This window comes from Grimontia sp. NTOU-MAR1 (assembly GCF_035758505.1).
Taxonomy (GTDB): Bacteria; Pseudomonadota; Gammaproteobacteria; order Enterobacterales; family Vibrionaceae; genus Enterovibrio; species Enterovibrio marinus.
The window spans coordinates 634,388-692,058 of record NZ_CP142108.1; the positions used below are offsets into that span (position 1 = coordinate 634,388).

Genomic DNA, 57,671 nt, shown 5'->3' on the forward strand with positions numbered 1-57,671 from the left:
GGCGAAATACATGGTGTTGGGCATGGTGGCATTTATTGTCTCCACGTTTATGGCTCATTTCCTGATCCCAGTATTGTTCAATGACTTTTCGATTGCGTGGGTACCACCCGCACTCTCCATTATCGAAGCTTTGTTGGTTGGCTATGCCCTTCTCCATAACCGCTTTTACAGCAGTCGCTATATCGCCATGACCTCGCTGAGTTTCATACTCAATGCCGCACTCTATATCGTGCCGATATCCTTTTTGACAATGCAACATCTCCAGATGGAAAGCATATTGTTTGTGGTTTGGACTGTATTGGCTGGGATGTTCTGGAGCCGCTCACACAAGTATATCCGCCAACACGTGAACCGCTTTTTCTATAAGGAAAAAGGTAACCCGGTTGAGAACATCTGCAATCTGATTGGGGAGTTTCGTTACTCAACGGATCAGGCTGTAGTGCAGTTAAATAAGGTCCTGAATGCTAAGTTCGGCCGTATTCAAAAAGTCAGCAACAACGCCGAAAACAACGTCTTTCTTTCCTGCTTTCACGGAGACCGCTCTGTATTGGTCAAAGAAGAACTGGAGTACGAAATCAAGCACGAAGAACCGAAAGTTCAGGAAGAGTTGCGGGATGTTACTCGCGCCATGGTCAACGCTGGGACTTCATTAGTACTTCCGATTACGAACGAAAAGAACGAAGTTACCCATCTTTATATGGTTTCAAAAGAGAAAGAGAGTGACCTCTTCTCCAGCGAAGAAATCATGGGCCTACAGCGGTTATTTGATGAAGCGAATCGATTCATTGTCACCGAAGACAAAGTGCGTAAATCGCAGGTACTTGCAGGCTCTATTGCCCATGAGATTCGTAACCCGCTGACCAAAATCAAATATCACTTCGAACGTATAGATGCCGATATGTTCGGCGTGGAAAATGGTTCACTCGCCCCCTTTGCTTCTCAGGATATGAAGAAGCTTTATCAGGAGCTCTCGGAAGGTAAAAAAGCGGTACAACTCGGTACCCGCTTTATTGATGCTATTCTGGATGAGCTTCGTGGGGATGGTATCAGTACCAGCCTGTTCTCTTACTATTCAGTGGGCGAGTTGACGGCACAAGCACTTAAAGATTTCAGCTTCTACAGTGAAGACCACAGGCACCGTATCGACCTGAATCTAAAAGATGATTTCTTCTTCCATGGTAGCGATACGCTCTACAGTTTCGTGTTACTGAACCTGCTAAAGAATGCAGTGTATTACTTCGATTCTCACCCGGAAAGTCGTGTCAGAATCCACTTTACACAATCCCCTGATGGGAATGCAGTACATATGGTTGATACGGGTCCTGGCATTTCAGCCGAGATGCTCTCCTATATCTTTGATGAGTTCTATACCAGTGGGAAAAAGCAAGGTAATGGCCTCGGTCTGTCTTATTGCAAACGTGTCATGGAGTCATTTGGCGGAAAGATTCATTGCAGTTCCGTAGAAGGCGAGTTTACCGAATTTGTTCTCACCTTTCCTACTGTCGATCAGCAAGAACAGGATGAGGAAACCCAAGGCCGCATCAAACAATACGTCGCGGGAAAATCGTGTCTAGTCGTCGCCCAAACAGAAACCGGTAGTTGGCTTTCCAAAGAGTTTGGAGCACTGGATATCAAGGTCTGCTTTACCAACGACGTTGAAACCGGATTTACCCACGAGCTGAACCAGCCTGTCGATTTCATCGTGCTGGAACAATCCATGCTGGAGAAAGACATTGGACTGGTTAAAGCACTGCGGGCCGGTGATCTGGGTCATCATGCACAAGTGACTCCTATCCTAATGTTTCTCACCAATGGCAGCGAGCCAGCCAAATTCTCTGAGCATTTGGTTCAGGGTGAGATAGAAGGTATCTTCGACAAACTCTCCTTCCTTCGTTCATTCGACAACCTTATTGATGAAGGCAAACTGGCGAAGCTTGGCAGCTTGATTGGTAAACGAGTATTGGTTGTGGATGATATGCAGGTCAATCGCATGCTGGTTAAAGCCTATCTTACTAGCGAGGGCATTACGGTTGATGAAGCATCGTCAGGCGATGAAGCCATTCAAAAAGTGAAGAAGGATAACTTCGATTTAATCCTGATGGATATACATATGCCAGGCAGAGACGGTATAGAGACGACTCATGAGATCCGTCGCTTGGTTGGTCCCATTCCAGTTGTCGCCCTTTCAGGGGAATACAGCGAAGAAGTCACCCTGGCAATCCGTGAAATTATGCAGGACCACTTGGTAAAACCCATCACCAAACAACAGCTTCTCAAGACGTTAACTAAGTGGTTAGTTGATAGCTTTGAATCCAAGAAAGAGACCCAAAACGAGCCGGATATCAGGCATTGAAGTCGGTTAAATTACAAAAGAAAAGGCCTTAACGGCCTTTTCTTTATTTTCGATAAGGTCAACAGACCCTAAGGGTTCCGCTATCCTTGATATCCCATCAACCTTGGCATACTTAGGATCAAGTCTGGGAACAAGATCATAATGAACAGCGCTGCCAGCAGAACAAAGATGAACGGAATCACTTGCTTGATAATGCCCGCCAGCGGGATTTTCGTTGTGCCATTTATCACGAACAGCAAGACCCCGTAAGGTGGCGTAATCAGGCCAATCATCAAGTTCACAATGGTCACTACACCGAAGTGAACAAGGTCGATACCCAATTCACGACAGGCTGGCACGAACAGTGGCACGATAACCAGAATCACAGTCGTCGCATCCAGCAGGAAGCCTAATCCGAGATAAATCAGGTTAACAATCAGCAAGAACTGCAGCGGTGACAGGTCTGCCGCCGTAATCATTTCTGCAATCGCGGTCGGCACGTTTTCCGTCGCCACAATGTAGTTGAAGATCAGTGCAGAACCGATAACCAAACCGACAGAAGCCGAGGAGTACGCACTTTCTTTCAGCGCCATGTAAAGTTGCTTGAAGCTGATTGAACGGTACGCGACTGCCAGAATCAACGCATAAGCCGCTGCCACTGCTGCCGCTTCAGTCGGCGTAGTGATACCGCCGTAGATACCGAACAGCAGAATCGCTGGCATCATCAGTGTTGGCAATGCGCGGAAGGTAATGCGCGGGATATCTTTCATAGGAGTACGTGGTTCTTTCGGGATATCCATCTTGGTGGACATGTAGGCGTTCAATCCCATCAGTACCACACCCATCAGAAGACCCGGTACCAAACCAGCGATGAAGAGGTAACCCACGGAGGTATCCGACACCAAAGCATATATAACCATAGGTATCGAAGGCGGGATGATCGGACCAATCGTTGCCGATGCGGCAGTAATCGCTGCCGCGTAGGATGGCGGATAACGGCCATCTTTAGTCATCATATTAATGATAACACGACCCACACCTGCGGCGTCTGCCACAGCTGAGCCCGACATACCCGAAAAGATCAGACTCGAAACGATGTTAACGTGCCCTAAGCCACCACGGAAATGGCCGACCATAGCGACACAAAACTGGAGCAGTCTGTCTGTGATACTGCCTGCGTTCATAATGTTCGCAGCAGCAATGAAAAGAGGTACAGCTAACAGAATGAAGCTGTTATAGAACCCCTGTATTATTTGTTCGCCTGCCAGCGCCAAGTCCTGACCACTGACTGCCAAGTAAACAATGGCACCAATAATCATGGAAAAAGATACCGGCGTGCCGAAAGCAGCCAGCAACAGTACTGTCACCAGGCATAGTGTTAAAGCTAAACTCATTCTTCCACCTGCTCATCCTTGTCTTCTTGCACTTTGTAGTTCGGATTCAGAAACTGAATCAATGCAAGACCGTAGCGGAGAATAATCGCGCCAAGGAAAATCCCGTAAATACTGAATACATAATCGAGGCGCCATTTCAAAATCGCGCTTTTCTTGATTTTGTAGAACGTGATGTAGTCCCACGTCGGCAAAAAACTCATCCCGAAACCGATGATGATGCCTAGTGCTGACAAGATCAGAAAAATACGTTGCACCTTCCCAGGCACAGTTAAAAAGAGAAGATCAAAGCGAATGTGGTCTTTATGACGCAGACAGAACGCGCCCGCCCAGAAGATCACCCATAACCAAAGCGTCAGAAGTACTTCTGACGACCAGCCTATCGGATCATTCAAGACATAGCGGGAAAAGATTTGCGCACAAAAGAGAAGGAACATTACCGCCAACATGGTGACTGCAACGCCATCTGCTATTCGCTGTAACCAGTGCAGAATCGTTTTCACAACGTGACTCCCTAATTGTTGTGCATCTCGGCAATCAAACAAAAGCGTTGCAAGCTTTGTTCAGAAATCACCCTTTTATTCCGGGTGAGTCCTCTTCCTAATCCATGGCGACAGCATTCCCTGTCCCAGAGTCCTTCCATACTTCACTCCTTATTGTCAGAGACTTACTGCCCCTTTGTTGTATACCCAAACGACCTGAGGATGGAGGATTCAGCGAGCTTGACTGGTGTTGTGATCGCGGCGTTCTTTTGTAGGTGTAGTCACCTCCATCAAAAAGGGGCAACAAAGAGCACGACGACAGTCAACTCGCCCGAAGGGAGGCCCTCAATGCGCCCACTTCTTCGTTAAATTTCACAGAAATAGAACGACTATTCCTCGCGAAATTTGCCTCGAATTGAACGCATTGATGACCTCTGAATGCGAGCATCTTCAGGTTGTTTGGGTATAAGACGAAGCCCGAGAGCAATCGTCCTTATTGACCTGTAACTAGCCTAGACGAAGTGATCGTGGATTTGTTACCCAATTATGTCTCATTTGTTAAAACATCACCTATTTTTTAAATTAGGGGATGTTTTTATATTTATAGCCGATTCACACAAAAGAGACAGATACAGAGAAATTTAGGGGTGAAACTGAAAAGGTATCGTGATGGCCACGACGTGGTTTTCTATCTTTAAGCTCAGTTTCTTTGAGGCACGGATAAATGACGCTTTACGAAACACTTCGCACGGATTTGTTGAAAGGTGAGTTTGAACCGGGCAGCCGGCTCAGAATGGAATCGCTGAAAGAACGCTATGGCAGTGGTGTGAATCTTTTGCGCGAGAGCCTAACAAGACTCTCATCAGAAGGATTAGTGATTGCAGAGGGCCAAAAAGGCTTTCATGTCGCGAGTTTTTCGATCCAGAAGATGGAAGAGCTCACCCGACTTCGTATTCTCTTAGAAACTGACGGTGCCCGTGCTTCTTTTGCAAACGGCGATATGGAATGGGAAAGCAACCTAGTCGCTGCGCACCACAAACTCGAACACGTCGAAAGCAAAATGCGTGAGAACATCGATCAATATTTCATGATGTGGCATCGCTGTGACTACGAGTTTCACGCAGCGTTGATTGGGGCGTGTCGGTCAGATCTGCATATGCATTACCACCGTCAGGTCTACGACCAATTCCGTCAATTTGTCGTGATGGAGCTACGGACAGAAGGCTTTCGTGGAAAGTACGTGGTCGATGAGCACCAAAGTGTGCTGGAAGCGGCACTAAACCGTGATCTTCCAGCATGTGTAAACGCGCTTGAAGCCCACCTTGGCGGCTTCCTAATGCGGATGAGTGAAAATAGTACCCAAAAACGGCAGTGAAAATCTGCAAACTATAACCATGACAAGGAAGTAAGGATTAGATGGAGAAGCCTAGAATTGCCGTGGTCGGCGCAGGACTGATCGGCAAAAACCATATTCGACTCGTCTCGGAGAGCAAAGCGTGCGCGCTGGCCGCTATTGTTGATCCTTTTGAAGCAAGCATCACTCTTGCAAGAGAATATGGCGTCCCATATTTCGAAACACTGGTTGAATTACTGGATTCAGGGCTAGCAGATGGTGTCATTCTCGCCACCCCAAATAATCTGCACGTTCAGCAAGCCAAGCTCTGTATCGAATATCGTATGCCGGCACTGATTGAGAAACCCGTTTCCCACACCGTCGCAGAAGGCAACTCATTACTGGAAATTGCCACCAAAGAGCCCGGGATCTGGGATACCTTGCTGGTTGGTCACCACCGCATGCACAGCCCAATCATCAAACGCACCCGTGAAATCATTGAAACGGGGGCTATTGGCCAAGTCGTTGCCGCCCATGGTAGCGCTATGTTCTACAAACCTGACGATTACTTTGTTGCTGCACCATGGCGAACCAAAGAAGGTGGTGGGCCAATTCTGATTAACCTCATTCATGACATCGGTAACTTGCGTTATCTGTGCGGTGAAATCGTTGCCATACAATCCATGGCTTCTAACCGTCGACGTAAATTTGAGGTAGAAGATACCGTTGCCATCAGCCTGAGTTTTGCCAATGGCGCGTTAGGCACTTTCCTACTTTCTGACACTGCTGGCTCAGGTTGCAGTTGGGAGCAAACGTCTCAGGAAAACAAAGCCTACGCAAGCTACCCCGATGAAGATTGCTACCACATCGCAGGGACAAATGGCTCGATTTCAGTACCTACCATGCGCCTCAAATACTACAAGAGTGAAGAAGACCGCTCGTGGTGGAAACCGTTCGAATGTGAAGACGTATCTCTTCACCGCAAAGACCCCTTGGTTGAGCAGCTCAATCACTTCTGTCGCGTGATCCGCAAAGAAGAAAAACCGTTGGTGACGGTACGTGATGGCCTTCAAAACCTGCGTGTAACCGAAGCGGTAGTAGAAGCGGTGAAAACGGGCCGCACCATTTATATCGACGATATCGCTTAGGAGGGCACGAAATGAAATCCATTTTGGTCATGAACGGTCCAAACCTGAACATGCTTGGTCAACGTGAACCGGGGCTATATGGCCATAGCACCCTGGCAGATGTTGAACAGCTTTGTCGTGATACAGGAGAACTACTCGGTGTTGTGGTTGAGTGCTTCCAAAGCAATCATGAAGGCGAGCTGATTGAAGCACTTCATAAAGCCGGACGCGCTGTTAAAGAAGGCAAAATGATTGGTGTCGTCTTCAACGCAGGCGCTTACACGCACACATCAATTGCTCTCTACGATGCTATCAAGGCTGCTGAAGTCCCCGTGATAGAGTTGCACATTTCCAATGTGCACGCGCGGGAATCCTTCCGTCACCATTCCTATCTTTCACCCGTTGCAGAAGGCGTGATCGTTGGCTTTGGGATTGAAGGCTACGCCCTGGCTATCAATGGACTGGTCACCAAAATGGGGAGCAAATAACGTATGATTTACTCCATCGCAACGGTCTGCCTTTCCGGCACGCTAAGACAAAAAATCGAAGCCATCTCAAAAGCAGGCTTTCGGGGCATCGAAATCTTCGAAAATGATCTTATCACCCATAACGGTTCAGTTCATGAAATCCGAAGTATGCTGGATGATCATGGTCTTGAGGTTGTTACCTATCAACCCTTCCGCGATTTCGAAGGCCTCCCCTCCCCTTACCGGGAAAAAGCGTTTGACCGCGCGGAAAGAAAGTTTGACCTGATGGAAGAACTGGGCACCGATTTGTTGATGGTCTGCAGCAGTGTATCGCCCCAAGCTTTGGGCGGCATTCAACGCGCAGCAGATGATTTCCATGAGCTTGGCGAGCGCGCAGCCAAACGCAATATGCGGGTTGCCTACGAAGCCTTGGGATGGGGTAAATACGTTTATGACTACCGCGACTCATGGGAAATTGTGCGTCGCGCCAACCACAAAAATGTCGGGCTATGTCTCGACACTTTCCACATCTTTTCTCGCCAGACCGAGCTGGATACCATGCTCAACATTCCCGGCGACAGAATTTTCCTCGTGCAAGTGGCGGATGCCCCCAGCCTTTCGATGGATCATCTCAGTTGGAGTAGACACTACCGCTGCTTCCCTGGACAGGGCGATCTTCCCATTGGACAGTTTGTGTCTAACCTTCACGCGACGGGTTACGACGGGCCTTTCTCTCTCGAGATTTTCAACGATCAATTCCGTGCAGGTTCGACGGAAAAAACCGCCCGAGACGGCTACCGTTCACTGGTTTATGCCAACCGTGCGGCAGAAAAATCTGCTGATACAGAAGCGCTTGAAATTCCGAGTGTCAACCCGCCCAGCGAAGTACAGTTTATTGAATTCGCCGTCAGCGACAATGAAAAGCTCGCATTGACCAAGTTGCTGTCTCAGCTTGGCTTTTGTCATGCCGCCACTCACAAACGTAAAGATGTGGAGTTGTGGAAACAGGGGGACATCCATCTGGTGATGAATATGGAACCAGATAGCTTCGCCCAAAACTTCCACCAGCAGCATGGCGTCTCCGTATGTGCTGTCGGTTTAACCTGTACCCATGTCAACGATATGGTGGAGAGAGCCAAGAAGCTCGAGTTCTCGCCAGTTTACGGCAACCCTGAAAATGACACGCATGGCATTCCTGCCATCTATGGCCCAGGTCAAAGCCTCCTTTATATGGTGGATGACGCCGACCAGCCTCCTCACTGGGAGCGCGAATTCAAATGGCATGAAGACGCCACTCAGCACGCTTTCCTCAACAAAGTTGACCATGTGGCAACCACGATGAGTTACGAAGAAATGCTTCACTCAGTGCTGCTCTATCGTGCAATGTTTAGCATGAAAACCATGCCAACTGTCAGCGTTTCAGACCCTGGTGGGCTTGTGAAAAGTCAGGCCCTGCAAACGCCTGATAAAGGGGTAAGTTTCACGCTTAACAGTACCCAAGCTTCGCGAACCGTATCCAGCCGAATTCTCGATCAATACGCGGGTACTGGCGTCAATCATATCGCTCTTTCAACCAAGGATATTTTTGCCACCGCCGAATTCATGTCTAAACAGCAGACTGAGACGATGCCCGTCACCGCCAATTATTATGATGACTTGGCCGCCCGGTTTACCCTTTCTGATGAAGTGATTGAAAAACTCAAGCGCTATAACATTCTTTACGATGAAGACGAGAATGGCAGCTTCTACCAGCTTTACACTTCCATGTTTGCCGGTAGATTCTGTTTCGAAATCGTTCAAAGAAACGGGTATCAGGGATTTGGTGCTGCAAACAGTCAGATGAGGTTAACGATGCAGGCTAGAGAGTTAATGAGCTAATCACCGACAGTCCATCAAATATGATTTTAATCAAGCCGTCTATGACGGCTTGTTTTCTGATGGCCAATCCAAACAAGCCATTAGCTTGTCTTCGAAATTGATGTCAACCGCTTCCGCTATCAGTTCAATCCGGCTTTCCAAACAATCATCCAACTCCATTTCCAACATGTTCGATTCGGAAAGGTTGTAACCAAACACTCCATCATCAGTGATGAAAACGGCTTTCATTCGCTCGACATCAAGGTCATGCAGAAGCAAAGAAAGTTTCTTTCTATCAAAGACCTTGTCTGGTGAAAATCTCCATCCAACGCTTTCAAAACCTTCACCCTCGTTCTTTGCCATCAACACCCCGCTTTCTGGCATAGGCGCTTCTGAGGCAAGAGGTTTACTGCCGTGGTGATGATGATGGTGGTGATCATGTGCATGTGGCTGCGTCATGTAGGTCTCTCCTTCAAATTCCTTGAAGTCGATTTGTCCGTGACGTGTAAACAGCACTTTCACATCTGGATGAGCATGCTTTTTCACATACGCTTCCAGTAAGGCCTTGTCCCCTTCCGCATAGAGATCAAGCTTGTTACCCACCACAGTGTCGGCAATCGCAATCTGCTGATTAAAAGTATCGTGATGGGTGTACCGCGTCTCTGACAGTTTTCTCGCATCAACCAAAGTCAGTGTTTTTTGAAGTGATAGAACATCGCGATAGTGCTCAGAGGATAAGACTTCCAAGACTTCTTTAGGATGCCCAAGGCCGGTCGGCTCAATCAGCAGTCGATCAGGTTTGGCCTCGATCAGTAATTGATTTAGCGCGATTTGCATAGGAAGACCAGCAGCGCAGCACATGCAGCCACCAGGCACTTCCTGAATAAATACTTTTTCTCCTTCGCTGTGTCGCCCTTGAAAAAGGCTACCATCAACACCTATCTCTCCGAACTCATTAACCAATACGGCCCAACGCTCGTTCTCCGGTTTGTTCTTCATCAGGTGTAAGATGGCGGAGGTTTTACCGACGCCAAGGAAGCCGGTAATAATATTGGTTGGCACGCTCAGAATTACCGAATTATCAAAGCTCATTGGCGATTCTCCTATAACCCTGTACCAAGGTATGATTGGCGGAAACCACAGACTCAGAAAACGCTGAATACTCCGGTGGCACTTTAGAAATACTGTTTAGATCGAAGCCCACACCGATATTGGTCATTGGCGGTACATGGAAACTCTCAGGGAGATCCATACCATCCACAACACAGTTATGACGGATCACACAGTGCTTACCGACAACAGCATTAAACACCACAGAATTAAAACCAATGAAAACATCGTCACACACTTCACATGGACCGTGAATGATTGAGCGATGCGCTATCGATGTGCGTTCACCAATGGTTACTGCAGCGCCTGCTTTAGAGTGAATTACCACACCATCCTGAATGTTGGTGTCACATTTGATGAGGATGGGTTCCATTTCACCCGCATCGTTCACCTCATCCGCACGAATCACAGCATACGGGCCAATAAACACGTTGTCTTCGATGATGACTTTGCCGCAGATGATCGCGGTCGGATCAACAAAAGCATTTTCCGATACGATTGGCATGTCGCCATTTGGATTTTTTCTTAACATAGGGGGTCTCACTTGCTTCAGTATTTGTTTGAATCCGAAGAGCATTAACGAGCGAACACCAGTCTCATCGCGGGTGACTCGTCTTCCAGTACCTTGTTATTGTGATAAACCAATCCGCCATTCACCCAAGTACAGACTATCTGCGACGAAAAGCGATGACCTGAAAAAGGCGTCCACCCACAGTGATACAACGCATTATCATGACTAACCTCAGTGGTTTGTTTATCATCCACCAGCACCAAATCAGCAAAGTAACCTTCACGAACAAAACCACGCTCTTTAATTCCGTAACGAATAGCGGGATTGTGTGCAGTTTTCTCAACCACTTGAGTAATATCGAGGCGACCGTGACTGACGTGGTCAAGTAGCGTTAGCAGCGCATGTTGCACCAAAGGTAGACCTGCCGGAGCCTGCTCAAAGTCCACTTGCTTTTCTTCAAAAGTATGAGGTGCATGGTCAGTCGCGATGATGTCAATTTGGTTGGTGTGAAGTGCCCGAATCAGCGATTCACGATCGCTGGCTTTCTTGATAGCAGGGTTACACTTAATCAGGTTTCCCAACACCGCATAGTCTTCTTCGCTGAACCAAAGATGATGCACACAGGCCTCAGCGGTAATGCGTTTCAGCTCAATGGGCCCTGTTTGGAAAAGAGAAAGTTCTTTTTCGGTTGTGATGTGCAGAACATGAAGATGGCTACCATGACGTTTTGCTAAGTCCACGGCATAAGAAGAAGAGGCATAGCAGGCTTCATCATCCCTCAGCACAGGATGGTCATGGATCGTGAACGCGGACTTTTTACGAAGAAGCGCTTCTCGGTTTTTTGCGATAACCGGCCCGCTTTCACAATGCGTGACAATGAGCACGGGCGACTCACGGAAGATGCCTTCCAACGCCGTCGGGTTTTCCACCAACAAATCGCCAGTGGACGCGCCCATAAACACCTTAACACCACAGTGTGTTTCTGGATTCAGTCGCTTAATTTGCTCCAGGTTGTCTTCCGTTGCACCAAGGTAAAACGAATAATTCGCCAAGGAATTGTTGGCCGCAATATCAAACTTGCGTTCTAACGCTTCAATCGTGGTCGTGGCCGGGCTGACATTGGGCATTTCCATATAGCTGGTGATGCCACCAGCCACTGCTGCACGGGATTCAGAGGCAATAGAACCTTTGTGCGTTAAACCCGGCTCCCTGAAGTGCACCTGATCATCAATCATTCCGGGCAAAATGAAGCGGCCATTGGCCTCGACAATCTGGTCAGTCGGAGCGGCGATAATATGGGATTCGATCTTCTCAATCCGCTGGCCGACAATTCTCAAATCTCTCTGTTGAACCCGCCCTTCGTTAACGATACGGGCGTTTTTAATCAGTGTTGCAGACATGGCGTTTAGATTTCTCCTTAAAACTAACGCATGGAAAAGATGGTGCTACGTTGGGAACGGGTGGAAGACACGATTTCTCGTCAATAAAGGTTCAGTGGTTCAGATTCACTTAGCGCAGTCATCACATACACAGGTAATTTCAAGCTGGGGGCTAACGACTGTGAACCCTTCTTTTCGAGCACCTGATTGCAGGCTGGAAGCGAGTTTGGGATCGATGGCCTGTTCTATGATCTTGTCGCACTTCGCGCAGATGAGGAACTGAGGGACGCCATGCTCGTGATCGCAGGAGATATGAGAGCAGGCAATGAACTTGTTCGATACTTTTAATTTGTGGGCGAGATGTTCGCCTTCCAGAAAGTCTAGGCTGCGATAGACCGACATTGGCTGAACACTCTGGTCAAAGTTTTCTTTGCAATAGTCAACCAGCTCATAAGCGGAGAGCGCTTTTTCAGAATGGACAAGCGCTTGCAAAACCAATCTACGCTTCGCTGTGAGCTGCTTTCCCTTCGCTTTACATTTCTGCGTAACCTTCTCTATCAGTGCATCTAGGTCAGTCATAGTGTGAACCTTCCGCGCGCGCTCCGCTGGAATATAAATATGATTGTTATGTTATAACATATCAAACACCAAGCGACCAATTTATCTACAAACTCGTGATTTACAATATTGATATACCCAAGCAACCTACACCATTGAATTAACGTTTAAACCTAAGAGATTTGAAAGTCTCTAAAAGTGCTGCGCGAACATTTCTCTATTCAATTTTCCAAGGCGGATTGAGTCTATTCTCTCCGGCCCAATACAGCTTAATTTCGTTGCCTGATGGGTCTCGCAGTGCTGCCTCTTTCCAAAGATATGGCTTCATCGCAGGTTCTTGATCGAATTCAATGCCCTCACTTTTTAACCGCTCGACAAGCTCCTCCAGCGCTTCATGTTCAAAGTAAATCACGCCGCGACTTATAACCCCTTCCTTTACAGGATCGAGGAAGATAGAGAAGCTTGCGTCGCCTTCCGGAAAGGAAAAGCGCGCGTAATGCTCATCACTAACAATCTGAATAAGCCCGAGCTTTTTATAGAATGCGACCGATGATTCCATGTCATGTACCGCTAATGTCACTTGATTTAACTTCATGATTTCCCAGCTTTCAATAAACTTTCGTTAGTAGACATCTCAGATTAAACCCTTTCTTGGTGTTGTTGAGCAAACTGCTCTTTTTTCAGAGCCTAAACTACGAGATAGCTTGAGGTTTAATGCAATATCGACAAGTTCCACAAAAAGCATGTACTGACTCCTATTTACAAACTTGAATTAATCTTCTTTGCAAAAACTCCAGTCACATAAATATTTTGCAATTATTTCAATAGTTTGTGATGGGTATGTTGCTCTGTGCATGTCGCCTCATACCTGTTAATTTGTCCAGAATGAGTAGGTGGACTTTCTCACAGTAATCAGTCGCCCTTGGCGTATCCTGGTCCATGATAAAGGCCACGCATAGTCAAAATGCCACGCGTGCCGAATCACTCTTAAATTGTTTGTTAGTTGCCCATCTCAAGGCCTAATGCTAACATTTGTACACACACCAACAAAGGAATACATCATGGACACTAGAATTCAATTTCGTGTTGATGAAGAAACAAAACGCCTAGCTCAACAAATGGCTGAAAGCCAAGGTCGAACTCTAAGTGATGCTTGCCGTGAACTTACTGAGCAACTCGCTGAACAACAAAGAAAAACATTATCTCACGATGCATGGCTAACGGAACAAGTAAACCTAGCATTTGAGAAGTTCGACTCAGGAAAATCCGTTTTCGTTGAGCACCAAACTGCTAAGTCTCGAATGGAAGAGCGCAAAGCCAGAATCCGTAATCGAGGTAAGCAGTGATTTTATGGGAAGAGGAGTCACTTAATGATCGTGAAAAGATCTTCGAGTTTCTCTATGACTTCAACCCTGATGCGGCAGAAAAAACTGACAACCTCATTGAAGCAAAAGTAGAAAACTTGCTTGAACAACCTTTAATGGGTGTGCAACGAGATGGCATCCGCGGACGATTGCTCATTATTCCTGAGATTTCGATGATTGCCTCTTACTGGGTCGAGGGCGATATCATCCGAGTTATGCGTGTACTCCACCAGAAACAAAAATTCCCTACGGATTGATTGCTTCCTCCGGGGAACTAACGCCTCTTCCTAGTGAATCCCCTCAAAATTCCTTTTCTAAACAATGAGAAAGAAGCGCACCGTACCCTTTGATCTAATGAATTTCGCCAAAAACCAAATTCCACCAAGAGGAATTACCGATGCGCGATATTCAAACTCTAGATACTTTAACTAATCAGTGTCCTGGCACTTCCATTTTCAAGTGAACACCATCAAGCACCGACGGGTGCTATCCATTCCCAGGTTGGGAAAGGAGGTCAGAAATCATCGGCGTTATGATATCAACGAACAGCAATATCACTGGGCTATGCTCGAATATCAAACGCTGGCACACAGCGCTGGGCTTGGAAAATTATGAGGGGATCCTTCAGCGCCTTGTTAAGGTGTGAGGCACGCAATACCAAAGCTCCCGCATACCACCTTAGACACAAAACGCAACGCATAGAAAAAATGCCAAGCGTTGCGAATCACTCTTAAACAGATTGTTAGAACTTTACTCGAAGGTTGTCCGCTTCACCATCGCTGCTGATGACTTACTTGGTAAACAATCTAAAATCAACTGCAGTTGTTGCGAGTAGTACCGGAGTAAATAGTTGTCTGAAGTTTTATCAAAGCTAAAGTGCATTTGAGCCACGTGCCCTTCCCACCCAGAACACCTTAGCAGAAAGTTAGCGCTTAAACTTCCAGAGGTGAAGTCATTTATATGCACAGAGAAGTTCGCCATGAACCCCTCACTTTTCACCAACTTATAAATATGTGTATTTTCTATCGTCAAGTTCCAATCGTTTCCGTTTTTTTCAACCTTATAAGGTATTTGACTTCTTCTTTTGTATAGAATGCCAATGAACTTGGTAATAAACTTAAAATTCTTAATAACGCGGTCTGTGCCTTGGTTTAGCCTGACCCCTTTATTTCTAAAGCGAATGTATTTATGATCACGGGAGGAGCTTTGTATACATGAGGACTGGATTGGATCAACGCCCTTAACTAAAGAACTACTTGGAGCAGAATGTTGAATAAACAAACGTAGATGAGCCAACGCATACTCAAGTGCTTTCTTATCAAATATCTCCGTTTTCCCGTCGCCTGAATCGAAATCTTTTGAAAAATTCCTTTAGGATCGAATGAAGAACCTTTTCTAACAAAAATACTTTATCAATATCAATTTCTAATGCGTAAGACTCTGCATAGTCAGGCTCACCCCACCATTTTTTAAGGGTGTTAACTCTATTCGATATATCATCAGCTTTACCAATTTTAATCGCATCAAAATCATCAAATATCAAGATGTACAAATTTGTTTTTTTCATGACTTTAACCAATGAGTTCTAAAAACGTTCGAATAACGGGCATTTACTAACCCAAAGTGATTGAAACGCCTGAATCAAAGCGTTTCTATGAAAAAATGTGCCACGAGTAAACGTCCCTCGTTAATTTGCTTGTTATACATATTTTCTCTATTGTCGAGAATTAGTAACCGGTGCTTTTTAGTTCTTTACTGCAACCATACTAGGAGGCAATGAAGCGGAGTGGATTGGTAAAGTTGAACAGGCACTTGATGTCTGACTGTAAGTAATAGCCAAAGGCTTCGATGTTGTTAATGCAATTTGAGCGGAACTGATCCATGATTTACATGTATCAGAAGAGATATTTCCCCAGTTGCCATTAACATTGCATAGATAAGATTTACTAGGAATAGCATTGTCCAAAACCAGCCTAACAACACCAGTGCTAAGTATCTGCACCTCTGAGATCTTTCCCTCACAAACAACGGCTGCATAGGCGGCAGATTGAATTAATAGGCTAGATAGCGCTAGAAACTTTAATAACTTCATCATATACCTCTAAATGTAGCCCCAATAACCGGCGGCGCTTTGCGCCGTCCGGCCCCGAAGGGGCAAAGTTAATTGGCTTGTTATGTATATTTAGGTATTACTATTCATTTATTATTCTGACGAGAGCTCCAAGGTGTTAATTTCATGGTCTTTTTGAGAGGTTCAATGACCGTATCACCTTTAGAATTAACAACCCATAGTATAGCAATGCCATTGTTAACTTCGCTTTGCAGTGTATATGTTTCTCCAGGTTGAATATTTAAGGAAAAGGTAAAATAGGATTCCCAAGAAGGTTCTATTGGGGCTAGCCAACTAATATTTGAGCTATAAATAACTTTTCCAACAACATCTTTTCTACCTGAAAAAACTTGATGGCCAGCATCAACTTTTCTCTCATTAAAACTATGTCTGAGTTTTTTGTTACCGATACTTTCAAAAGATAAACCATACCACTCGATTAAACGAGGCCCATGTTTTATCTCTTTGCTTGAGTTTTGCAAAGTGGCCTGTCCCTTTAAGGAGTCTTTAATATGATTCCCTTCACAACTACATAGTACAATTGTAATTAATATTATTGTAATTAAACGCATCTAAAATTATTTCCTCTAGATTTACTCAATTTTTTCAAAACGACTTATTCTTAATTAAAGATTTATACCAACGCCAAGCTAAGCGGCGCTTAACTCAACTAAAATTGGCCTTCGTAATCACGAAAGCCTGTTTGAAAAAATCGCGCGAGTTTTAAGCGTCCGCTTGAGCTTTTTGTTATGCGATTTATATTGCTAATCATTCAGGTTTAAATTTATGATTTCTAACACACTATTATCTTTAGCGATGTAATTTAAAACATCATTAGATTCCCACTTTATGCGACCTATTTGACCATTAAATAGGAACTCATCTGGCTCTTCAGATAGAACCGACTTTTTCAATAGTTTTTTGCCCGAACTATTAGTCACGACTATGTCCAATTTGAAGTTATCCGCAGTATGCTCTGCAATTAAGCTTGCAACCATGCTACGAGCCGGGTTGCTTTTCCTACTGACTTCATATGAATTAAGAAACTTTTCTTCTATGACGTTAGATTTTGCGACTTCGAATGGCTCTTTATCCCAGCCATTTGCCTCACATAAACGCAATAAGCAGCTATGTAGCGTGAATAGTAGTAACTCTTTTCTCTCATGAATTTCGAGTTTTCTGAATGAGTTAAAATCAAATGGTGCGTAATATTTGAGGACGGAGTTACTTACTTCTGAAGTACCATCTCTAGAATCACCTTCACTTAGCTTAACTACTACCCTGTAGACGCATTCCGTTTCTACCCCTTTAAAGTGTCTTTCGAAATGAGCGCAAACACACCTATTTTCAAGAGTGAATGCTCTTGATTCATCTAGTTCTAGCTTATATCCCCAAAGTACAAACTCTTTAAGCTTCAAGATTTCCTCTCAATAGCACAATGCCTGACCTCGCATAACGTCAGTATAACGGGCGTTTACTAGCCCAAATCGATTGAAACACCTGAATCACTGCATTTCTATGAAAAAATGCGCCACGAGTAAACGTCACGTTAATGCTTTTGTTATGTTTTTACTCTTGTTCACTGAGGTACTTTTGAATCAATTCTCTAAGACTATTTGCATATAGGTTACAAGCCATTGCTTCATGATCAGAAAAACCCACCGAAAACTCTCTTACGTCAGGGGTTATCACGTAATAGTCTCCACAACCATTTTTGCCAATAATTAGATAACGTTCAGGCCACTTTTCGCCAAAGTAGCCGTGCTCTCTAACTTCCAGATTTTCAGAAATAATCTCTTCTGGATCATCTAGCAGCCCAAAGTCAGGAGCATCCGAATCTAATAGTTCAGATGGGTAATTAGTGACAATATCCACATAACACTTTGGAAACGTCAACCCAGTTTCTTTCTCAATTCTCTTTACATCATCCGGTGTCATGAGAGATCTCACTAAAACATAACGCCCGCATAATGGGCCGACGCGAAGCGGCGGTCCAGCGCAACGAAGTGGAGCGTTCATTCATGCGCTTGTTAAAATTTATATCCACTTTTCCATTAGCTTGTTAGCATCTGCTGCTTGCTCGACAACCAGCGGCACCCAATCAGAATCGCAAATGACAACCAATGGCCCAGTAGTTTCTGTTAGTTTTATCAGAATTTTCAGTATTACCTCAGGCCAACTACTAGAGAAATAAATTTCGTTCTGACTCTTATGAAGAGCTACGATATTCATAAGTGCCCAACCCTTATTCTCCAGATCTTTCTCGTGCTCAATATTGGCTTGCCACGGCTCTCCTAGGGTCTCATCTGAAAATTCTACACTAAAGGAATCTAGACTCGATAGTGCGCTTTTAATCTCGGATAGAAATGGATCTCGGCTTGCCATTCCTTTAGGAAATTCAATCGCTTCTTCGGTTAACCATGCTGCCATTTCTTCCTCAATTGGAAATACAAAATAGATAGCTCCCATGTGAACATCCTTGCTATTTTAACGCCCTGATAATTGGCAAATTTTGCTGGGTTGGTTTTTGCCCGCGGAGCGGAAATGCAAAAAGCGACACAGTAAAACTTGTCCGATTAATCAGCTTGTTATAAGCAATTTTCAAATATGTGCTGGCTTTTCGTGCTTTTAAAACCAGACTTTTTATAAAACTCATGTGTTTGTGCACGATTGATGTTGCACCGTACACGCCATTTTCCGGAATCAACTTCCAAGGCATGAGCTACCATTTTTTTACCGATTCCTAAGTTTCTTCTCGTTGGTTCCACAACCATACCACCAATTTCGTTGAAACCATCGGAAGCCAGGCGGTAAGCTTTAAAAGAGTGTAGCCAACCAACTATTTCACCCTCAATCTCAGCAACGTAAACATTGTCATTGTCTGATCTTAAAAGTCTCGACAATCGCTTTAAGGCAATATCATCGGCAACGATTTCGTAGCCTAAATACACTGACAACTTGTTAATTTGCTCTGAATCTGCAAGTTCTGCTTTTCGAATTTTCACCAAAACTCAAAGCTCCCGTTGCTTATAACGTCGCAATAACGGGCGCTTACTAAACCGCCCAAACTGCTTTAATCCTTTGTATTCACAACACTTTGAAAGGCTAGCGCAGTGACAAAGCGTCCTCGTTTATTGCTTTGTTATAAGAAGGATGTACCGACCTGAGCGGCACTCCATACTTCTCCTGAAAAACTACTGCTACTCAAGCAAAAATTTGTCTAATGCCCCGCGACCTACTTCTTCATTTCCGTTGGTCCAGGTTACCGATAAACCCTCAATTAAAAAGATTGAATCAAGTTTCTCGGCTTCGATGAATGCCCTAAATTCATTTAGGTGCTTATGGTTGTTGAATGTAAATCCTATATCTGGCTGACTCGGGATCTCAAAAACATCCAAGGCTATATTGGTCACCAATTCACGATCTTTAGGTGAGTACCAAACTTTTTGAGCATCTACTTTGTAATCAATACCATGAGAATCTAGTTCAACAAGCAGCCTTTCCCTAGCAGCGCCTGTAATTGATATAGCCTCATAATATGGTTTCTCACATGATGCGAGCAAAAAGAGGCACAGTAAAAGCATAAGTTTGCGCATAGCTACCTTAACCTTATAACGCCTCGCTTAACCGGCGCAAAATAGCAGGCTAAAATTAGCGACGAAGGAGCGCAAGCCTGCTGTTTTGCGTCCTTTATGGTTAAAGCGTTTGTTAGGCATACTTTACCAATCCACTTTTGATTGCAAAGTTTTCTAGCTTTTTATCAAGCTCATCAGCATCCTTATAAAACTCGGTATCTAGCTCATCTAAATCAGGCTCATCAGTATGCTTACGAATAATTGCCCAGCGTTCAGCTTGGTCTTTCGGTACACCCTGTTTACCAAATAATGAAGTCTTAGCTGCTCTTAAAAGTTTTAAACTTTCTTTAGCTTCTATTCTAACTAGGCCTAACTCTGCGTAACTATATTGAGCCCCAGAGGTATTATCAAAAAATTGAATAAAACCTCCGTTATATACTTCACCAGTTAACACACAGACTGAATAATAGAGTTTTTCTTCTTCACTTAAAGTATTAAACCCCTGACCTTCATCATAAACTCGCTCTACTAGGTTTCTCCAATACGCTCGAAATGGGCAGGTTTTATCTAATTCTCGCTCTTGCATAGCTTTTTCTTTCGCTTGTTCCATGCTTTTTCTAGTTCCGTTTTTACATGGCATGCATAAACCGCCAGTTCTTTCTGCAGTGGATGGCAAGACTAGAGCTTCACACTCTTTGCACTGAATTTTATCGGGCACGGAACCTCCATGTATGCCTAACGCACGCTTAAGCGGCGAGTGAACGTGTGCCAAAATTTGAGCGAAGCGAAATCGGCACACGTTTGCGAGTCCGCCTTGAAGCGCTTGTTAGGCATTTTCACACTTGAGTGATTGTTATATAGTTATTTGTTCCTTCAACTCTTTTAATCCAATGATTAATAGCAGTGTACTTACTAAGATTGTATTCTCCCTCATGAGCTACATGAGTGTATGCGTAAAGAGAAATGTCAGCTATAGATAAATTATCACCTACAAAAAAGTCATTATTTTGAAGGTGCTTTTCCATAACATCTAAGGCAGCATAGCCTTTTGGTCGCTTTTCATTAAGTTGGGTTTCATATTCTTCCTTTGCATTTAAAATTGAAATCCAATAACGCGGACCCGCAAGAAATGGCTGATGGCCACTTTGTTCGAAAGATAACCACTTTAGTATTTCCGCCTGTTTTAACCTTGAGGATGGCAATAAAAATGTGTCTGTTGCCAGATACCAAAGAATAGCATTAGATTCAGTAAGGAAATTATCATCTTGAATTTCTAAAACGGGAACTTTACCATTTGAGTTAATTGATAAAAATTCGGCTGTCCTAGATTCACCTTTTGTGATTTCAATAGCAATTCTTTGATATTCCATTTCCAAAAAGGATAAAATTAATCTGACTTTATAACAGTTACCTGATAAGGCGAATTCGTATAATTTGAGCATTTATAATCCTTTATATGCCTAACGCCGCATTAAGGTGTGAGCGGCGCATGCGCACAACCTAACGCATTGAACCTTAACCACTAAAGCCCCAGTTTAAACTGAAAATGACGAGCGTTGCGAATCACTCTTAAATGCTTTGTTAGGTGCTAGACTCCGCCCCTTCTTGTCGGCTCTAGTTGGTGAAGATAGCGTGTGAATGTGTCTTTGGGACGCTCTAGATTGTTTTCGGCCAGTACTCTAGCCGCCATACCACGATGATTACTGCCATGAGTTAACAAATGGAGCAGAATCTCTTCGACCGACATCTGCCCTGTATCACCATCAACAAACTTAAAGGAAACAACTCTTTTAAGATCTTCCTTTGATGCAGTTTCAGCATACTGAACTAACCACGAGTCATTTTGATTCATTGTCTCTCGTAGCTCAGATAGTGTTGGAGTTTTAACGGTGTTGTCACCATCATATTTCTCAGGCTCACCTAATATTCGACTGATGAAGAGGCTATCAACAACTGTTGTGTGGTTTAAGATCCTAACGAAAAAGGTAGCATCACTTTCTGGAAGGATTGAGAACTGCTGTTCTCCCATATCAAGTAAATTATTATTTGCCCACTTTTTATATTGAAACGCTTTAGAAAAGACCATGTTTTATCCATTGTTACTTATTTGCAAAATGCGAAACTCAATCTGCACCTAACAACTTATTAGCAGGCATAAAGCCCGTTTAGTCCAAAACCGAGATGCCCGATTAGTCCGCGTACACTTAAGTCAGTTTACCATATAGCTTAGTATAATCAGTGGATTAACTTATTGGCTTGTGGTCCAAAAATGAGAAATCGGGCGTCCCGAATTTAAAGCGTTCACATTTTTACTATATACATATCCCTGTATTTTTATACATAGGGAGTGCATTAGAAAAATTTGGCCATTGTACGTCGATTCAAGTGCTGGATTGTTCGAAATGCTAACTCACTTTGGGACAAAAACGTCCCAGAACCGATCGGCCTAACACGGGTTTGGACAAATTTGCTTTAATTTCACACATATTTGCTAACGCCTTGCTAAGCGGATAAAAATGGTTGGTTAAAATCGCGCAGCGATAACTAACTGTTTTTATTCCGTTTAAGCAACTTGTTAGCTGTAATTTAACCAACAAACCTTTGTGTCAGTTTGTATATCAATAATTTTATTGGGTTTGTAAGGTGAGTCTAAAGTGGCAATAGCAACTGAAACCCAATCAGGATACTGAGAACTACCCCCCCACTCCATACTTGAACCACAAACCTTGCAGAATTTACGCACAATACTGCCAGATGAATTGTATTCAGCTAGTGCAGACAATCCTGATATGTAAACAAGATCGTTCTTAGGCAAACTAGCATACGTTGCAAATGCAGCTCCATGCTGTTTTTGACACATCGTACAGTGACAATTTGAGGCCTTTTTAGGCTCACTTAGCAACTTATATTTAACTTCTCCGCAGAGACAACTACCTAAATACATAATGACCTTACAGCTAACAGTGTATTCAACCCCAAAATGGGGCGATTAAACACCCCATTTTGTCCAATAACAACAGTACGCCTAAATATGAATTTTTGTAACGCACTAATTTAAAACCACTTTATCAGACTTTTAACATCGGCATTTGGAGAAACACCCCAAAACGGCGTGCTTCGGTATTATGCGACACCTTTGATTAAACTGTTTGTATTAACAGTGAAAATTCTGCTCAGATGACAAAAGTGTATCTAAGAAAACCTCAGACCCTTCCTACCCTCACCTATCAAAGCTACTTTCCACCATGGAGGTAGCTTTCCATGACGACTTGTTCCCGCTGCCAAAAAGCGCGCGCGGTTTCTTACACAACCTTTGAAGCCTACTGCGAGGCATGCAGCATGGACGTTGCACTGGCGCTACTTTCTGCCTGCCGGCTATCTGATAAGGCCATCGCCGCGCTTGTCACCGCTGGTTGGGATATCCCTATCACAACAGTCCAACACTACACCGCTACAGACATCGCCCTTGAGCTCGGAGTGTCAGCGCAAAAGGTGGGTAAAACGGCCAACGCGCATGGCATCAAGTGCGAAAAATACGGGGAATGGTGATTAGACCAGGCTGCCAATTCTCGTAAGCAAATAGAAACCTTTCACTACAACGACCAGGGCAAAAGAACCATTGCCAAAATCATACGAGGTAACGACTGATGAAAGAGAAAACCATTTTCAGGTAACAACGAATAAGTGGGTTAAAGAACCCCTCTTGATAGCAAAGACAGGCATGTTAACGGGAGAGATCGAGAACTACCGGAACCATGTTTGGCGTGAAGGAATTCACTATAAGCGTGTTTCTTCCCAAGGTAATCCAAACGCCAGGGGTTATTTCTACAACACTGAAGAAATCGATCGATTCTTTGACAACACGAAGGCGGCATAAGATGGCAGTGATACCTGAGGGCGTAGAAGTTCGCGGCAAGTCGACCCGAATTTGGTTTATGTATCGCGGCAACCGCTGCAAAGAGACTCTCAAAGGCTGGGCGGTAACGCCGAGCAACATCAATGAGTGAACAGGAGCGCAATATATGGACCATCGCTTGTTATACCGGACCACGACATGGAGAACTCTGTGCGTTGGCGTGGGAAGACGTAGACCTAGTGCGAGATGAGTTGCGTGTTGCACGTAACTTGGCAAAAGAAGGCTTCAGAGTACCGAAAACCAAATCAGGCGAGCGTGTTATTACGCTTCTACAACCTGCAATCGATGCATTGAAAAGACAGCGCGAAGTGTCTTATCTCAGAATGCCGGACAACGTAACAGTTCAAACCCGAGAAAAGAATAAAACCCGTGTCGCTGGGTGTTCTTGTCTGGCCTGAAAAGAAAATCTGGCGACTCAATAAATCACTACATGCCCGGTAGGATCTCCCAGCTTTGGGATAGTTGCATCAAGCGCGCAGGTATCCGGCGCCGTATACTCAATCAAACCCGTCATACGTTTGCCTGTTGGATGCTGACCGAGGATGCCAACCCGAGTTGGATTGCCACTCAAATGGGTCATAAGAACGCAAAGATGGTACTGGAAGTCTACGGCAAGTTCATGCCCTCCGCTTCCCAAAATCAGGTTGAAAAGTTGAACAAGAAATTCAGCTCGTGTCCCACCAGTGCCCCATTTATAGGAACTACGAAGAACTAATTTTTTAAATTCAATACATTAAATACTTACAGTAATTTCTAAAATTGATATAACTTCCCTAGTTGCTGACAAAACGACCAAAAACAAAACGATATGGATATCAACTTCAAGTACCTCACAGCCGAGGGTGCAACTTCAAAACTGGACGTTGAAAGCTGGATGATCACCAATAACGAGTCCTGGGCAGTATTCAGTACGGAAGGTGACATTGGCTCTCTCCTAGGTGGCCTGTTGTGCGGAACCATCGAGTTCGTTGGCGATCTGGAAATCGGCGATGGAAAGGTTGTGCAGGTTTCGCTAGTCGAACAGCAAAAACTCTTAGAGGAAGAGCGCGCCAAAGATGACACTGACTTTCTTGACCGGATAGATACCGGCACCAGCGTCTATGACCTGATTTTCGAACAATGTGATGACGCGGCACTGACCCATCAATTGATTGAAGATCTCGATCTCGTTCATCTCAAAGAGAGTGGCTTTCGCGTGCTTTCCACCGGCGAAACCCGTCGGGTGATGTTGGCGCGCGCATTGGCAGAAAAGCCTGACTGTGTGGTGCTGGACAACCCTTTTACCGGCCTGGATGTTGCCCACCGTCAATCACTTGCTGACTATTTAGAAAAGCTCTCTGACTCTGTTCAGATGATGGTGGTATTTGCGAGGGAAGAAGACCTTCCTGATTGGGTTGACCATGTCGCCATGTTTGAGCGTGGAAAGTTGGTAGAACTGATAGACAAAGTAGGATGGGACAACCACCCCATTATCCAGCAAATCGCCGCGCAGTCTGAACAACAAAGTGAAGAGATGATGACGCTTATCCGTCGTTATCAGCACGCCACACAATTTGAAAATCCGATTTTCGAATTGAGAGATGGCAAAGTTGAATACACAGAGAAAACCATTTTCACCGACGTGAACTGGCGAATTGATAAAGGCGAGCATTGGCAAGTTAAAGGCCCAAATGGCTGCGGAAAAAGCACCATTCTGGGTATGATCTTTGGCGATCACCCGCAATGCTACAGCAACGATATCCACATCTTCGGCAAAAAGCGCGGCTCAGGCGAAACGGTGTGGGAAATTAAAAAGCATATCGGCATGGTTTCTTCTGCTCTTCACCTACAATATCGCGTTAGCTGCTCGGCATTGGATGTCATTCTTTCCGGCTTCTATGATTCCATTGGCTTGTATTCCCAACCTAGCATTCAAGAGCGTACTATCGCCCGTGAATGGCTCGATATTCTTCACATGAGCCAATATGCCAAAACGCCTTTTCGTAAGCTTGAATACGGTCAGCAGCGTTTGCTTTTGATTGCTCGCGCAATTGTAAAGCAACCCACTTTGTTGATTCTGGATGAACCCTATCAAGGCTTGGACTATCTGGGACGACGCTTGATGAAGAATACTTTGGAGTTGATAGCGTGGGAAAACCTGAGTCAGCTCCTCTATGTTTCGCACTATCAGGATGATGAGCTGGAAAGCATCAAGAACACTCTGACGTTTGCCTATGATGAAAACAGGCACTGCTATAAAGCTGAGATGGATCGGAGATAGAGGGCCGCGTGCGATGGGGGCAAGCTAATAGCCCATAAACTTGTCAATCAGGACTTCCAATTTACCTTCCAGTTCACCTTCAAAGTCGTCAAGACTCTTGTCGAATTTCTGTAGATACTTCCCTGCCTGATCACGGCTTAATTTCTTGCCAAGCATATTGAACTGCATTTCCGGTAGGGATTTGTCATTTCGAGGAATCACGGCGAGTGAGATAAAGTCATTGTTGAGGGCATTCATCTCCTCTAGGATGTATTCGCAGAAGTCATCTATCTTACTGGCACCTTCTGGCCCTAAACAGCCTGGTTCCAAACGGCAAATAATATTTAACTTCATATCTTCTGGTACAGTGGCTGCGCTCCCCATAAAGCTTTCCTTATTGTCATGTTTAACAATTAGAGTAGCCCAGCAATGGAAAAAAAGCCTAGAGAATCATAGCGATTGTCCCTAGGGGCTGTTGACCCTTGTTGGTTGAATTTTGTTCTAGCAAAAAACGTTTTGGGTACGGCCAGGGGCGTGAAGCCTAGTGATTCTGAACAAAAACACCTCAAGAACTAGGTAAAGGGATAGGTTTGGAGTGTTAGTCCCGATCCCGTTCCGAATCCATCACTTTCAACTGCCCTTCGCTATAACGCTCGCCAATGACAAGGTCTTCGTGAATCAGCTTAGAAAGGTACGAAACAACATCAGGCGAAATGACGACTTTAAGTGCACCAATGTTTTCCTGCATATATTCGATGTGTTTGGTACCTGGGATTGGAACTAGCGTTTTTTTGCCCTGACGATTGGATTGATGAATCACCCATGCCAGCGCAAGCTGGGCCAAGGAACAGTTCAGCTCTTTCGCTATCTCTGCCATTGGCTTAAGCAGTTCGCTGTTTTTAGCAAAGGCGTCAGCATCAAACCTCGGCCTTGCATTGTTGGTACGAATATCGCCCTCGGTCAGTAACGAGGCTTCTTGGGCTCTCCCCGTCAGGAATTGACGACCGAGCGGCGAGAATGGCACAAAAGTGGTGCCAAGCTTTTCACAAACATCGAGCATTTTAAGTTCAGGCAATCTTGTCCAAAGCGAATATTCCGACTGCACGGCCGCAATAGGATGGATCGAATGTGCGCGTCGCAATGTATCACTTGAAACTTCAGATAGCCCGATTTCTCGGATTTTCCCCTCTTTGACCAGTTCTGCCAATGCGCCAACACTCTCTTCTATGGGCACTTTCGGATCGAGTCGGTGTAGGTAGTACAGGTCGATAACATCGGTTTCCAATCGCTTTAGGCTGGACTCACACTGAGAACGAATGGTTTCCGGTCTGCCATCAATGGTGGGTTTTCCGTCTTTCTTAAAAAGCGCGCATTTGCTGGCAAGAACATATTCGCTACGACGATGTTTCACTGCCTTGGCGATCAGTTCTTCGTTTTTACCGCCGCCATACATGGTGGCGGTATCGAGGAAATCATAACCTGCGTCGAGCGCTTCATTGAGTAACTGGGTGGAGGTCGGTTCGTCGCTTGGGCCATAGCCATGAGACATGCTCATACAACCAAGTCCAATCGGCGATACCGCCAGTGAGCCAATGTTGCGCTTTTCCATAGGTGTCATTCCTTCTACTTCTTATTCTTTATGTAATCGCTTGAGTTACTCACCCAATGCTTTTTCGATGCGATCCAGCACCTTCATGGCAATCAATGCCTGATTCACACTGGCATTAGGCTCGCGGCCTTCGCGGATAGCGGCAATAAACTCACGATCCTGTAATTCGATGCCATTCATAGAAACATCCACTTTGCTGACATCGATCGGGTTTTCTTTTCCGTCGACTAAATCGTCATAACGCGCGATGTAAGTGCCATTGTCACAGATATAGCGGAAGAAAGTACCCAATGGGCCATCGTTATTAAACGACAGCGACAGAGTACAAAGCGCGCCAGAGGTGGTTTTCATTCCGATGCTCATGTCCATGGCGATACCGAGCTCTGGGTGTTTTGGTCCTTGCATGGCCATCACATCCACAATCTCTTCGCCCGTTTGATAAGCGAACAAGTCAACTGTGTGGCAAGCGTGGTGCCAGAGCAGATGATCCGTCCAGCTACGCGGCTGACCTAAAGCATTCAGGTTTTTACGGCGGAAGAAGTACGTCTGCACATCCATTTGTTGAATGTTCAGTTCACCTGCTCGGAACTTCTTGTTCAGATATTGGTGGCTTGGGTTGAAACGGCGCGTATGACCTGCCATAGCAACCAATCCGGTTTCTTTCTGAACATCACACACGGCTTGAGCATCAGCCAGAGAATCCGCCATTGGGATTTCTACCATGACGTGCTTGCCCGCTTTCATCACTTCGATGGCTTGTCTGGCGTGAATAGGTGTCGGCGACGTAATAATTGCCGCTTCAACGCCCGGTTGAGCCAGCGCTTCCTGTAAGTCGAGTGTCCAGTGTGCGATCCCATACTTTTCGGCCGTTGCCTTGGTGCTTTCCTCTACACCACCGGCAATCGACACAACCTCCACATCGTCAATATTCTTTAGCGCATCCAGATGCTTATGACCGAAAGCACCTTCACCCACCATAATGATTTTCATTGTTTATTCCTTAAAAGTTCTTTTACCTTCCGTGACCCTGTCACTCGCATTCTCTAAAATCGTCAAACCATAATGCGAGTTTGAGACCGGGGCATGGGTGAATCGGTAAACTTCATCTACCTTGTCATCGAGCGCGCCGCGCATCACCAGCCACATAATCGCCTCAATGCCTTCTGAGCCTGTTTCGCGCAGGTATTCGGTATGAGAGACTTTCTTAGCCGCTTCCGGTTCATTCACCATCAGATCAAGCCAGTTACAGTCATACTCGACGTTGATCAAACCTGCTCGCTCGCCCTGCAATTGGTGAGATAAACCACCTGTGCCAAAGATGGCGACTTTGGTCTCTGCCGGAAAACTTTCTACCGCTTTTCGGATAGCTTTACCGAGGTTGTAACAACGATTTCCGGTTGGCTGGGGATACTGAACCACGTTGACTGCTAGCGGAATCACCTGACAAGGCCAGGCTTTTGGACGTCCGTAAACCACAGAAAGTGGAACAGTGAGGCCGTGATCGACATCCATTTCATTCACAATGGTCATGTCGAACTCATCCAAAATCAGTGATTCAGCAATGTGCCAAGCCAACTCGCTGTTACCTTCACAAACTGGCACCTGACGTGGACCGTAGCCTTCATCCGCAGGGTTAAACTGTGGTGCAACGCCGATGGAGAAGGTCGCAATAGATTCCAGCGAAAATGCCGACGCATGATCGTTGTAAACAATCAGGCAAACGTCTGGCTTCACCTCTTCCATCCAATCACGCACTGGCTGAATCCCGTTCACAAAACGTTGCCAGTATTCGCCTACCATGGTGCCGTTATCCATGGCTGCGCCTATCGATGGGATATGCGAAGTCCCTATGCCGCCAACAATCTTACCCATCGTACTGCTCCTTGTTCTCAGGCTTGGCGTAGTACTCCGCCCACTCCGCTTTGCTGCGGTTGCCTTCAATCGGACGACCGCCATTCAGCATCATCTGCTTGAAGTCTTCGAAGGTCATGCCATTGCCAGACATCGCCGCGCCGGCATGTTGCATGGTCATGCCATCAAAGATCGCGATTTTAAAGGTGTAGTAAATGTTTCCACCCAAACGCAACATACCCAGCCAATCACGCTTTAATACAGCCTCACGCTGCTCAGCAGTCATCGGAAACTTATCAATATATGCTTCTTCGCTCTCTCGGAACTGGTCGCGGTTTTCACCTTTGTTCAGCGACATGCAAAACATGTTGAGGTGATACCCAGCTCTCGACTTCTCGCCATCGAAAACGTAGGTGCCTGGAATGTCGTCGTAGTCTCTGTGTTCACGCATTACTGCTTCCCTCTCAGATCAATCCCACTTCTTTTAATCTGGCGTCCATGCGGGCAAACACATCACGAGTGTTGCCATTGAAGACTTTCGCTTTGTCTTCATCGTTAAGCTTAGAACCATCGATGTAACGTTTGGTATCGTCGAAGTAATGCCCAGTCATCGGATCAATGCCACGCACCGCACCAATCATTTCTGATGCAAACAGAATGTTTTCAATTGGCACGACTTCCAACAGCAAATCGATGCCTTCTTGATGGTAGACACAGGTATCAAAGTAGATGTTGTTCTCGATGATTTCTGTCAGTGAAGGTAGATTCATCATGTCACACAGGCCACGGAATCGACCCCAGTGGTAAGGCACTGCACCACCACCGTGAGGGATAATAAACTTCAGATCCGGAAAATCTTTAAACAGGGTTTTCGACATCATCAGCTGTTGGAACGCCGTGGTGTCTGCACCCAGATAATGTGAGCCCGTGGTGTGGAAACAGCGGTGACAACAGCCACTCACGTGGATCATTGCTGGCACTTCCAACTCACACATTTTTTCGTAAATTGGATAGTAGAACTTGTCGTCCAGCGGCGGTGCTGTCCAATAGCCACCAGAAGGGTCCGGGCTCAAGTTACAGCCGACAAAACCAAACTCTTTCACGGTTCGCTCTAACTCAGCCGCACTGGCTGTCATATCCGCATTTGGAGATTGCGGTAATTGTGCCGCGCCAATGAAGTTTTGCGGATAAAGCTCGGTAATACGGTAGATAAGCTCGTTACAGTGTTCCGTCCAATACTTACTGGTGGTTTGGTTACCAATGTGGTGCCCCATCCAGCTTGCACGTGGTGAGAAGACGGTGACATCTGTGCCGCGTTCGTTTTGCAGTTTCAGCTGCGCACCTTCAAGGCTGTCGCGGATTTGGTCATCAGAGATGTTCACAATCCCTTTAACATGGTCAAACAGTGGATCAATCGCCAACTCTTTCTTTTGCTGTTCACGGTACTCGCCCAATTCATCCGGTGCGGTGGTGTAGTGACCGTGACAGTCAATGATTAACGGTGCCTTGCTCATTCCAAATCCTCCAGCTTATCCACGTAGCGAAATCCCGCTTGTTCCAATTTTGGGCGCATGTTGTACATGTCCAGACCAAGAATGCCTTGTGCCAGCATGCCTCTTTTTGTTTCTTCGTTTTCCATCCGCGCCTGCGCGGATTCCAATACTGCTTCTGCGGTTGAGCGTGGCACAACACAAACACCATCGTCATCCGCAACGATGACATCTCCGGCGTAAATCGGTTGATCACCGCAAATTACAGGGACATTGACCGAGCCTAATGTGGCTTTCACTGTGCCTTTGATAGAAACCGCTTTTGACCATACTGGGAAGTTCATTTCCGTCAGGTCCCTGGTATCACGTACGCCCGCATCAATGATCAGCCCCTGCACGCCCCTCGCTTGTGCAGACGTTGCCAGCAAGTCACCGAAGTAACCGTCGGTACACGGAGATGTGGTAGCAATCACCAGTACATCTCCTGGCTGACAAAGCTCGATAGCGACATGCACCATCCAGTTATCACCCGGTTGCGCCAGCACGGTGACGGCACTACCCGCTATTTGCGCGCCTTTGTAGATCGGACGCAGTTCATGGTTTAAGTTGCCTGTACGTTGCTGCGCTTCATGCACGGTCGCACTGCCACAAGCCGCCAAGCCTTCAATGACTTTGGCATCGGCGCGCTCTATGTGTTTAACCGCTACGCCTTGAATGGTTCTCATAGACATGCTTCTGTCCTTGCGTCTTTAGTCATCAAATCCGTAAAGTCTTGCTGGGTTGTCCACCAGAATTTTTTTCTGGGTCGCTTCGTCACGTGCAATCAACGGAACGAGATCCAACAGATCTGCATCATTAGGCATGTGTTTTTTGATATTAGGATGCGGATAGTCGGTACCCCAGAGCACACGGTCTGGTGCCACTTCCACCAAGCCCTGCGCATATGGCACGGCGTCATAGAACGGCGGTGCTATTGCAATTCGTTCAGAACCACACACTTTTACCCACCAGCTTTCACGGCGCATAAATTCAAGCAGGATCTGATATGCCTGCTGACCCACACCTTCTGAGGTAGGCACGCGGCCCATATGGTCAACCACAATGGTCATATCGATACGGTTGAAGAATTCTTCGTACTTGATGATGTCTTCTGCATTCACGTGAATGACCAAGTGCCAGCCGTATTGCTTCACACGCTCGAGCACTCTCTCCATCATTTCCAGGTTTGGCGCACCGCCCAAATGAGTCACAAAGTTAAAGCGAATGCCGCGAACACCGCCTTCGTGTAGATCCTGAAAATCGTTGTCAGTAAAGGTGTCATCCGCCATACAAACGCCGCGGTAAGCCCCATTACTTGATGCAATCGCATCCATCATGGCCCGGTTGTCGCGACCATGGCAGCTCGCCTGAACCAGCACTGCACGCTCGATACCTAATTTGTCGTGAACACTTTTCAGCGCATCTTTACCTGCATCAGGCGGCCAGTAGGTCGCTGTTTCCGCATAAGGGAACTGTGCGTGAGGACCGAACACATGACAGTGAGCGTCACAAGATTTGGGTGGTGCCACGAAACGCGGTGTTCGCGTGTTGTTATCTGGTGGCATGCAGCTTGGCTTGGTCATTCCATGACTCCTCATTGTTTTTGTTATTTGTTGATAGGGACAAAGAGCTCACCTCTGGCGAGCAATCTTGCGGTTCTCAGCAGCCCGGCTTTTGTAACGTTGTTTTGATCATCAAACGTTAACGTCATTGAAAACTCACCAGAGGGGTGCTCAACAGAAATCGTCTTCACTTCGCCTTCAGGGATTTCAGCAATGCCTTCAGCCACGTTTCCAGGCATGGCAGCAGCCGTTGCTACTGACACAGCACCGAGGACACCTATTGCGGTGTGGCAGACTCTTGGGATAAAGGTGCGTGAGCAGATGTGCCCACCATTTACAGGTGGCGCAATCAGGCTCATCTTGGGAACGACCTTGTCAGTCACATTACCCAGATTCATTGCCTCGCCCGCCTGCAAGCGAATTGATTCAATTTTGGCTTTTAATGTTTCGTCGGCATTGAGCTCGTCAGCAGATTCATACCCCGAAACGCCAAGGTCAGATGCACGCATTAGGACGACTGGCATTCCGTTATCGATACAGGTGACTTCTACGCCATCGAAGGTATCTTTGATATTTCCGGTAGGAAGCAGGCTCCCAGTAATCGAGCCTGCGATGTCTTTGTAGTTGCAGATAACAGGCGCCGCAGTGCCCGGTACGCCGTCTATCGCAGCATCACCTTCGTATTGCACTTTTTGATTGGGAGTCTGTACGTCGAGGTCGCAGCGGTTTCCGCTGTTGAGCATATTCACGCGAACGGTCGTAATGCCATCTTCGGCATCAACCAACCCGTTTTCAATCGCAAATGCACCGACTCCGGCGAGGATATTGCCGCAGTTTGGTGAGGTATCAACACGGTTCTCTCCTACCACTACCTGCACAAACAGGTAGTCGACGTCACAATCAGACAATGTTGATGGCGAGACAACGGCAACTTTACTTGTCAGCGGATGGCCGCCACCCAAACCGTCTATCTGACGTGCGTCACGACCGACTGCATCGAGAATAACCTGATCGCGCAATGCTTCATTTCTCGGCAGATTTGAGGCTAAGAAATAAAGCCCTTTAGAACTGCCACCGCGCATTTGCATGTAGGGAACTGCCAACATCTCTCACCTTCCTTGTGTCCTTTAAGAACCAGCATAGGCATGATGTCGTTCGCAATAAATTCAACTTTCTCACATTTTGTTGTACATTTTTAACATTCCGTTTTCCTGAGGTTGTACTGAATGGCTGATATCCCCCACTACTTTCTCTATGGCGAAGAACTTCCAGAAACAGCGCCAGACTACATGCACATTGCGCGGTTGGAGCAGTCACTGCCTAAGCACAATTGGGAGATCCACCCACACCGCCATGACAATCTTCATCAGTTAATGATTCTCGAATCCGGTTCCATGCATGCGCATATTCGCGATAAAAGTGCCGAATACCATGGCCGCTGTGTCCTTTCCATTCCTGCAAAAGAAGTTCACGGCTTCGCGCACCAGCCAGGCGTGACGGGATTTATTGTTTCTGTTTCCCATCCTTTCATGATGAGTTTATTTAACGACGCCGAAAGACAGGGGCTCGCGCAACTTTTTCGTGAACCTATGGTGATCCCTCTGAATGCCCACACGGATGAGGGAGAAATCACAAGAATGGGAGACCAGTTACTTGAAGAGTTCCACGTACCAAAGATGGGTCAGGCTTCTATCATTGGTGCTTACCTGAAGATTGTGTTCGTTATGCTGGCAAGATATGGGAAACGCAGCGATATACCGGAAAGTACGGACGGAAAAACAGCCTTATTCGAGAGCTTTGTCCGTTTGGTTGATACCCACGCCACCGAGCACTGGCAAGTCAGAAAATATGCGGAAAAGCTGGGGTTGAGTCAGGGACAGCTCAATCGTGTATGTCAGCGCGCTGCAGGCCAGCAAGCGTTAACGATTGTCCATGAACATTTGCTGGATGAAGCTAAACGCCTGCTAGTTTTCACTCAATTATCAGCCAAAGAGATTGGGTATCAGCTTGGATTTAAGGATCCTGGGTACTTTTCCCGCTTCTTTCAAAGGCATACTGGACAGGCGCCCAAACAATTTAAGGCACGGGTTGCGGAAAACCAACGTCAAATTTAACGTCCACTATGCGATTAAGTTGGCTTAAACGGTTCCTTTGACCTTAATTGAAAATAATATTCCTAGATTTTCCAAGCAATAATTACATCATTAAAAATCGCCTAGTTTTCTATTCAAATCTAAAATAATCAATATTTTACTTATAAATACCCCTGTCAGCTTTCTCTTACACTCAGTATTAAATGATATTTTTATATCATTAATGATGATTGATTTGTCTCATTTAAAATACTGTTAACATCTTGCTAACTAAAAATAACAAGACCAATAATGAAACGGAATGGAATGCAAACCAACAACACAATGCAGGGGTATTAAGCATGAAATCGACAGCACTATTGGCGCGACCAAAACTGAAGCAAGTAGTTACAGCAGCAGCGATGGTCGTTGCAATGGGCGCAACCTCTTTCGCTCACGCAGCAGACACCAAACTGAGAATGTCTGCGTCAGCGTCAGCGACTGACCAACGCGCAGTTGCGATGACCGAAGTTTTCGGTCCAGCAGTCTCCGACTTTGCTGAGTTCGAAGGACACTGGAACAGTTCACTATTCAAACAAGGTACCGATCTGGAAGCTATTGCGCGTGGCAACCTGGACATGACCATCACTTCCGCACAGGAGCTTGCCGAGTTTATTCCTGCATTCTCCATTTTTTCGGCAGGTTACGTACACCGTGATGCAGAACACCAGAAGCGCGTATTCGCCGCTGACTTCATGGATGGTCTGAAAGAAGAAGCTGAAGACCTGCTAAACGTGAAACTGCTGAGTGTGATGTACCTCGGCCGTCGCCACGTCAACCTTCGCGAAGATTTCGAAGTGAAAACACCAGCGGATCTGAAAGGCGTGAAACTGCGTATGCCAGGCAGTGACGCATGGCAATTCCTGGGTAAAGCGTTGGGCGCAAACCCAACACCAATGGCTTTCGCTGAAGTTTATACCGCACTGCAAACCGGTGCTGTTGACGGTCAGGACAACCCGCTGCCAACCGACAAAGACGCGAAGTTCTATGAAGTCACCAAGCAGATTGTTCTGACTGGTCATCTGGTTGACCTGAACTACATCGCTATCTCGAAGAAAGTGTGGGACAAGTTCACGCCTGAGCAGCAAGCAACTTTGCAGAAAGCATCTGATGATGCTGCAGAATCTGCGCGCCAGAAACAGCTTGCTCTCGAAGCAGAACTGGTTCAGTTCTTCAAAGATCAAGGCCTAAAAGTTTACGAACCAAACCTAAAAGCGTTCCAAGAGACGGTTCAAGGCGCTTACCTGACCTCTGACTACTCAGAGCAATGGCCAGAAGGTCTGCTGGACAAAATCAACGCGCTGTAACTCAGGAATCCAGACTAACTAAACTTGGCATCGTGGCAGCAGTATCGCTGCGGTGCCTCCTCTTCACTTTCCCAACACAATCAAAAAAGAGTGCCTTAACAGCGCTTTGGGTTTGCTCACTTTGAGGAAAGTGAACATCACACAGCAAATTACCCCAAGACAGCACTGAGAATAAAAATGGAAAAGTTCCGAATTGGCTTAATAGGATGTGGTGTTATCAGCGACAAGTATTTAACGACTTGCCAGAAGTTCGACTTCATAGATATTGTCGCTTGTGCCAGCCTGAACATCGAGGAATCTCAACAAAAAGCCGAAGCCTACAACATCCCGCGTGTCTGCACGCCCGATGAAATCATTAATGATCCATCTATTGACTGTGTATTGAATCTCACGATTCCCGCCGCTCATGCACAGATCTCTATCGCCGCATTGAACGCCGGAAAACACGTTTACTCTGAAAAGCCGTTCGTGACTGATTTAGCGGATGGAGAAGAAATTCTCGCCCTAGCTAAGGCAAAAGGCCTTTACGTGGGCAATGCACCAGACACCTTCCTTGGTGGAAGACTCCAGACTTGTAAAAAGCTGATGGATCAAGGTGTGATTGGTACGCCAACCGGAGTGATGGCGTTTGTACCGACCCGCGGCGTCGAACGCCACCACCCTAACCCGGACTTTTACTATCAAAATGGCGGTGGCCCTCTATTGGATCTGGGGCCTTATTACCTGACAGCCATGGTTGCTCTTCTTGGTCCAATCACCCGCGTTTGTGGTTTGGCCAAAAAGACGCTGGATGAGCGTTTGATTGAATCAAAGCCCCGAGCTGGCGAAAAAATTCCTGTTAATGTTGATACCCACATCAACGCCCTTCTGGAGTTTGAATCCGGCGTTCAGGGCTCACTAATGGCAAGTTTCGATGTGTGGGATTCACAAACGCCGCGTATGGAAATTTACGGCGAAAACGGGACGCTTTGCATCAACGATCCTGACCCGACCGACGGCTTCAACATCTTTGGCGGTCAGGTGCTCTACAAAACTCGGGAAACCGCCCGTTGGGTTTACCGCCCTCGCACGCCTAACCTTGAATTTTGGTCAGTAGCAGAAAACACACACGGTTTTAATCAAGAAGCCCGTGGTCTTGGCCTGCTCGATCTGGCTTATGCGGTGAAAAATCAGCGCCCAGCCCGCGCCAGTGGCGAGCTTGCACAGCATGTTTGTGAAGTGATGTTTGGCATTCTTGAGTCGGCCAAAACCGGACAGTTTGTCGAGATAAAAAGCCGCTGTGAATCACCAAGTGCTCTACCTGAAGATTTCCCCAACAGTGAAAACGGAGCCTGAACACCATGAGTCTCGAAACATTGAATTTTGCGGAACCGTTTTTCACCGTAAAGTACATCGTTGATGAACCAGAAATCCTCATTACAGAAAGAACCATCGTCCTGAATCTCGCTGATTCTCCGCTTTATGCAGCTGGCATGTGGCTGGCACCTTTTCAATCTATCATCGCTGCCGATGTCACGCTGTTCAACGTAGAAAAGTGCGTATTGGTGGAACGTTTTGATGATTTTGAAGATGAAAATGCGCTATTGGAAAAGGTCAGAGGCACTTGGCCATTGGCTTATGAGATTCGTCGTGAAGAAAGATTAAAAGGCGTTGGACACTATATGTCGCCGAAAAACGCAGTCGGCAACATCCAGTTCAGCATGTATCACGCGTCTACTGTGCCTTTGAATGTGGGTCTTCATAAAAACCACGTGCACTTGGGCGGCGAGGAGCCTCAGGAAGTGCATACCCAAATCGTTGGGTTCGGGAAAATGCAGCAGTGCCGCGAGAAAGATATCTCAACGCTGTTTCTCGAAGAGACCATGGCACCGGGTTGTACGCACAAACCCATGTTCGATAATGAGCTGAATTACCCATGGCACCAATACGAAACCATTACGCCAGGCATATTTATGGCGATTGAAATTCTAACGTCCGGCAATCCCATCCCAAGATAAATCCGACGTTAAGCCCAGAAAAAAGGATTCAAAATGGCAACACGATTACTACCAGAAAACATAGATTTTGAGGGTGCTTTCCCCACCCTTTCGCGTCGATTGAGAATTGGCATTGTAGGTGGCGGACGTATTGCCATCACGCAAGCGATGGCAGCAAGGCTGAGCGATCGATGGGAGATCGCAGCAGGTGCGCTTTCTTCCGACCCAGAGCAAGCCAAGGCAAGAGGCGCGCAGTGGTTTTTGCCGGAAGACAGATGCTATTCCTCTTATCAAAAGATGGCAGAGAAAGAATCCCGACGCGAGGATGGCATTGATGCAGTGATGATCACCACGCCGAATCATGTTCACTTTGAAGCAGCAGAAGCGTTTCTGAATGTGGGGATTGATGTGCTCTGCGATAAACCGCTCACCAATGTGTATTCAGAAGCTGCAGATTTAGTCGCTTTAACTGAATCTACCGGACAAGTGTTTGGTGTCTGTTATGCCATGTCCTGCTTCCCCATGATTCGACAAGCGCGAGAAATGGTAAAAAACGGGGCAATTGGCAAAGTCGTGCAAATCCACGTTGAGTTTATGCAGGATTGGATGATCCCTGATGATGTTGGTGAGGCAGCACATGTTAAATGGCGCTTAGACCCTAAGAAGTCCGGCTCCACGAGCTGTACTGGTGATATCGGCACCCACGCAGCCCAACTCGCTACTTTTGTATCAGGGCTGGATATGACTGACCTTCGTGCTGAAATGCATGTCTGCGGCGCTCCAAAGCCCCTTGAAGACACTGTTTTTATGATGACACGCTACGACGGCAATGTACCGGGAACGTTAATGGCAACACGTATCGCTTCCGGTAACCGCGGTGGATTGCGTTTGCGCGTCTTTGGCAGCGAAGGCGGCCTTGAGTGGGACATGGAAAATGCCGAACAGCTCAAATACAACAAATATGGAGAACCTGACCGCGTGTTAAGCCGTGGTCAGGGACATGGCATCTACCCTGCTGTTGAACGGATTGTTCGCACTGGTCGTGGTTTTCCTGAAGGCTTGATTGAGGCGTGGGCAAACCTTTATACCGAGTTTGCGATGGCGGTAGCTGCTAGAAAGGATGGCATATCTATGCCTGAAGGCTGGCTCAATTATCCGACAGTGGGCGATGGCGCAAAAGGTGTAAGATTCATTGAAGCATCTGTCGAATCAAATACTTCAGGCGGTACGTGGGTAAGTTGCCGATAATTAAATGAGGCGGGTTACTCAATCCGCCAAACGCTATTCCAGGGGGCACGATTGGCAAAGCGAGTCACAATAAAGCAAATCGCAGAGTACGCGAAAGTGAGTGTCGCCACGGTTGATAGGGTGATTAACCAGCGTGCACCAGTAAAAAGTACTACGGCAAATCGCATCATCGCAGCAGCAAAAGAGTTAGGTTGGCGTCCCCCGGCGGCGTTCAGCGATGTGCAAAGCGATGTGCAATCGCCTTCAATACACTGCGGTATTCTGTTGCAAAGCAATATTTCCCATCTTCTACGAGAAGCATTCGAAGCACAGGGGACTAAATTGGAAAACGTAAACTCCAGACTGACGATTGAAACTTTCGATAGTCTGGAGCCAGAAAAAATTGCGGCGAGAATGATGAAACTGGGAAAAAAAGTGGACGTTCTTGCCATCACGTCTATCGATCATCCTTTCGTAACAGAAGCCATTGATAAACTCTCAGAAAAAGATGTGCCTGTTGTCGCCATTCTGTCGGATCTTTCAGCAACCAACCTGGCAGGATTTGTCGGAACGAATAACCGGATGCGGGGAAGAACAGCAGCTTGGGCAATGGATAGATTCTGCCGCGATCGCGGAACTGTCGGTGTGATTATCGGTAGCCACCGCTATCTCAGTCAGCAAGATAGGGAAATCAGTTTCCGTAGTTATTTCCGAGAAAAAGCACCGGCATTCAGGATATTGGAATCAGTTGTCAGTTCAGACGATGATAATCAAGCCTATGAGGCAGCCAAGAAATTACTGTGCGAAACACCAGATTTGGTCGGTGTTTTCAGTGCCGGTGGCGGTGCAAGTGGTATTCGACGAGCAATCATTGAGTACGGTGGAGACAGGCGGCCATTTTTTGTATCAACCGAACTCACTGCACAGGCAAGAACTGAACTGCTTCAAGGTGGTGTGGACATGGTCCTGTCTGCCGACTTTGATCAAGTAGCTGAAAAAGCGGTCGAAATGTTTGCGAGCCTTAAACAACAAGAAACACAGCAAAAGAAAATGACTTTACTTCCTTTCTTTATTTATACCAGCGAAAACACCTAGTTTAAGGTGCACGCTTTATGTAAGCAGACGCCCCTGTGAAAAGACACTCGCCCGGAGAAAGTCTTCTCAATGTTGGAAAGCTCGGTTGAAGTTGGCGATATCGGAAAAATCTATCATGTACCCAAATTCACCGATGCTATACAGGCTATTACATGTATACCCAAACGACCTGAAGATGCTGCATTCAGAAGTCATCAATGCGTTCACCTCCGCGCAAGTTTCACGAGGAATAGTCCTTCTATTTCCGTGGAATTTAACGAAGAAGTTAGCGTATTTGCGAAGACTAAAACATACTATTCAAAGGTTTAGGATTATAAAGGATTGTCATAGCGCAACTCTTTAGCCATTTCTTTGCGACAAAGTAAGTGACGTTAGAAAGATCACACAGTTCAATGAATGTGTTCATTAGTTTGGTGTTAACCATTTTATCAGAGGCTTACTGTCAGTACGCGAGATAAAGATCAAACACGGTCACATTTTCAACATTTCTGATCCTTGCCTAGTTAATAATACAGTTCTATAATCCGCTCCCTTTTTCCATCGGCACATATCATGAGTGAATCTGGACGCATTTTTATTGGCCAATTCCGTTGGGATCGCCAAACCCAGTATCTCTATCCTCAGGATCAGGATGGGAAAGATGTTATTGGAAACGCCAAAAGACTGACCAACAAGCAACAGGCACTCATTGAGTGCCTGTACATCGCTGCACCCAATAAAATCATCCGAGAAGCTATAACCCAATACGTGTGGGGTTCAGAGCATATTTCGCAAGAAAGTCTCCCGCAATTAATAAACCGGACGCGCCAAGTGCTGGAAGATTCGGATAAAACGCTGATAAGCAACGTTCCGGGCCAAGGTTACTCGCTAAATTGCGAAACCATTTCTGTTCAGGTTGAAAATATACCTCAAAAAGCACCTGGTTTTGCTGAAGTTATTAATGAAACTCAAACAGTTGATGACCAAGCATCAATTAACAGCACATCAGTTCGGTTAGCGATAGTTGCGGTATTAGCCGTCGTCACTGTCATCAATATCAGCCACTTCATTGGAGCCTATCAATCAAAAAAGAGGTTTATCGAAACGCGTCTTGCGACGCCATACCCCCACATTCAGAAGACAGATGACGAAAACAAGCTAATAGTGACCGTTGAAGGTAAAGAGTGCATTTATGAAAAAGACATTGAAATCATTAACTGCCCATAAGTTCGTACTTTTTATTGCTGGGGCAATTGTTGCGAATACGCTCATTTTTCTGAATGCGGAAAAGCAAAACTCTAAGTGGATCGGTTCAGTATCAGTCGGTGAGTATCTCAAGCTCTCGCACACAGTACAATTTAAGGATACGCTCGACATCCGCGTGACTGAATATAAGAAAGATTTTGATCCAAAAAAGGACAAAACTTTCCACGTTAGCTATACCTATGATCTCCAACTACCTAATCGCAATTTGTTGCTTAACGACCTGGTACCACTACGCTCCACAATACATGCATATTACTCGCTTGACGAAAAGTGCGCGCTCATTTTTCTTTCCCCAAAAACTAAAAATCCCCATCAGATGTCACTTGCATGTCTTTACTAGGCAATAAAATACAACATCCTCAAGCCATATGCATTGAATTGATGTTATTTTGCATACCTTTTCGATAGCAACCCATAACTACTCACCTAAACTTTAAAGACATGAAAGATAACCATATATCAAATCGTGTTGCATCAGTGCTCATATAAACTAGAAAGCTAATGTTTATCTAATAAAAAAGTACCATAACAAATCTATCTACACTCATTATTTTCAATTAAAAGTATTTTAATCACACTCAAATAAAATTTTTAGAATGGTCGTTCGATATTATCTCCTCTTAGATATTAAAAAAGACATTAAGACCTCTTCATTAAAATATCAGAACAAAAATTACATTTCATATATGTCATTAATATATAAGTGAAAAGCATAATGTGTGTACACATCATTGTGTTTTTTACCATATAAAAACCTTTACTTTTTACAGCCCATTCAGCCTACTTTTAATACACATAAAGCCAGAATTCTAGACAACCCCTTGATACTTTATAAAGTCTAAGAGTACGCACCTTAACCAGATATCATTCCATATAAACTATATAAAAAACCTATCACAAGGCTTATAAAGCCTGTTAATCATTATCATTAGCAAACAAGCTCTTTCTAATTTAAACACTAAACACATCCTGTCTTAAAATTGATACATAATAATTTTCACCTTGCGGGTTAGTCTGTTTTTATATTCTTTTATCTCAACTTCCTTATTCAAAATTTAAAAGAAAGCAAACTAGGACATAAAAATAGACACACTTTACTTCTCTATTAGTTTGTATTCGCAGAGGTATTTATCGTGGCAGAAGATAAAAACAATACAGATTCTGACCAGAAAGCTCACTCCTCCTCCAGTGCCTTTTTGAGAAAGACTCTTATTTCCCTATCGGCTATCGCTTTTTGCACGCTTACTGCTATCGCCGTCAATGATATAAGAACACCAACATACGAAGGTAATATATATTTCAAAGGCGATAGCCAAACTTCTTCGCCCACCCCAGCCTTGCCCATTTCAGTAGTCAATGCTCATTCTCTGCCTGTCCAGATTCCCTTTGAGCATAGCCTAGCTGCAAATGGCATCGAATATACTGTTGATGCAGAAAGGCCTTGGTTTCAGGAAGCACTTCGAAACTACCCCGACAGTGAATATTGGCGCAATCAAATTGCCATTCATCTAGCGCAACCTAGAACGCCTGGCTGGATAAAATTTGAAAATTATCATGTCAGCAAGGGACGGAACCCCATTCTCCTGCCCACGTTTGCGCGCATGCTACAGTCAAAACATGCTCCCGACTTACTGACCGTGCGAATTGAAAAGGGTGCGGAGCCTCTAACCGCGCTGGGAGACATTGGTTTATCTCACGTGCGCAGCATTGATCCAGCCGACCCGTCGTCTGCAGTGCATGTCTATGAGATTCCTAAAACGATGACATTTGCTGACGCACTTGAGGCGTCGAATGCACACCCCAGTGTGGCTTTTGCAGAGCCGGATTACCTGATTGAATGGGCACTAGCACCAAATGAATCCAATGCAGGGATCAGTAATGGCAACGCATGGTGGCTCAAACAGCTTCGCGCCTATGATGCATGGGAAACCACGACCGATGCTTCTGCCATAGGTCCAGTAGCGGTTTACGACCAAGGTATCCTGCGTAGCCATGAAGACCTCCGCAATAACTTCTGGGTCAACCCGGACGAAGTTGCTGGTAATGGCGTCGATGATGACGGTAACGGTATTGTCGATGATATCAACGGTAGGACAAGCCGGGTCTTCGGCGGTCACGGTACCCCGGTAGCGGGTACCATTTGTGGTGAAGGTAATAACGGCATTGGTTATGTCGGTAGCGCATGGAAGTGCCAGTTGATGGATACTGGCGGTTCACTCAGTTTCGCTGCTGCAGTGTCAGACGCCATGGCATCCCTGCGTTATGCTACCGATAAAGGATCACGCATATCCAATCACAGCTGGGGTATAAGCGGTGATTATAGTCAGGCGTTCAAAGACCTTATCACTGAGATTGAAAGCGATGATCACTTGATGGTCATTGCTTCTCATAACTTTGCTCGGAACATTGATAACAGCCCTGTGTATCCCGCTTCCTACAATAACGACAACATTCTGAGTATCGCAGCCTCCAACCAAAGTGAAGGCCGTATCAGTTACTCAAACTACGGTGCAGTCAGCGTAGATATCGCCGCACCCACCGAATTCACCACAGCAAATTCCTCTGGCGGTTATTCAGGCTTCAGCGGTACCTCTCAAGCGACGCCTGTCGTCACTGGTGCCGTTGCATTAGCTTGGGCAATGGACCCAAGCATGAACTTCCGCGAAATAAAGGCGCTGGTGATGAACACTGCGCGTCCAGTGGGTGCTTGGCGCGGCCTTACGGTCTCTGAAGGTATTCTGGATATGAAAACCCTCGTAGAGTCTGTCATTGTTGATACCGACGGCGATGGCATTCTTGACGATGAGGATCCCGATGACGACAACGATGGCGTTCCAGACGAAGAGGACGCATTCCCGAAAGATGCCACAGAAACCGTCGATACTGACGGTGACGGTATCGGCAATAACGCTGATAACGATGACGATGGCGACGGTGTTAATGACGATGAAGATTGGCGTCCACTTGACCCCAATGAGCAATACGATACCGATGGCGATGGAATAGGCAACAGTCAGGACGACGATGACGACAATGACGGCGTTTTAGACGTAAATGATGCCTTCCCACTCGACGCCAATGAAACCACAGATACAGACGGCGATGGCGTTGGTGACAACAGTGACGTATTCCCTAATGATCAGAATGAGTGGTCAGATTCCGATGGTGATGGCGTTGGCGACAATGGCGACATAGACCGAGATAATGATGGTTTATCTGACGACTTAGAGTCACGCACCTCAGCCGACATCACCAATTGGCCAGTACTTACAGGAAACGCAGGGTTTACCGAAGGTGTACTCTCTGGAAACGGCGGCTACTGGAATAGCCAGGCGAACTCTAACCGTTTCTCTAGCTATGGTTTCAAAGACCGCTACGCATTGAACTTCACCATCGACTCGCTAGGCACATACAACATGTTTGGCTTGGGCAATGTCGAAAGTTCAGCAAGCTACACCGACATTGATTACGCCTTCTACGTTGTTGGCAGTACGCTATACATTTACGAAAGCGGCAGTTCGCGCGGTACCTTTGGCTCCGTTGCGGTTGGAGATACTCTCTCAATTCAGGTTAACAAAGGCGCCATCGCCTACTACCGAAATGACACTCTCGTCCGCTCCACCAGCTACAACGGTGATACACCGGATTTCTATGTCGATTCAAGTTTCTACAGCGGTGCGATTCAGCTTTCAAACATTTCGCTGTCGCCGCTCTCTGGTTCCGGTTTCTCTGTCGATGCTGACAATGATGGCATTAACAACGATGTCGATTTGGACTCTGATAATGACACGATTCCAGATGTGATTGAAGCTGGACTTGCCGATGCCGATGGTGACCTTACAGTTGATGCTATCAATCTACAAGGCTCAGTCGACCCTGCCCCGGACACTGATAATGATGGCATTCCAGACTTCCTCGATTTGGAAAGCCAAAACCCAGAAAACGATGGCACGGCCTTCGATATGCATGGTTACGACTTTGCTGCCTTCGATTCCAACGGCGACGGTAAACTCGATGGCAATGATGAGCTCGGCGGCAACGATGTGAACGGCAACGGTGTCGATGATCGTGCGGAAGATGCAGACGGAGATGGTATTTCCAACCCGAATGACGATGACGACGATAACGACGGCACCTTAGACGTGAACGACGCCTTCCCATTCGATCCAAACGAAGACACCGATTCTGATGGCGATGGTGTCGGGGATAACGCTGATGTCTTCCCAACAGATGCCACCGAAACCAAAGATACTGATGGTGACGGTGTGGGTGACAATACAGATGCCTTCCCTGACGACGCGTCAGAGACCACGGACACTGACGGTGATGGCGTGGGCGACAATGCCGATGCCTTCCCCAACGATGCCTCTGAAACCACAGATTCTGACGGCGACGGCGTGGGTGATAACAGTGATATCGACAAAGACAATGACGGACTTTCCGATGAGCTAGAAGCACGCACCAGCGCACCTGTCGTTGATTGGCCTGTTCTGACTGGCAATGCCGCTTTCACTGACGGAGTACTCACCGCCAATGGAGGAAGCTGGGGTTATCAAGCCAACTCAAACCGCTTCTCCAGTTATGGTTTCGTAGACCAATACAAACTGAGCTTCCATGTCGATGCTCTTGGCACTTACAACATGTTCGGCTTGGGCACGGTTGAGGGTTCAGCTAGCTATACCGATATCGATTACGCCTTCTATATCGCAGGTTCAACGCTTTATATCTACGAAAGTGGCGCCTACAGAGGAAGCTTTGGCTCTGTCGCTGTGGGTGATGACCTAACACTGGAAGTGAATAACGGCACCATTGTTTACTATCGCAATGGCACACTCGTTCGTTCAGTCAGCTACATTGGCAATACTCCTGATTTCTACCTTGATACCAGCTTCTACAGTGGCACTATCCGCCTATCAGGTATTGAGCTTTCGCCACTTTCAGGTGCTGGCTTTGCTATCGATAAAGACGATGACGGCATTAATAACGATATTGACCTCGATTCCGACAACGACACTATCCCTGATGTCATTGAAGCCGGTTTAGCCGATGCTAATGGCGACCTGAAAGTCGATTCCGTCGATCTGCAAGGCACTGTCGACCCTGCCCCTGATTCAGACGGCGATGGCATTCCTGATTACCTCGATCTGGAGAGCCAGAATGCCGCCAATGACGGCACGGCCTTCGATATGCATGGCTACGACTTTGCGGCCTTCGATTCCAACGGAGATGGCAAGCTAGACGACAATGATGAACTCGGCGGCAATGATGTGAACGGCAACGGTGTCGATGATCGTGCGGAAGATGCAGACGGAGATGGTATTTCCAACCCGAATGACGATGACGACGATAACGACGGCACCTTAGACGTTAACGACGCCTTCCCATTCGACCCGAATGAAGATACCGACTCAGATGGTGATGGCGTCGGGGATAATGCAGATGCCTTCCCAACAGATGCCACCGAAACCCAAGATACTGATGGTGATGGTGTGGGTGACAATGCCGATGCCTTCCCACAAGATGCGTCTGAGACCACAGACACTGACGGTGATGGCGTGGGCGATAATGCCGATGCCTTCCCGGAAGATGCCTCTGAAACCACAGATTCTGACGGCGATGGTGTGGGTGATAATTCGGATATCGATCGTGACAATGACGGTCTTGCTGACGAGTTAGAGCTGCGCACTAAAGCTGACATTGTTGATTGGCCCGTGCTTTATGGAGCGAGCTTCTCCAATGGTGAACTCTCTGCCAATGGCGGCACATGGCGCTATCAGGCGAACTCGGTGCGTTTCTCTGAGTACGGCTACCGTGATAACTATCGTCTGAATTTCACGGTTGAATCGCTGGGCAGCAACAATATGTTTGGGTTGGGTAATGCTGAAAGCAGTGCAAATTACCCTGACATTGATTACGCCTTCTACATTGTGAATACCACGCTCTATATCTACGAGAGTGGTTCATACCGTGGCAACTTTGGCGCGAACAGTGTCGCTTCCGGCGACACCTTCTCACTGGAAGTCAACAAGGGCACCATCCGCTATCTGCGCAACGGTGAAGCAATCCGCACGGTTGACTACAGCGGCGAAACGCCCGACTTCTATGTGGATACCAGCTTCTATAACGGCGCCATCCGCCTGAGCGATATCAGCCTAACACCGATGTCCGGCAGCGGCATGTCAGCTGACGCCGATAAGGATGGCATCAACAACGACGTCGACCTGGACTCTGACAACGACACCATCCCCGATGTGGTGGAAGCCGGATTAACCGATGCCGATGGTGACCTGAAAGTGGATGCCGTCGATCTGCAAGGCACTGTCCACCCGGCCCCGGATTCCGACGGTGACGGCATCCCGGACTACCTTGATTTGGAAAGCCAGAATGCCGCCAATGACGGCACGGCTTTCGACATGCATGGCTATGACTTTGCTGCCTTCGATTCCAACGGCGACGGCAAACTCGATAGCAATGATGAGCTCGGCGGCAACGATGTGAACGGCAACGGTGTCGATGATCGTGCGGAAGATGCTGACGGGGATGGACTTTCCAACCCGAATGACGACGACGACGATAACGACGGCACCTTAGACGTTAACGACGCCTTCCCATTCGATCCAAACGAAGACACAGACTCAGATGGTGACGGCGTCGGTGACAACGGTGACGCCTTCCCAACAGATGCCACAGAGACCAAAGACACTGACGGTGACGGTGTGGGCGATAATGCCGATGCCTTCCCTGACGACGCATCAGAGACCACGGACACTGACGGTGATGGCGTCGGCGACAATGCCGATGCCTTCCCCAACGATGCGTCTGAAACCACAGACTCGGATGGCGACGGTGTGGGTGATAATTCGGATATCGATCGTGACAACGACGGTCTTGCGGATGAGCTGGAACTACGCACTAAAGCTGACATTGTTGATTGGCCCGTGCTTTATGGGGCGAGCTTCTCCAATGGCGAACTCTCTGCCAATGGCGGCACATGGCGCTATCAGGCGAACTCAGTGCGTTTCTCTGCGTACGGCTACCGTGATAACTATCGTCTGAATTTCACGGTTGAATCGCTGGGCAGCAACAATATGTTTGGCTTGGGTAATGCTGAAAGCAGCGCAAATTACCCTGATATTGATTACGCCTTCTACATCGTGAACACCACGCTCTATATCTACGAGAGCGGTTCATACCGTGGAAACTTTGGTGCGAACAGTGTCGCTACTGGCGATACCCTCTCACTGGGGGTGAACAACGGCACGATCCGCTATCTCCGTAACGGCGAGGAAATCCGCGCAGTAAGCTACAGCGGAGAAACACCGGACTTTTACGTTGATACCAGCTTCTACAATGGCGCGATTCGCCTGAGCGACATTAGCCTCACGCCAATGTCTGGTAGCGGTGTATCCGCTGACGCCGATAAGGATGGCGTCAACAACGATATTGACCTCGATTCCGACAACGACACTATCCCTGATGTGATTGAAGCCGGTTTAGCCGATGCTGATGGAGACCTGAAAGTCGACTCAGTAAACCTGCAAGGCACTGTCGACCCTGCCCCGGATTCAGACGGAGACGGTATTCCTGATTACCTTGATCTGGAGAGCCAGAATGCTGCCAATGATGGTACGGCCTTCGATATGCATAGCTACGACTTTGCGGCCTTCGATTCAAATGACGACGGCAAACTCGATGGCAATGATGAGCTCGGCGGCAATGATGTGAACGGCAACGGTGTCGATGATCGTGCGGAAGATGCTGACGGGGATGGACTTTCCAACCCGAATGACGACGACGACGATAACGACGGCACCTTAGACGTTAACGACGCCTTCCCATTCGATCCAAACGAAGACACCGATTCGGATGGTGATGGCGTCGGCGATAACGGTGACGCCTTCCCAACAGATGCCACAGAGACCAAAGACACTGACGGTGACGGTGTGGGCGATAATGCCGATGCCTTCCCACAAGATGCGTCTGAGACCACGGACACTGACGGCGACGGTGTGGGCGACAATACTGATGCCTTCCCCAACGATGCGTCTGAAACCACAGATTCTGATGGCGATGGTATAGGTGATAATTCGGATATCGATCGTGACAATGACGGTCTTGCTGACGAGTTAGAGCTGCGCACTAAAGCTGACATTGTTGATTGGCCCGTGCTTTATGGGGCGAGCTTCTCCAATGGTGAACTCTCTGCAAATGGCGGTACTTGGCGCTATCAGGCGAACTCAATACGTTTTTCTGAGTACGGCTACCGTGATAATTATCGCCTGAATTTCACGGTTGAGTCACTGGGCAGCAACAATATGTTTGGCTTGGGTAATGCCGAAAGCGGCGCAAATTACCCTGATATTGATTACGCCTTCTACATCGTGAACACCACGCTCTATATCTACGAGAGTGGTTCGTACCGTGGCAACTTTGGCGCGAACAGTGTCGCTACTGGCGATACGCTTTCATTGGAAGTGAACAACGGCACTATCCGCTATCTCCGTAACGGCGAGGAAATCCGGGCAGTAAGCTACAGCGGAGAAACACCAGACTTCTATGTTGATACCAGTTTCTACAATGGCGCGATTCGCCTGAGCAATATTAGCCTCACGCCAATGTCCGGTAGCGGTGTATCCGCTGACGCCGATCAGGATGGCGTCAACAATGACGTCGATCTGGACTCTGATAACGACACGATTCCTGATGTCATTGAAGCCGGATTAACTGATGCGGACGGCGACCTGAAAGTTGATTCTGTAAATCTCCAAGGCACTGTCGACCCTGCCCCGGATTCAGACGGTGACGGTATTCCTGATTACCTTGATTTGGAAAGCCACAACCCAGAAAACGATGGCACGGCTTTCGACATGCATGGCTATGACTTTGCTGCCTTCGATTCCAACGGCGACGGCAAACTCGATAGCAATGATGAGCTCGGCGGCAATGATATGAACGGCAACGGTGTCGATGATCGTGCGGAAGATGCTGACGGGGATGGACTCTCTAATCCGAATGATGACGACGACGATAACGACGGTACCTTAGACGTTAACGACGCCTTCCCATTTGACCCGAACGAAGACACCGACACGGACGGTGATGGTGTTGGGGACAACAGCGATGCCTTCCCTGACGACGCGTCTGAGACCACCGACTCGGATGGCGATGGTGTCGGCGACAACGCTGATATTGACCGTGATAACGATGGTCTTTCTGATGAACTGGAATCACGCACCAGCGCTGAAATCACAGACTGGCCTGTTCTGACTGGCAATTCCTCTTTCACTGACGGTGTGCTCTCAGCCAACGGCGGAAGCTGGCGCTATCAGGCGAACTCAAACCGCTTCTCAAGTTATGGCTTCAACGACCGCTACGTATTGAACTTCACCATTGACTCGCTCGGTAGCTACAACATGTTTGGCTTGGGCAGCGTCGAAAGTTCAGCAAGGTACTCAGACATTGATTACGCTTTCTACGTTGTTGGCAGCACGCTACGCATTTACGAAAGCGGCAGTTCACGCGGTACCTTTGGCTCCGTTGCGGTTGGCGACACCCTCTCCATTCAGGTTAACGAAGGGGCTATCGCCTACTATCGAAACGACACGCTGGTCCGCTCAACAAGTTATAACGGTGACACACCTGACTTCTATGTCGATTCGAGTTTCTACAGCGGCGCGATAAAGCTGTCGAACATATCTCTGACCCCTCTTTCTGGCGCAGGTTTCTCCATTGATGCTGACAACGATGGCATCAACAACGACGTCGACCTGGACTCTGACAACGACACCATCCCCGATGTGGTGGAAGCCGGATTAACCGATGCCGATGGTGACCTGAAAGTGGATGCCGTCGATCTGCAAGGCACTGTCGACCCGGCCCCGGATTCAGATGGTGACGGCATTCCGGACTACCTCGATTTGGAAAGCCGGAACGCCGCCAATGATGGCACGGCCTTTGACATGCATGGTTATGACTTTGCTGCCTTCGATTCGAACGGCGATGGCAAACTCGATAGCAATGATGAACTTGGCGGTAACGATGTCAACGGCAACGGTATCGATGATCGTGCGGAAGATGCGGACGGCGATGGTTTATCAAATCCGAACGATGATGACGACGATAACGACGGCACCTTGGACGTTAACGACGCCTTCCCATTTGACCCGAACGAAGACACCGACACGGACGGTGATGGCGTTGGGGATAACGGTGACGCCTTCCCTAAAGATGCCACTGAAACCAACGATACGGACGGTGACGGTGTCGGCGACAATGCGGATGCCTTCCCTGAGGATGCGTCTGAGACCAAAGACTCTGACGGTGATGGTGTTGGGGACAACAGCGATGCCTTCCCTGACGACGCGTCTGAGACCACCGACTCGGATGGCGATGGTGTCGGCGACAACGCTGATATTGATCGTGACAACGATGGTCTTTCCGATGAACTAGAAGCCCGCACCAGCGCACCTGTCGTTGATTGGCCTGTTCTAACTGGCAATGCCGCTTTCACTGATGGGGTACTCACCGCCAATGGTGGAAGCTGGGGTTATCAAGCGAACTCGAGTCGCTTCTCTAGCTTTGGTTTCACAGACCAATACAAACTGAGCTTCCATGTCGATGCCCTTGGTACTTACAACATGTTTGGCTTAGGCACCGTTGAGGGTTCAGCAAGCTACACCGATATCGATTACGCCTTCTATATTGCTGGAACCACGCTTTATATCTACGAAAGCGGTGCTTATCGGGGCAGCTTTGGCTCCGTCGCTGTGGGTGACGACCTAACGCTGGAGGTGAATAACGGCACCATTGTTTACTATCGCAATGGCACCCTCGTTCGTTCGCTTAATTACAGCGGCGATACCCCAGACTTCTACCTTGATACCAGCTTCTACAGTGGCGCTATCCGTTTGTCAGGCATTGAACTCGCTCCACTTTCCGGTACTGGCTTTGCCATCGATAAAGACGGTGATGGCGTCAACAACGATGTCGACCTGGACTCTGACAACGACACCATCCCCGATGTGGTGGAAGCCGGATTAACCGATGCCGATGGTGACCTGAAAGTGGATGCCGTCGATCTGCAAGGCACTGTCCACCCGGCCCCGGATTCCGACGGTGACGGCATCCCGGACTACCTTGATTTGGAAAGCAAGAACGCCGCCAATGATGGCACGGCCTTTGACATGCATGGTTATGACTTTGCTGCCTTCGATTCGAACGGCGATGGCAAACTCGATAGCAATGATGAACTTGGCGGTAACGATGTCAACGGTAATGGTATCGATGATCGTGCGGAAGATGCGGACGGCGATGGTTTATCAAATCCGAACGATGATGACGACGATAACGACGGCACCTTGGACGTTAATGACGCTTTCCCATTCGACCCGAATGAAGATACTGATACCGACGATGATGGTGTAGGTGATAATAGCGATGCATTCCCAACGGATGCTTCTGAAACCACAGATACTGACGGCGATGGCCAGGGCAACAATCGAGATATGGATAGAGACAACGATGGTATTTCCAACAATCTCGAATCCAATATCAATATGAATGTCTCCAGTTGGCCACTTCTAACGGGTAACGCCAGTTTTACCCAAGGCTCACTAACCGGAAACGGCGGATACTGGCAGTCTCAGGCAAACTCTGAGCGTTTTTCTGAATATGGTTTCCGCTCACACTATCAGTTGAGCTTTGTCATAGGCAGCCTCGGCACCTACAACATGATTGGACTGGGCAAGGACGAAACCTCCGCCAGCTATGGCGATATAGATTACGCCTTCTATATCGTAAGCAGCACGCTGTATATCTATGAAAGTGGATCATCTAAAGGCACATTTGGACGTATCTCTGTTGGAGATACCCTCTCCATTCAAATTACCGATCGGGTGATTGCCTATTTCCGAAACAACGAATTGTTACGCACCATTGTTTATGAGGGGGAGACGCCGGACTTCTATATCGACTCCAGCTTCTATAGTGGCGCGATTGAAATCAGCCGCCTCTTACTGTCTCCATTGCCGGGCACGCAGTTTGTTGCCGACTCAGACAACGATGGCATCCCGAATGATTTAGATCTGGATAGTGACAACGACTTAGTCCCTGACATTATTGAAGCAGGCTTTAAAGATGTAGATAGCAACTTCATGCTGGATAACATTGATATTGGTAAATCAATTGCGACTATTCCGGACTCTGACGATGATGGTATTCCTGATTTTGTTGACTCAGAAAGCCATAACTCAGGTAACGATGGATCTGATTACGATATTGCAGACACCAACTTTGCAATTTTCGACACTAACGGTGACGGGACGCTGAACCAGTTGGACGAATTTGGTGGTTATGATACCAATTACAATGGAGTTGATGACCTGATTGAAGCGCTCGAATAACACCAAGCCAGACTGAGAGACATCAGTCTGGCTCGCTTTTTTGGCAAGAAATCTGTCCACCTTGTACGATGGAATAATAGGAAATATCGGTTGGTTTTAAAACAATTTAAACCCCAGAGGTTAAAAAGATAGTAACAAATCTCATTCACAGCTAAACGCCGAAATCCAAATCGACCTAAGAGAAGAAATTTAACCCTATATTTCATTAAGTTAATTTTTTCATCGCCCAACTAATTCACCTAGTTATCCACAGATTCTGTTGATAGGTTCATCACAAGCCAATCGGTAATTTTCCCTTTATTATCTGATAGTTACCATGAAATTAAAGAAAAAATAAATTTTTCTTGACCTAATGTTTAAAGATGAAATCGAAACGAGTGGTTGGAATTCGGCAAAAATAGTTCGTTAGATGACGAATAAACTGTTTGCACATCACCATGTTACATGTAGGACAAAACGATGAGACAAAATAAGACTAGCTGTTGACAACTCCGTCGGAAACGGAGTTGTCATAGAGGAAATACTGAGGAAATCAAGAACATTTCAATATACTAAGCCGGCTACATGTACCAACGCGAAGCTGCTTCAAACACCAACCTATCCTCACCAGGATAAGCTAACAGAGAAACGCCCATTGGAACGCCGTCGACCATTAACAAAGGTAATGTTAGTTGCGATAATCCAGCGACCTCTGCTATGGCGTAGAGACGTCGCTGATTAGTAAGAAATGATTCGTCGACAGATTCACCTTTGGGAGGTTGCCCTGGAGAAGTCGGGATCATCAAAACCTCTCCGGGCTTGAAAAAGCCTTGCAAACTGTCACTGAAAAACTCACGTTTTTTCTTAGTTTCGACGAATTCTTTAAAACTCTTACCCCTTATTTGCTTCAGATGCTCTTCCGTTTCATCTGAGAATTTTGGCTTTTGTTCGTCAAGCCACTGTCCGTATTGTAAGTCTACTTCCCGGCCTAGTATTACCGAATGGATGTTGTAAGCCTGAGCTAAGGTGAGCTTACTGAGACTAGGCATGTCATTGCGGAAGATCTTGGATTTGGCTAATTTCTCTTCCCATTCCAGCAAAGCTTCAACCGAGAGCAACTCGTGAAACAGGGAAGAGGCATTGACTATGGCCCCAAGCCGAACCGCCTTGGGAGGCTTAGTCCAGCATTTCTCGGCGATTTGCTCCAAAGTTGATAGATGCTTTGTCATAAAGCCAACGGCATCAAATGAAGGTGAAAACGGTGCGATACCCCGCAGGTCAACCATCCCCTGTGAAGGGCGATAACCAAACAAGCCGCTGTAAGATGCTGGGATCAAAACTCCCCCGCAGCAATCATTACCTATCCCGATGGTTGCGCTACCTTTGGAAACGGCAATTGCTGCTCCGGAAGAAGACCCACCTAGACGGGCAAATGGAGAGACAGGGTTTTTGAGTCTAGCCAGGAAAGGGTTCTTCCCGCTAATACTGATACCGAATTCATCAACTTGAGTTTTCCCAATCAAACGACAGCCGGACTGCATCAATGTAGATACTACATGTGCATCATTATGGGCTGGCGCGTGGCCATCAGACCATGCTGGTACACCGATGCCTGTTACTGTGTCTTTCAGACCAACGCTATCGCTAACGACTAACTTTTGGCGTGCAAGCACACCAGAAGAAATGTCTTGTCTTTCAGGCTTAAACTCATTGATGAGGTAGTTATTCTTGGCCATATACTTCTACTTCTTTTCTTCTCCTATTCATAAGGTTATAACCAAATTCTCAAATATGAGAACTAAGAATTACATTTTTTTAGTAACGCGGTACGACTTTCGAGAAAAGCTTCGCTTGTAAAGAACTCGTCGTTTATTTGAAGTTTCCGGCTCTGTAGCCAGCTTTCCGCTGATGAGCCTTGTCCATACGGAATTTTGTATACGTGAAAGTGTTGATTTTGGTGTAAATAGATTAGATTCGCAGCCACACGCAAAGGCCTAAAGGGTTCGTTAAGATAAAGCCTAAACTCACCGCTGCAGTCATTGACAACATAAGAACCATTGGCACTACGGATTGAAATATATGGCCCGTTTGATTCCGTGTAAGACGCTAACGACCAGACTCCTGTTTCAGTCGTAAGTTTCAGAAACGGCAGACGCAATGTTTCCTTCATCGTTGGTTCGGTTTCTTCGATGGTAGGAACATTATCCGTAGTGGTTTGATCTTTCGGTTTGGCATGTACTACACGCACTGCCGGTGGAATGACTTCCGGCTCTTCGGTATTGAACCAAGCTGATATGACAGACCAATTCAGCATGCTGGCGCCAAGAAACAAAACCACAACCAGTGATGACGTCGCCATGGCCGGTAACCAAAATTTTTGTGCCCACTGAATAGCACCCGGCATTTTTCTCCCTGAACTTCGCTCCAGCTCAGTTTCCAGAACTTCATTTTCTGACAGCGCACGGCGCAACTCACCCGCCAGCTTACCCTGTTCTTCAATGGCTGCATCTTTATGATTTTGTAGGCGATTACGCTCATCTTTGAGGAGCGCAATCTCGCCCTCAAGTTGGGTAATTTTACGCGAATAATCGATACCACTGCCGCTATTGCTTGCCTTACGAGATTGATTGAGTTGGACCTTTAGTAGTTGATTGAGCGCAGATAGCTCATCCCTTTCTTTTTTAACAGCAGCTAATTCACGTTCCAAAGCTGTATTGTTGCCACTAGTAGAAACAGAAGGGATTAAGATTGGGTGCTCGCCTTTTCCTTTTACAATATTGTCGTAGGAATGACGGACGAGATGCATCAGGGCCTTGGAACCACCTTTGTCCGGGTGCACGCGGACAGACAGCAATTTATAACGCTGTTTTACAGTGGATTCAGGATCTCCCGATTTGGTACCTAATATTTCATTAAACGTGGTCATTGACAGTTTTAAATACAGTTGAGATGAAGTTATATCGGCTCTTCAGGAACATTCTTGAATTAGAAGGTGTCTTAAAATCAAGATAGATCAAAGCACACTTCCCTGTTCGAGCAATCGTCTAAGGTTTGTTCAAGCTCTCCTTTTCCTTACAAACAAAACAAACGTTTCATTAACATAAAATTATCTTTTTAGGCCTTTGTGTTCAATTTTATACCAAACACTCCATTTTCAATTGCATTCGCAATTTTGTGATCTATGATACATACGAAAATTTGAAGACCCGGTGAACGCTGCTGGAGAGAGATGGCATTGGCCATCCGCCGAAGAAGTAAATCTTTCAGGCACTCATTAACACTGAATTTGGTGTTTGAGTAAGGACAGTAGCGGGAGGGAACTCTGGAGAGAGGTAAGCACGACTTACCCGCCGAAGGAGCAAGCTCGCCCATCTTTAAAGACGGATTCGAGTGAAACTCTCAGGCAAAAGGACAGAGGAGATAACCGCATTAATTTTCGTTATTACCAAATAACCTGAAGATACACGATTCAGCGAGCATAATCCGGCCATTTGGTTATACATACTGCTATCTTTCTGCGGCTATTCTCCTCCTTTTAATCTAAAGGGGGATAAATGAACTATTCGCTTTACGACTTTCTACAAATCATAGACAACTTCGTATGGGGTCCACCACTTCTGCTGCTGCTTGTCGGCACTGGTATATATTTCACTTTACGCCTTGGCGCACTTCAGTTTTCTAAATTGCCTTTAGCGCTATCTTACGTTTTCAAAAAAGAAGAAGGTGTCACTGGCAAAGGCGATGTTTCTAGCTTCGCTGCGCTTTGTACTGCCCTTTCTGCCACTATTGGAACCGGTAACATCGTTGGTGTTGCTACCGCCTTGAAACTGGGTGGCCCGGGCGCTCTGTTCTGGATGTGGATGGCAGCACTTTTCGGTATGGCAACTAAATACGCAGAATGCCTGCTCGCCGTGAAATACCGTGAAAAGGATGCGCAAGGCAACATGCTGGGTGGACCCATGCTCTATCTGGAAAAAGGTGTAGGCCAAAAGTGGTTGGCGCGCCTG

The 57,671-nt window shown here is 46.7% G+C and carries 52 protein-coding genes, 1 pseudogene and 1 riboswitch (2 of these 54 running past the window's edge); of the genes and pseudogenes, 24 read left to right on the plus strand and 29 right to left on the minus strand.

Annotated elements, in window-relative coordinates; translation table 11 throughout:
- Positions 1-2,353: the 3' portion of a hybrid sensor histidine kinase/response regulator gene (locus VP504_RS02845; RefSeq protein WP_325892852.1), read on the plus strand. It extends 572 nt beyond the left edge of the window; 2,353 of the gene's 2,925 nt are visible here — the last part of the coding sequence; its start codon lies beyond the left edge, outside the window; the stop codon is at positions 2,351-2,353.
- Positions 2,354-2,433: 80 nt separating this feature from the next.
- On the opposite strand, the gene VP504_RS02850 is transcribed toward VP504_RS02845, so the two are convergent.
- Both VP504_RS02850 and VP504_RS02855 read right to left on the minus strand, forming a co-directional pair.
- Positions 2,434-3,726 carry a TRAP transporter large permease gene (locus tag VP504_RS02850; protein ID WP_325892853.1) on the minus strand — a complete coding sequence of 431 codons (1,293 nt, stop codon included), beginning with the start codon at positions 3,724-3,726 and terminating at the stop codon, positions 2,434-2,436.
- Entirely contained in the window at positions 3,723-4,226 is a 504-nt protein-coding gene (locus VP504_RS02855; protein WP_325892854.1) for a TRAP transporter small permease, read from the minus strand. Before VP504_RS02855 ends, VP504_RS02850 begins: the two co-directional genes overlap by 4 nt.
- A gap of 703 nt (positions 4,227-4,929) precedes the next feature.
- On the opposite strand from VP504_RS02855, the gene VP504_RS02860 reads away from it, so the two are divergent.
- From VP504_RS02860 to VP504_RS02875, 4 genes are read left to right on the plus strand one after another with little or no spacing between them, the layout of a single operon-like run.
- Positions 4,930-5,580, plus strand: coding sequence for a GntR family transcriptional regulator (locus tag VP504_RS02860; RefSeq protein ID WP_084387793.1), 651 nt, complete (start codon positions 4,930-4,932; stop codon positions 5,578-5,580).
- A 41-nt stretch (positions 5,581-5,621) separates the two neighbouring features.
- Positions 5,622-6,686: a Gfo/Idh/MocA family protein gene (locus tag VP504_RS02865; protein ID WP_325892855.1), complete on the plus strand. Its 1,065-nt coding sequence runs from the start codon at positions 5,622-5,624 to the stop codon at positions 6,684-6,686.
- A gap of 11 nt (positions 6,687-6,697) precedes the next feature.
- Positions 6,698-7,153, plus strand: a complete 456-nt coding sequence (aroQ, locus tag VP504_RS02870) for a type II 3-dehydroquinate dehydratase (RefSeq protein ID WP_062713641.1) — start codon at positions 6,698-6,700, stop codon at positions 7,151-7,153.
- 3 nt (positions 7,154-7,156) lie between these two features.
- The gene (locus VP504_RS02875) at positions 7,157-9,010 is read left to right on the plus strand and encodes a bifunctional sugar phosphate isomerase/epimerase/4-hydroxyphenylpyruvate dioxygenase family protein (protein WP_325892856.1); all 1,854 of its coding nucleotides are present in this window, start codon (positions 7,157-7,159) and stop codon (positions 9,008-9,010) included.
- A gap of 39 nt (positions 9,011-9,049) precedes the next feature.
- On the opposite strand, the gene VP504_RS02880 is transcribed toward VP504_RS02875, so the two are convergent.
- From VP504_RS02880 to VP504_RS02900, 5 genes are all read right to left on the minus strand, one after another.
- On the minus strand, positions 9,050-10,081 hold the full coding sequence (locus tag VP504_RS02880; RefSeq protein ID WP_325892857.1) for a CobW family GTP-binding protein: 1,032 nt from the start codon (positions 10,079-10,081) through the stop codon (positions 9,050-9,052).
- Positions 10,071-10,631: a carbonate dehydratase gene (locus tag VP504_RS02885; RefSeq protein WP_046303277.1), complete on the minus strand. Its 561-nt coding sequence runs from the start codon at positions 10,629-10,631 to the stop codon at positions 10,071-10,073. Before VP504_RS02885 ends, VP504_RS02880 begins: the two co-directional genes overlap by 11 nt.
- A gap of 44 nt (positions 10,632-10,675) precedes the next feature.
- Positions 10,676-12,010 (minus strand): dihydroorotase, encoded by a 1,335-nt coding sequence (locus VP504_RS02890; RefSeq protein WP_325892858.1) that lies wholly within the window; start codon positions 12,008-12,010, stop codon positions 10,676-10,678.
- Positions 12,011-12,115: 105 nt separating this feature from the next.
- Positions 12,116-12,568 (minus strand): Fur family transcriptional regulator, encoded by a 453-nt coding sequence (locus VP504_RS02895; RefSeq protein ID WP_325892859.1) that lies wholly within the window; start codon positions 12,566-12,568, stop codon positions 12,116-12,118.
- A gap of 196 nt (positions 12,569-12,764) precedes the next feature.
- Complete coding sequence (locus tag VP504_RS02900) at positions 12,765-13,142, minus strand: VOC family protein (RefSeq protein WP_325892860.1); 378 nt, start codon at positions 13,140-13,142, stop codon at positions 12,765-12,767.
- A 466-nt stretch (positions 13,143-13,608) separates the two neighbouring features.
- Between VP504_RS02900 and VP504_RS02905 the strand changes: the two genes are divergently transcribed.
- The 3 genes and pseudogenes from VP504_RS02905 to VP504_RS02915 all read left to right on the plus strand — a co-directional run.
- Positions 13,609-13,893, plus strand: coding sequence for a type II toxin-antitoxin system RelB/DinJ family antitoxin (locus VP504_RS02905; protein WP_005398409.1), 285 nt, complete (start codon positions 13,609-13,611; stop codon positions 13,891-13,893).
- The gene (locus tag VP504_RS02910; protein ID WP_039984407.1) at positions 13,890-14,168 is read left to right on the plus strand and encodes a type II toxin-antitoxin system RelE/ParE family toxin; all 279 of its coding nucleotides are present in this window, start codon (positions 13,890-13,892) and stop codon (positions 14,166-14,168) included. The genes VP504_RS02905 and VP504_RS02910 overlap by 4 nt, the downstream gene beginning before the upstream one ends.
- 184 nt (positions 14,169-14,352) lie before the next feature.
- Positions 14,353-14,526, plus strand: a pseudogene (locus VP504_RS02915) (IS4 family transposase); the annotation flags it as partial.
- Between the two features lie 703 nt (positions 14,527-15,229).
- Here VP504_RS02915 and VP504_RS02920 read toward each other — a convergent pair.
- From VP504_RS02920 to VP504_RS25565, 11 genes are all read right to left on the minus strand, one after another.
- Positions 15,230-15,478, minus strand: coding sequence for a GIY-YIG nuclease family protein (locus VP504_RS02920; protein WP_325892861.1), 249 nt, complete (start codon positions 15,476-15,478; stop codon positions 15,230-15,232).
- Positions 15,479-16,107: 629 nt separating this feature from the next.
- Positions 16,108-16,593, minus strand: a complete 486-nt coding sequence (locus VP504_RS02925; protein WP_325892862.1) for a hypothetical protein — start codon at positions 16,591-16,593, stop codon at positions 16,108-16,110.
- 192 nt (positions 16,594-16,785) lie between these two features.
- A complete protein-coding gene (locus VP504_RS02930; protein ID WP_325892863.1) occupies positions 16,786-17,439 on the minus strand; it encodes a hypothetical protein in 654 nt (217 codons plus the stop codon).
- Between the two features lie 151 nt (positions 17,440-17,590).
- The gene (locus tag VP504_RS02935) at positions 17,591-17,959 is read right to left on the minus strand and encodes an SMI1/KNR4 family protein (protein ID WP_325892864.1); all 369 of its coding nucleotides are present in this window, start codon (positions 17,957-17,959) and stop codon (positions 17,591-17,593) included.
- Positions 17,960-18,058: 99 nt separating this feature from the next.
- Positions 18,059-18,490, minus strand: coding sequence for a hypothetical protein (locus VP504_RS02940; RefSeq protein ID WP_325892865.1), 432 nt, complete (start codon positions 18,488-18,490; stop codon positions 18,059-18,061).
- 119 nt (positions 18,491-18,609) lie between these two features.
- Positions 18,610-19,026, minus strand: coding sequence for a GNAT family N-acetyltransferase (locus VP504_RS02945; RefSeq protein ID WP_325892866.1), 417 nt, complete (start codon positions 19,024-19,026; stop codon positions 18,610-18,612).
- Between the two features lie 195 nt (positions 19,027-19,221).
- Positions 19,222-19,617: a hypothetical protein gene (locus VP504_RS02950; RefSeq protein ID WP_325892867.1), complete on the minus strand. Its 396-nt coding sequence runs from the start codon at positions 19,615-19,617 to the stop codon at positions 19,222-19,224.
- 112 nt (positions 19,618-19,729) lie between these two features.
- The gene (locus VP504_RS02955) at positions 19,730-20,314 is read right to left on the minus strand and encodes a DMP19 family protein (RefSeq protein ID WP_325892868.1); all 585 of its coding nucleotides are present in this window, start codon (positions 20,312-20,314) and stop codon (positions 19,730-19,732) included.
- A 118-nt stretch (positions 20,315-20,432) separates the two neighbouring features.
- Complete coding sequence (locus tag VP504_RS02960; protein ID WP_325892869.1) at positions 20,433-21,038, minus strand: glutathione S-transferase family protein; 606 nt, start codon at positions 21,036-21,038, stop codon at positions 20,433-20,435.
- A gap of 146 nt (positions 21,039-21,184) precedes the next feature.
- Entirely contained in the window at positions 21,185-21,682 is a 498-nt protein-coding gene (locus VP504_RS02965) for a DinB family protein (protein ID WP_213885676.1), read from the minus strand.
- A 489-nt stretch (positions 21,683-22,171) separates the two neighbouring features.
- On the minus strand, positions 22,172-22,540 hold the full coding sequence (locus tag VP504_RS25565) for a GFA family protein (protein ID WP_157515495.1): 369 nt from the start codon (positions 22,538-22,540) through the stop codon (positions 22,172-22,174).
- A gap of 317 nt (positions 22,541-22,857) precedes the next feature.
- Here VP504_RS25565 and VP504_RS02970 point away from each other — a divergent pair, with 317 nt between their 5' ends.
- From VP504_RS02970 to modF, 6 genes are all read left to right on the plus strand, one after another.
- Positions 22,858-23,145, plus strand: coding sequence for a hypothetical protein (locus VP504_RS02970; protein ID WP_325892870.1), 288 nt, complete (start codon positions 22,858-22,860; stop codon positions 23,143-23,145).
- Between the two features lie 172 nt (positions 23,146-23,317).
- Positions 23,318-23,473, plus strand: a complete 156-nt coding sequence (gene xisR, locus VP504_RS25570; RefSeq protein WP_442788906.1) for an excisionase family protein — start codon at positions 23,318-23,320, stop codon at positions 23,471-23,473.
- Position 23,474: 1 nt separating this feature from the next.
- Entirely contained in the window at positions 23,475-23,603 is a 129-nt protein-coding gene (locus VP504_RS02975) for an Arm DNA-binding domain-containing protein (RefSeq protein WP_325892871.1), read from the plus strand.
- Positions 23,596-23,910 carry a tyrosine-type recombinase/integrase gene (locus VP504_RS02980; protein WP_325892872.1) on the plus strand — a complete coding sequence of 105 codons (315 nt, stop codon included), beginning with the start codon at positions 23,596-23,598 and terminating at the stop codon, positions 23,908-23,910. Before VP504_RS02975 ends, VP504_RS02980 begins: the two co-directional genes overlap by 8 nt.
- 32 nt (positions 23,911-23,942) lie before the next feature.
- Positions 23,943-24,227 carry a tyrosine-type recombinase/integrase gene (locus tag VP504_RS25575; RefSeq protein ID WP_442788889.1) on the plus strand — a complete coding sequence of 95 codons (285 nt, stop codon included), beginning with the start codon at positions 23,943-23,945 and terminating at the stop codon, positions 24,225-24,227.
- A 93-nt stretch (positions 24,228-24,320) separates the two neighbouring features.
- Positions 24,321-25,772 (plus strand): molybdate ABC transporter ATP-binding protein ModF, encoded by a 1,452-nt coding sequence (gene modF / locus VP504_RS02990; RefSeq protein ID WP_325892874.1) that lies wholly within the window; start codon positions 24,321-24,323, stop codon positions 25,770-25,772.
- 24 nt (positions 25,773-25,796) lie between these two features.
- On the opposite strand, the gene VP504_RS02995 is transcribed toward modF, so the two are convergent.
- The 9 genes from VP504_RS02995 to VP504_RS03035 all read right to left on the minus strand — a co-directional run bounded on the left by VP504_RS02995 (position 25,797) and on the right by VP504_RS03035 (position 33,408).
- Entirely contained in the window at positions 25,797-26,135 is a 339-nt protein-coding gene (locus VP504_RS02995) for a hypothetical protein (RefSeq protein ID WP_325892875.1), read from the minus strand.
- Positions 26,136-26,349: 214 nt separating this feature from the next.
- On the minus strand, positions 26,350-27,360 hold the full coding sequence (locus VP504_RS03000; protein ID WP_325892876.1) for an aldo/keto reductase: 1,011 nt from the start codon (positions 27,358-27,360) through the stop codon (positions 26,350-26,352).
- A gap of 45 nt (positions 27,361-27,405) precedes the next feature.
- On the minus strand, positions 27,406-28,350 hold the full coding sequence (locus tag VP504_RS03005; protein ID WP_002542361.1) for a Gfo/Idh/MocA family oxidoreductase: 945 nt from the start codon (positions 28,348-28,350) through the stop codon (positions 27,406-27,408).
- Between the two features lie 3 nt (positions 28,351-28,353).
- Entirely contained in the window at positions 28,354-29,232 is an 879-nt protein-coding gene (locus tag VP504_RS03010) for a class III extradiol dioxygenase subunit beta (protein ID WP_046303290.1), read from the minus strand.
- The gene (gene ligA, locus VP504_RS03015) at positions 29,225-29,662 is read right to left on the minus strand and encodes a protocatechuate 4,5-dioxygenase subunit alpha (protein WP_325892877.1); all 438 of its coding nucleotides are present in this window, start codon (positions 29,660-29,662) and stop codon (positions 29,225-29,227) included. Before ligA ends, VP504_RS03010 begins: the two co-directional genes overlap by 8 nt.
- A 13-nt stretch (positions 29,663-29,675) precedes the next feature.
- Positions 29,676-30,725 carry an amidohydrolase family protein gene (locus VP504_RS03020; RefSeq protein ID WP_251875293.1) on the minus strand — a complete coding sequence of 350 codons (1,050 nt, stop codon included), beginning with the start codon at positions 30,723-30,725 and terminating at the stop codon, positions 29,676-29,678.
- Positions 30,722-31,432 (minus strand): 4-carboxy-4-hydroxy-2-oxoadipate aldolase/oxaloacetate decarboxylase, encoded by a 711-nt coding sequence (locus VP504_RS03025; RefSeq protein WP_325892878.1) that lies wholly within the window; start codon positions 31,430-31,432, stop codon positions 30,722-30,724. The genes VP504_RS03020 and VP504_RS03025 overlap by 4 nt, the downstream gene beginning before the upstream one ends.
- A gap of 18 nt (positions 31,433-31,450) precedes the next feature.
- The gene (locus VP504_RS03030; RefSeq protein WP_325892879.1) at positions 31,451-32,323 is read right to left on the minus strand and encodes an amidohydrolase family protein; all 873 of its coding nucleotides are present in this window, start codon (positions 32,321-32,323) and stop codon (positions 31,451-31,453) included.
- Between the two features lie 23 nt (positions 32,324-32,346).
- Positions 32,347-33,408, minus strand: a complete 1,062-nt coding sequence (locus VP504_RS03035; RefSeq protein ID WP_325892880.1) for a 4-oxalomesaconate tautomerase — start codon at positions 33,406-33,408, stop codon at positions 32,347-32,349.
- Positions 33,409-33,528: 120 nt separating this feature from the next.
- Between VP504_RS03035 and VP504_RS03040 the strand changes: the two genes are divergently transcribed.
- From VP504_RS03040 to VP504_RS03080, 9 genes are all read left to right on the plus strand, one after another.
- Positions 33,529-34,416: a helix-turn-helix domain-containing protein gene (locus tag VP504_RS03040; RefSeq protein WP_325892881.1), complete on the plus strand. Its 888-nt coding sequence runs from the start codon at positions 33,529-33,531 to the stop codon at positions 34,414-34,416.
- 320 nt (positions 34,417-34,736) lie between these two features.
- Positions 34,737-35,741 carry a sialic acid TRAP transporter substrate-binding protein SiaP gene (locus VP504_RS03045; RefSeq protein ID WP_325892882.1) on the plus strand — a complete coding sequence of 335 codons (1,005 nt, stop codon included), beginning with the start codon at positions 34,737-34,739 and terminating at the stop codon, positions 35,739-35,741.
- A 177-nt stretch (positions 35,742-35,918) separates the two neighbouring features.
- Positions 35,919-37,076, plus strand: a complete 1,158-nt coding sequence (locus VP504_RS03050) for a Gfo/Idh/MocA family protein (RefSeq protein ID WP_325892883.1) — start codon at positions 35,919-35,921, stop codon at positions 37,074-37,076.
- 5 nt (positions 37,077-37,081) lie between these two features.
- Positions 37,082-37,738 carry a hypothetical protein gene (locus VP504_RS03055; protein WP_325892884.1) on the plus strand — a complete coding sequence of 219 codons (657 nt, stop codon included), beginning with the start codon at positions 37,082-37,084 and terminating at the stop codon, positions 37,736-37,738.
- 33 nt (positions 37,739-37,771) lie between these two features.
- Positions 37,772-38,965 (plus strand): Gfo/Idh/MocA family protein, encoded by a 1,194-nt coding sequence (locus VP504_RS03060; RefSeq protein ID WP_325892885.1) that lies wholly within the window; start codon positions 37,772-37,774, stop codon positions 38,963-38,965.
- Between the two features lie 51 nt (positions 38,966-39,016).
- Positions 39,017-40,039 carry a LacI family DNA-binding transcriptional regulator gene (locus VP504_RS03065; protein ID WP_325892886.1) on the plus strand — a complete coding sequence of 341 codons (1,023 nt, stop codon included), beginning with the start codon at positions 39,017-39,019 and terminating at the stop codon, positions 40,037-40,039.
- Between the two features lie 552 nt (positions 40,040-40,591).
- Positions 40,592-41,245: a winged helix-turn-helix domain-containing protein gene (locus tag VP504_RS03070; protein WP_325892887.1), complete on the plus strand. Its 654-nt coding sequence runs from the start codon at positions 40,592-40,594 to the stop codon at positions 41,243-41,245.
- Positions 41,211-41,624, plus strand: coding sequence for a hypothetical protein (locus VP504_RS03075; RefSeq protein WP_325892888.1), 414 nt, complete (start codon positions 41,211-41,213; stop codon positions 41,622-41,624). Before VP504_RS03070 ends, VP504_RS03075 begins: the two co-directional genes overlap by 35 nt.
- Before the next feature lie 793 nt (positions 41,625-42,417).
- Positions 42,418-53,685, plus strand: a complete 11,268-nt coding sequence (locus VP504_RS03080) for a S8 family serine peptidase (protein WP_325892889.1) — start codon at positions 42,418-42,420, stop codon at positions 53,683-53,685.
- Between the two features lie 560 nt (positions 53,686-54,245).
- Here VP504_RS03080 and VP504_RS03085 read toward each other — a convergent pair.
- Complete coding sequence (locus tag VP504_RS03085; RefSeq protein ID WP_325892890.1) at positions 54,246-55,400, minus strand: amidase family protein; 1,155 nt, start codon at positions 55,398-55,400, stop codon at positions 54,246-54,248.
- Between the two features lie 62 nt (positions 55,401-55,462).
- Positions 55,463-56,590: a J domain-containing protein gene (locus VP504_RS03090; protein ID WP_325892891.1), complete on the minus strand. Its 1,128-nt coding sequence runs from the start codon at positions 56,588-56,590 to the stop codon at positions 55,463-55,465.
- 386 nt (positions 56,591-56,976) lie between these two features.
- Positions 56,977-57,089: riboswitch (glycine riboswitch) on the plus strand.
- Between the two features lie 129 nt (positions 57,090-57,218).
- Here VP504_RS03090 and VP504_RS03095 point away from each other — a divergent pair.
- Positions 57,219-57,671, plus strand: the 5' portion of a protein-coding gene (locus tag VP504_RS03095) for an alanine/glycine:cation symporter family protein (RefSeq protein WP_325892892.1). Its footprint extends 936 nt past the window's final position; 453 of the gene's 1,389 nt are visible here — the first part of the coding sequence; the start codon lies at positions 57,219-57,221; its stop codon lies beyond the right edge, outside the window.

Bases quoted from the DNA above. Each gene is read 5' to 3' on its own strand.
- VP504_RS02905 (WP_005398409.1), top strand. From the start codon at position 13,609: ATGGACACTAGAATTCAATTTCGTGTTGATGAAGAAACAAAACGCCTA.
- VP504_RS03000 (WP_325892876.1), bottom strand. From the start codon at position 27,360: ATGGAAAAGCGCAACATTGGCTCACTGGCGGTATCGCCGATTGGACTT.
- VP504_RS02950 (WP_325892867.1), bottom strand. From the start codon at position 19,617: ATGCGCAAACTTATGCTTTTACTGTGCCTCTTTTTGCTCGCATCATGT.
- VP504_RS03035 (WP_325892880.1), bottom strand. From the start codon at position 33,408: ATGTTGGCAGTTCCCTACATGCAAATGCGCGGTGGCAGTTCTAAAGGG.
- VP504_RS02960 (WP_325892869.1), bottom strand. From the start codon at position 21,038: ATGCTCAAATTATACGAATTCGCCTTATCAGGTAACTGTTATAAAGTC.
- VP504_RS02980 (WP_325892872.1), top strand. From the start codon at position 23,596: ATGAGTGAACAGGAGCGCAATATATGGACCATCGCTTGTTATACCGGA.
- VP504_RS25575 (WP_442788889.1), top strand. From the start codon at position 23,943: ATGCCCGGTAGGATCTCCCAGCTTTGGGATAGTTGCATCAAGCGCGCA.
- VP504_RS03055 (WP_325892884.1), top strand. From the start codon at position 37,082: ATGAGTCTCGAAACATTGAATTTTGCGGAACCGTTTTTCACCGTAAAG.
- modF (WP_325892874.1), top strand. From the start codon at position 24,321: ATGGATATCAACTTCAAGTACCTCACAGCCGAGGGTGCAACTTCAAAA.
- VP504_RS02975 (WP_325892871.1), top strand. From the start codon at position 23,475: ATGGCAGTGATACCTGAGGGCGTAGAAGTTCGCGGCAAGTCGACCCGA.
- VP504_RS03060 (WP_325892885.1), top strand. From the start codon at position 37,772: ATGGCAACACGATTACTACCAGAAAACATAGATTTTGAGGGTGCTTTC.
- xisR (WP_442788906.1), top strand. From the start codon at position 23,318: ATGTTAACGGGAGAGATCGAGAACTACCGGAACCATGTTTGGCGTGAA.
- VP504_RS02860 (WP_084387793.1), top strand. From the start codon at position 4,930: ATGACGCTTTACGAAACACTTCGCACGGATTTGTTGAAAGGTGAGTTT.
- VP504_RS02895 (WP_325892859.1), bottom strand. From the start codon at position 12,568: ATGACTGACCTAGATGCACTGATAGAGAAGGTTACGCAGAAATGTAAA.
- VP504_RS02940 (WP_325892865.1), bottom strand. From the start codon at position 18,490: ATGGGAGCTATCTATTTTGTATTTCCAATTGAGGAAGAAATGGCAGCA.
- VP504_RS02965 (WP_213885676.1), bottom strand. From the start codon at position 21,682: ATGGTCTTTTCTAAAGCGTTTCAATATAAAAAGTGGGCAAATAATAAT.
- VP504_RS03005 (WP_002542361.1), bottom strand. From the start codon at position 28,350: ATGAAAATCATTATGGTGGGTGAAGGTGCTTTCGGTCATAAGCATCTG.
- VP504_RS02850 (WP_325892853.1), bottom strand. From the start codon at position 3,726: ATGAGTTTAGCTTTAACACTATGCCTGGTGACAGTACTGTTGCTGGCT.
- VP504_RS03025 (WP_325892878.1), bottom strand. From the start codon at position 31,432: ATGTCTATGAGAACCATTCAAGGCGTAGCGGTTAAACACATAGAGCGC.
- VP504_RS25565 (WP_157515495.1), bottom strand. From the start codon at position 22,540: ATGTATTTAGGTAGTTGTCTCTGCGGAGAAGTTAAATATAAGTTGCTA.
- VP504_RS03090 (WP_325892891.1), bottom strand. From the start codon at position 56,590: ATGACCACGTTTAATGAAATATTAGGTACCAAATCGGGAGATCCTGAA.
- VP504_RS03040 (WP_325892881.1), top strand. From the start codon at position 33,529: ATGGCTGATATCCCCCACTACTTTCTCTATGGCGAAGAACTTCCAGAA.
- VP504_RS02890 (WP_325892858.1), bottom strand. From the start codon at position 12,010: ATGTCTGCAACACTGATTAAAAACGCCCGTATCGTTAACGAAGGGCGG.
- VP504_RS02880 (WP_325892857.1), bottom strand. From the start codon at position 10,081: ATGAGCTTTGATAATTCGGTAATTCTGAGCGTGCCAACCAATATTATT.
- VP504_RS02885 (WP_046303277.1), bottom strand. From the start codon at position 10,631: ATGTTAAGAAAAAATCCAAATGGCGACATGCCAATCGTATCGGAAAAT.
- VP504_RS03020 (WP_251875293.1), bottom strand. From the start codon at position 30,725: ATGAGCAAGGCACCGTTAATCATTGACTGTCACGGTCACTACACCACC.
- VP504_RS03075 (WP_325892888.1), top strand. From the start codon at position 41,211: ATGAAAAAGACATTGAAATCATTAACTGCCCATAAGTTCGTACTTTTT.
- VP504_RS02995 (WP_325892875.1), bottom strand. From the start codon at position 26,135: ATGGGGAGCGCAGCCACTGTACCAGAAGATATGAAGTTAAATATTATT.
- VP504_RS02935 (WP_325892864.1), bottom strand. From the start codon at position 17,959: ATGACACCGGATGATGTAAAGAGAATTGAGAAAGAAACTGGGTTGACG.
- VP504_RS03050 (WP_325892883.1), top strand. From the start codon at position 35,919: ATGGAAAAGTTCCGAATTGGCTTAATAGGATGTGGTGTTATCAGCGAC.
- VP504_RS02970 (WP_325892870.1), top strand. From the start codon at position 22,858: ATGACGACTTGTTCCCGCTGCCAAAAAGCGCGCGCGGTTTCTTACACA.
- aroQ (WP_062713641.1), top strand. From the start codon at position 6,698: ATGAAATCCATTTTGGTCATGAACGGTCCAAACCTGAACATGCTTGGT.
- VP504_RS02925 (WP_325892862.1), bottom strand. From the start codon at position 16,593: ATGCGTTTAATTACAATAATATTAATTACAATTGTACTATGTAGTTGT.
- VP504_RS02900 (WP_325892860.1), bottom strand. From the start codon at position 13,142: ATGAAGTTAAATCAAGTGACATTAGCGGTACATGACATGGAATCATCG.
- VP504_RS03010 (WP_046303290.1), bottom strand. From the start codon at position 29,232: ATGGGTAAGATTGTTGGCGGCATAGGGACTTCGCATATCCCATCGATA.
- VP504_RS03030 (WP_325892879.1), bottom strand. From the start codon at position 32,323: ATGACCAAGCCAAGCTGCATGCCACCAGATAACAACACGCGAACACCG.
- VP504_RS03045 (WP_325892882.1), top strand. From the start codon at position 34,737: ATGAAATCGACAGCACTATTGGCGCGACCAAAACTGAAGCAAGTAGTT.
- VP504_RS02865 (WP_325892855.1), top strand. From the start codon at position 5,622: ATGGAGAAGCCTAGAATTGCCGTGGTCGGCGCAGGACTGATCGGCAAA.
- VP504_RS02875 (WP_325892856.1), top strand. From the start codon at position 7,157: ATGATTTACTCCATCGCAACGGTCTGCCTTTCCGGCACGCTAAGACAA.
- ligA (WP_325892877.1), bottom strand. From the start codon at position 29,662: ATGCGTGAACACAGAGACTACGACGACATTCCAGGCACCTACGTTTTC.
- VP504_RS03070 (WP_325892887.1), top strand. From the start codon at position 40,592: ATGAGTGAATCTGGACGCATTTTTATTGGCCAATTCCGTTGGGATCGC.
- VP504_RS02920 (WP_325892861.1), bottom strand. From the start codon at position 15,478: ATGAAAAAAACAAATTTGTACATCTTGATATTTGATGATTTTGATGCG.
- VP504_RS03085 (WP_325892890.1), bottom strand. From the start codon at position 55,400: ATGGCCAAGAATAACTACCTCATCAATGAGTTTAAGCCTGAAAGACAA.